Source organism: Ruegeria profundi, from assembly GCF_001507545.1.
Classification (GTDB): domain Bacteria; phylum Pseudomonadota; class Alphaproteobacteria; order Rhodobacterales; family Rhodobacteraceae; genus Ruegeria; species Ruegeria profundi.
Map to the genome: position 1 here is coordinate 346,030 of NZ_LQBP01000003.1, position 57,671 is coordinate 403,700.

The window sequence follows — 57,671 nt, forward strand, 5'->3', positions numbered from 1 at the left end:
CAACCTCGGCCCGATCCTCACGGCGTTTGGTACGACGTTCGAATAGCATATCGAGTGCGGTCAGAAACAACAGCGCGCCACCAGCGACCTTGAACGCCTCCATCGAGATGCCGACAAAGCCCAGAACGGCCTCGCCGAAGGCGGCAAAGGCAACAAGGATACCAGACGCCACGGCACAGGTGCGGTAGGCCGTTCTGCGGCGCTCACGCGCGTCCATTTCTTGCGTCATCGCAACAAAGATCGGGGTAGTACCGAATGGGTCGATCACCACGAACAGGGTAGTAAACGCGGTGACGAAAAACGCCAGGTCAATCACGCGGCATTCTCGGCGTTTTCAAGGCGTTCGGCGGCCGCGACCCATAGGGCTTCGGCCTTTTGCATCGCCTCGACGACCTCGGCGAACTTGCGGTTCCAGGTTTCCAGATCGTTGATCCTGTCGTTTTCATACAGCGCCGGGTCCGCAAGCCTTGCCGATAGTTTTTCGTGCATATCCGTCAGCTTTTCGATCCGGTCCTCGCATCTACGCAGTTCGGCGCGCAGGGCCAGCATGGTATCGCGCGAAGGGCGTTTGGGCGTTACCACTTGTTGTTTTTCCTTGACCGGCTTGTCACGCGACAACAGCATGGCGCGATAGGCTTCAAGATCTTGCTCAAAGGGTTTGACCGTACCGTCCGAGACCAGCCACAGCCTGTCCGCGACCAGAGACAACAGATGCATATCGTGGCTGACCAGAACCACGGCACCGGAATAGGCGGTCAGTGCCTCGACGAGCGCCTCGCGGCTTTCGATGTCCAGGTGGTTGGTTGGCTCGTCGAGGATCAGCATGTGCGGGGCATCGATGGTGGCGATCAACAGTGACAGCCGAGCCTTTTGACCACCCGACAGACGACCGACCAGTGTTTCTGCCTGATCGGCGTTCAACCCGAACCCAGCCAGACGCGAGCGCCACTTTCCCGGAGCTTCGTCCGGGCGCAGCCGCCGCAGATGGTCAAGGGGCGTTTCGTCCACGTGCAATTCATCCACCTGATGCTGCGCGAAATAGCCAATGCGCAACCGGTTGCTACGGGTCATCTTGCCCGCCATCAGGGGCAGACGATCAGACAGAAGCTTGGACAGGGTCGATTTGCCCTGACCGTTCTTGCCCAGCAGGGCGATGCGGTCATCCTGATCAATACGCAGGTTCAGGCGTCGCAACACCTCGGTCTCGCCATATCCCGTGACGCCGCCTTCTATCTGAATGATCGGCGGCGACAATTCCTCGGCCTCGGGGAATGAAAAGGCGCGCAACGCGGCTTCTTGTGGCGTTGAAACCAGTTGGATGCGCTCGATCATCTTCAGGCGCGATTGTGCTTGAACCGCCTTGGATGCCTTATAGCGGAACCGATCCACAAAGCTTTGCAAATGGGCGATGCGCGCTTTGGCCTTCGCATTCTCGGATTCGGCCTGCGCCAGACGTTCAGCCCGACGTTCGGCAAATTTGTCGTAAGGCACCGCGTAATAGGTGAGTTTTCGATCCTCAAGGTGCAGAATCGAGCCAACCGCACGGTTCAGCAACCCGCGGTCGTGGCTGATGATGATCACGGTATGGGGGTATTTCGCCAGATAACTCTCCAGCCAAAGCGCACCTTCAAGGTCCAGATAGTTGGTCGGTTCGTCCAGCAGCAGCAGGTCAGGTTGTGCAAACAACACCGCCGCCAACGCAACGCGCATTCGCCAACCACCCGAGAAATCGGAACATGGGCGCAGTTGGTCATCATCATCAAACCCCAAACCCTTAAGGATCGAGGCCGCTCGGGCCTCGGCCGACCAGGCGTCGATATCGGCCAGACGCGTCTGAATATCGGCAATGCGCGCGGGGTCTTCGGCGGTCTCGGCCTCGGCCATCAGCGAGCTGCGCTCGGTATCCGCGGCAAGAACTGTATTGATCAGCGAGACATCAGAGGACGGCACCTCTTGTGCCACCCCTCCGATCCGGGCGCGTTTCGGCAGGGCGATATTACCCGACTCCAAGGCCAACTCGCCCCGGATCAAACGGAACAGGGTGGTTTTTCCGGTCCCATTGCGACCAACCAGACCAACCTTGTGGCCATCCGGAATGGTTGCGCTGGCACCGTCAAAAAGAGGGCGGCCTTCGACCGCATAGGTGATGTCTTCGATCCGTAACATGCGCCGCTCTTATCAGAGCATCCGAGACGCCGCCAGCGGGTAGGCGTGTTCATTACTGAACCTATGTGCTAGCGCTGGTCCGGTTGGCTTTGGACGGATAAAAAATGCGCGCGGCTTCTTCGCCTCCTTCCCTGATTACCTTGGTGTTCGCGACCGCATTGTCAGTTTTGACGCTGAATATGTTCCTGCCATCGCTGGCACGAATGGCCGAGGATTTTCAGGTCGATTACGCGTTGGTGAACCTCTCGGTCGCCGGTTATCTGGCCGTATCTGCCGTGCTGCAACTGGTAATGGGGCCGTTGTCTGACCGGTTTGGTCGTCGACCCATCCTTTTGATCTGTATGTCTGTTTTCGTGTTGGCCTCGGTCGGTTGCGTTCTGGCCGACACGATCTGGGGCTTTCTTGGGTTTCGATTGCTACAGGCCGCAGTCGTGGCCGGGCCTGTTCTGTCCAGCGCTGCCATACGGGACATGCATCCACCCAACGAGGCCGCCAGCAAGTTAGGGTATGTCACGATGGCGATGGCACTGGCCCCGATGCTGGGTCCGATGCTGGGCGGTGCGCTCGACAGCTTGTTCGGTTGGCGCGCAGGCTTTGTCCTGTATTCAATACTGGGGGCAGGGGTTCTGGTTCTGTTGTGGGCCGATATGGGAGAGACCAATACCAATCGATCCTCAACTTTTGCGGCCCAGCTGGCGGAATACCCTCACCTGTTTCGCGCCCGCAGGTTCTGGGGGTACGCCCTATGCGCGGCGTTTTCTATCGGAGGGTTCTACAGCTTCATCACCGGAGCGCCCCTTGTGGCGGCGGCGTGGTTCGATCTTAGCCCCGCGATGCTGGGGTTGGGGATTGGTATTATCACGGGCGGCTTCATGGTGGGCAATTTCATCACTGGACGGATCGCAGCGCGAACAAAGCTGACCACAATGATCCTGATCGGGCGTGTTGTCGCGTCGACAGGGCCGCTTGGGGGTGTGTTGCTGTTCCTAGCGGATCTCGGTTCGGTTTGGGTCTTCTTCGGGTCTGCCATCTTCGTCGGGTTCGGCAACGGTCTGACAAATGCCAACGCTAGCGCAGGTCTGATGTCAGTCCGCCCCAAACTGGCAGGTAGCGCTGCGGGTCTTTCGGGGGCGATGATCGTTGCCCTGGGCGCTGTTCTGACCTCGCTTACCGGGCTTTGGGTCAGCCCCGAAAACGGTCCGTTCCTTGTGTTGGGAATGATGTGGGCGTGCAGCTTCGCGGGTCTGCTGGCTGTCCTGTATGTGCGCTGGGTCGACAGGCGCGACCCATTGCCCGACGCGATCTGAGCCGCAGCGCATCATAGTGCTTTTCATATCGCAAATACCGTGATACGCGGCGCGCGATGGATTTCGGCGCGACCCCGCGCCTTAAGGTAAGGAGAGGCCAAAATGGCACTGGAACGCACATTCTCGATCATCAAGCCCGATGCAACCCGCCGCAATCTGACTGGCAAGATCAACGCCAAGTTCGAAGAAGCTGGACTGCGCATCGTTGCGCAAAAGCGCATCCACATGACCAAGGAACAGGCTGGCAAGTTCTACGAAGTGCATGCTGAGCGCCCGTTCTATGACGAACTGTGCGAGTTCATGTCCTCGGCTCCGGTTGTTGTTCAGGTTCTGGAAGGCGAGGGCGCCATTGCAAAGAACCGCGAAGTCATGGGCGCAACCAACCCCGCAGACGCGGCCCCCGGCACCATCCGCGCCGAGTTTGCCGAGTCGGTTGGTGAAAACTCGGTCCACGGATCGGACGCACCGGAAACCGCTGCTGTGGAAATCGCGTATTTCTTCTCGGGAATCGAACTGGTTGGCTAAACTGCCATCAGCTTGGATTTTAGGGCCGCTCCCGGTATCGGGTGTGGCCTTTTTTATACGGGTTTGAGATCGTCTGCCGAGACACGCACGCCAACCGCATCCAAATCCGAGATTATCTGCGTTTCGGGCTTTAAACTGACACTGGCTTTTATTGCGTCAAATCGTTGGCGCAGCGCCTTTTTCTCTTCGCCTTTGCAGTCGTTCCAGGGCCGGCCTTGCAGGCCCATGACCAGCACGTAATACCCAATAAAATGCGGGCGCGTACCGGCCTGAAGTATGCGCGCATAAGCTTCATCCGGACCCATCTCGCGCAGGTGTTGCGCCGAGTGGATGCCTGCCTTTGCGCAGGCTTGCTCAAATGCCGGGCCGAGATTGCGGATCGAAGTGATGGGGTCAGACATGCGCATCTAATAGCCATGTGCTGCGGTGATGTCGACCTGACGCAGGATCAGAATTTCATCGGACTTGCCACATGCGGCGATGTGCGATTTCATGAGTTCGTGTCGTAATGGGGTTCGGATGTCAAAGAGTAGGTGTATCGGCGAAATATCCGGCAACAGAAAAAAGAAAGCGTCGCTTGGGTTAAACAGCAAGACAACAAGGACCTTCAGACTCTGCTTGATAGACGAAGGTGCCAGTAATCAGAAAGTAACTGCGACACTAGAGAACGACTACCTTGATACTTGGAAAAAAGGTCGCTCGTTATGAAGCAGACAAGTGGTTTCTTTGTCCTTCCGGGTCGATTTGATGTAAACAAACTCGCTGGTGAGCTGAAAGGTTTGACCCCGGTGTTCGACGCGCCGACAACTGCCTGCGTGTTCAACCTGCTGGACTGCCATGATCAGTCATTGCGGGCAGAAGGGCGGTTATTGCTTGAGATCAACGGCAAGTTGCACCTGCTGCAAAGCGACGGCGAGGTGTTGGTTCAAGACAGCGGCAAAGCAAGATTTGTGCAGGATTTGCCAGAAGGTCCGGTGCGTGACGCCTTGGCTGGATTTCCCAAGCTGCGCGCGTTGATGAGCATCGGGACCGGCACGATGGAGCTCGGCACCTACAAGGTGCTGGACGACCTGCAAAAGACACAAGTTCGGGGCAGTGTCTTTTCGCTAACCTCGGAGAAAGGACAGGTCGCGCTTGTGCATGTTCAGCCTATGCGCGGCTACGACCGGGCCTTTCAATCCGTCTGTTCGACGTTGCAGAGCATCACGGCGGGAACGTCTGGTCTCGAGCCTGTGTTTCAAACCCTTTTGCGAGACAGCATTCCCTATAACGCCAAGCCCGAGGTTCAACTGGGCACGCAGGAGCCGTCGATCGAAGTGGCCGTGGATATTATCCGTACTTTTCTGGCCGTTGCACGCCAGAATGAAGCGGGGGTCATTGCTGATATCGACACTGAATTCCTGCACGATTATCGCGTTTCGCTGCGGAGAATCCGGTCTGTTCTGAGCCTGTTCAAAGGCGTGTTTTCTCCAAAACAGACAGACGCGTTGAAACGTGAATTCTCGGACCTGATGGCGCCAACCGGGCGTGTGCGGGATTTGGATGTCTATCTTTTGGAGAAAGACATCTACTTCAATCTGATACCGCCCAATCTTCATCCGGGCGTGCAAGCCATGTTTGAGCAATTCGAAAAGGAAAGGACAAAAGCCCTTACAAGCCTGTCCAAACGCTTTCGAAGCGCGACTTACGAACGACAGATGAACGATCTTTCAAAGTTGTTTTCTGGTACCAAGGGGTTGGAACCGGGCCCAAATGCGAAACGCGGTGCCTATGACTACGCCTGTGCGCTGATTTGGAAGCGGTATCGCAAGGTGTGCAAACTGGCGCGCAGCATCACTCCTGACACCCCGGATGAGATCGTGCATGACCTGCGGATCGATTGCAAAAAACTGCGATACTTGATGGAGTTCTTTGCCCCTCTGTTCGACAAAGGTGATTTCAAAACGCTCATCAAACCACTGAAAAAGCTTCAGGATAACCTTGGCCTGTTCAACGACTACTCGGTCCAGCAAGAAGCGTTGCATGCGTTTGTTGCGGCCCAAAGCAACGCGCAGGGTCGCGCGAATGCTCAGCTTGCCATGTCCGTCGGTGGCTTGATTGCCGTGCTGGACCAGCGCCAAAAAGCCGAGCGTGAGCGCGTGATCGCCAATTTCCAACATTTCGACAGCCCGGACATCCAGGACCTGTTCCGAACCCTGTTTCACCATAAGGAGGACTGAGGCGTGAAGATCATTGCCTGCTACAGCAACAAGGGCGGTGTGGGTAAAACCGCAACCTCGGTAAACCTGGCCTACGCCTATGCGCAAGCAGGGTTCAAAGTGCTGCTATGCGATCTTGATCCACAAGGGGCGTCTGGATTCTATTTTCGGGTGAAGCCCTCCAAGAAACTGACAGACGCCCGGTTTTTCGAGGACGTGCAGCGTTTTACCAAATCGATCCGGGCCAGTGATTTTGAAGGCTTGGACGTACTGCCTGCGAACCTGACTTTTCGCGATTTTGACGTGTTCCTCTCGCGGATGCGGAACAAACGATCACGGTTGAAAAAAGCGCTTGTTTCAGCGGGCAGCGACTATGACGTTATCATACTGGACTGCCCACCAAACTTTTCTACCTTGTCCGAGAATATCTTCAAGGCTGCCGATTTGATCGTTGTACCCGTTATCCCTACGACGCTTTCTGAAAGAACGCTTGAGCAATTGGTCAGTTTCTTCGACGAACAAAAGTTGCCCAAGAAAAAGATAAAGGCGTTCTTCTCGATGGTGCAGCGGCGAAAGACTTTGCACCTTGAGACGATGGAAAAGATGCGAAAGCTATACAAAAAACGGTTTCTTCAAACAGAAGTACCATTTGCAGCGGATATCGAGCGGATGGGGCAAAATCGCGCCCCGGTCAGCATCTATGCCGGCCGCAGCGTGGCGAACACCGCCTATCAGGCGTTGTTTGATGAACTGGAAAACGGAGTGGTTTCAACCAAATGAGTACGGAGATTGAGCGCAAGTTTCTGGTGGCAAAGTTGCCGGATCTGAGCGGCGCAGACAAAGCCGTCGTACGTCAGGGCTATTTGACTGCACCAGACGATTCAACGGAACTGCGCCTGCGTCAGAAGAACGATAAGTTCTTCCTGACCCTCAAGGGCGGCGGCACGATGGTGCGGGTTGAGCGTGAGGCCGAAATCTCCTCTGAGCAATTTGAAACCTTCTGGCCCGAGACAGCGGGCCGCAGGGTGGAAAAGGAGCGCTATACCGGTCAGTTGCCGGACGGGCGCGTGTATGAATTGGATGTGTTTCTTGGGGACTTGGCCCCGCTTCGATTGGTAGAGGTGGAGTTTCAAACTGAGGCAGAGGCCAGTGCCTACACGCCCCCTGATTGGTTTGGGGCCGATGTCACCGCGGATAAACGCTACAAGAACAAGACGATGGCAACTAGCGGCGTACCTGCCTAAGTCTTTCGCGCCAGTTTGATCTTTGCCTCTAGTCCGGGATCGCAATTGCGTGCCTCAAACGCGCCAGCGTGCATGTGAGAAATCGCGGCCACCAGCGCCAGCCCCAGACCGGCGTTGCGTTCGGTGCGGGCGGGGTCAAGCGTGACAAACGGCATTTGCAGGCGCGACAGATCCTGTTGCGGAACACCAGGACCCTGATCACGGACGCTGAGGCATGTATAAGCGCCATCGTCAGATAAGTTGATTGTGACAGCCGTATCCTGCGGCGCATATCTCATTGCGTTTTCCAGTAGGTTTGACAGCGCTTGCGACAACAGAGGGCGATGCCCCGGTATGGGCGCGGTCGTTCCGGTGACCTTGAGTTGGATGCCCTGGTCACTGGCAACAGGCTCATACAACTCGACCACGTCTGCAACCAATTGCTGTAGGTCTACCGGTTCGAACTGTTCGCGTCCGACACCTGCCTCGGCCCGCGAGATTTCGGTCAGTTGCCCAAGCACGCGCAGCACGTGATCGATTTCCACACTGGCACGCGCGATATCAATCGCGCGCTCCTTATCCGTTTTGGAAGGATCAGACAGTGTTTCGACCCGTTGTTTCAGGCGTGACAGAGGCGAGCGTAGATCATGCGCAATGGAATTCGACGTGGTGCGCAGGTTGCTGACCAGTTCTTCGATCCGGTCCAACATGGTGTTGAGCGTCCCGGACACCTGATCGAATTCATCCCCGGTGCCGCGCAGGGGCATTCGCCGGGACAGATCGCCCGAAACGATATCCTCGGCCGTATTGGCTATATCGGACAGGCGGGCAAAGACAAGTCGGGTGAACAACCATCCGGTCAGAACGCTCAGCCCCAAGGCAATGCCCAAGGCGATGCCAACGGTTTGCAGCAGCACGCGATCAAATTGTTGTCGTGCAAGCGCGTCCCGGCCGACCAAAAGACGCTCACCTCCGGGAAGGCGAACCGAAGCGGCCGAGATCGGAACCAGTTCGTCATTGTCTGCGCGGCGCAACTCAAGATCGACCCAACCACTGCCGGCGGCGATGTGATCAGGCCATTGTTTGAGGTTCCCCGCCAGCTTGACGCCAAACGGATCTGTCAGCAGATACAGGGCGTCTCTTTCCGCTGCGGTCGGAATGCGCCGCTCAATTGCCCTGAGCAACCCAAGCAGGCCGCGACGTTCATATTCATCCGCAAGCCCGGTCAGTTCGGCTGAGACGACTGAACGGGTTTCACCCTCAATCGTGCGGTTCGCCGTGACATAGACCAGCGCAAGGATGGTGGCCGTCAACAACGTACTCAGAGCCATGCTGGCCAGAATAAGACGTGTACGGGAATTGTTGAAAGACAGTCGGATGTTATCCATCAGATATCATGTAACCGGCGCCCCGGACGGTTTCGATCATCGGCGGCTCGCCACCTTCGTCCAACTGGCGGCGCAGCTTTGAGATATGAACATCGACAACATTCGTGTTTGGATCAAAGTGATAATCCCAAACACCCTCCAGCAACATGGTCCGCGACACCACGCGGTTTTTCCGGCGCAGGAAAAATTCCAGAATCTGGAATTCGCGCGGGGTCAGGGTAATCTCGCGCCCGTTGCGGGTGACCTTGCGGGTCAGCAAATCCATTTCAAGGTCACGGCAGGTCAGCGTCGGGCTTTCCTCGGCCTCTTGCGGACGGCGCAGCAGTGCTTCGATCCGGGCGTGAAGTTCTTGGAAAGAGAACGGCTTGACCAGATAGTCATCCGCCCCGGCGCGCAGCCCTTTGACGCGTTCGTCAACTGCGCTCATTGCTGTCAGCATCAAAACCGGCGTTTTCACACCTGCCGCGCGCATGGATTTGATCAGGGACAATCCGTCCAAGCCCGGCAGCATCCGATCCAGCACAACGGCGTCAAATCCGCCGTCAGTGGCATGGTACAACCCCTCACGGCCATCTTCGGCGGCTTCGACGATGTAACCTTCCTCACCAAAGCCCTTGGCGATGAACTCACGGGTGTCTTCGTCATCTTCGACGATCAGCAGGCGGCGGCTCATGATCCGAGTTCCTTTCTACCCAGATTTAAACACAAAATATCGGGTAAAGCACTTGGTTTTAGGGGCGTTACGTGCCGGGTGCGTCGTTGCGCACCCGGCAGTCCCGGCAGTTTGCGGACAAATCAAACCACCGGGGAGGCGCCCGCCAATATCTCCCCGTCATGTGGCGCGCGCTTGTCTCAGATCAGGCGATTTCCACCGCGACGAAGATCTGGTTTCCGCCGCGATTGATCAGAACAAGTGCGGGATCGGTTTTTTCGCTGTCCAGTGCGGCTTTAAACGCGTCCGGAGTTGCGGTTTCTTTACCGCCCAGCTTAACGATCACATCGCCCCGCTGCAGACCGGCTTTGGCCGCCGGGCTGTCGGGTGTTAGGTCAGTGACGACCACACCGTCGACATTCTCCCCCACACCCATTTCGGCACGATTGCTGTCGGTCAGCGGAGCGACGGTGACACCCAGCGTGGTGCCCGAGATGCCTTCGTCCACAGGCTTGTCGACCTGGGCCGAGGCGCTTTGATGTTGGCCGATGGTCAGCTGAACCTGTTGTTCCTTACCATTGCGCAAAACAGTTAATACACTGTCAGTGCCGACCTTAGTGGTACCAACAAGAAGCGGCAGATCGCTGCTGGAGTCGACCGGCTCATCGTTGAAAGTCAGAATGACATCGCCTTGTTGCAGCACGCCCTCGGCTGGGCTGCCGTCGACAACGTCCGATACCAGCGCACCGGTGTAGCTGTCGATGCCCAGTGCCGCCGCAAGGTCCGGGCTGACGTTCTGGATCGAGACACCCAGCCAGCCACGGCTGACCTGGCCGTCATCGCGCAGGTCAGCAGCGATGTGCTCCACGATGTTTGAGGTCACGGCAAAGCCAAGGCCCACCGACCCGCCTGTGGGCGAGTAGATGGCCGAGTTCACGCCGACCACTTCGCCGTCCATGTTGAACAGCGGCCCTCCTGAGTTGCCCTTGTTGATCGCCGCATCGGTCTGGATGAATTCAGCATATGGCCCGTCCGAGATGTTCCGCCCTTTGGCCGAAACGATTCCGGTAGTCACGGTCGCGTGGAGGCCGAACGGATTGCCGATTGCCACAACGTCCTCGCCGACGCGGATCACGTCGCTATCGCCCATCTCAACGGCTTGCAAAGCTTCGTCGGCGTCGATCTTCAGAACGGCAATATCGGTCAGCGGGTCGGTTCCGATGATCTCGGCTTGGTAGCTGCGGTCATCTGACAGGCGAACCGTCACAGACGCGGCGTTTTCCACAACATGATGGTTGGTCACGATGTATCCGGCCTCATCCAGAACAAAACCCGACCCAAGACCCTGTGCCGGTCCGCGCTGCGGCGCGTTGAACCCTTCCGGCAGGCCGAAGCGTTCAAAAAACTCTCCGAACGGGTGTTGATCAAAGTCGAACTGACGACCCTGAGCGGGAACCGGAGCTGCGCCTTGTTCGGCGATCACGGTAACAACCGACGGTGATACGGCCTCAACCAGATCAGCCACTGCTTCGTCGGCCAGAGAGGGCAGGGCGGTGGTCGCCAGCATGGCCGCGCCCAGTGTTCCGGCACCAACCCAACCGGCTGTCCCGGGCAAAAGTAGAGAGGATTTGCGAATGCTCATTTTTATCTCCTGTTTGTGCACGCGGTCGTTGCCGCGTGTTCAAGCAGGAGATGCGCGTTTAATCTGTGTGTTTTCTGTTTGAACTGTTAAAAATTCTTAATTTTGCCACAAACGTCTGTCCGCAGTTCGCGGTTTCAGGGGAGAAATCGGAGGATTTGTGCGAATCAACCCAGACGAATCGGTGGATTGTTGCCGGTTTAGGTGACAAAGAGCAAAAAGGGTTGAATTGAATGAAATTTGTTAACAAATCCGCTGCCCATAATTTCGGCTTAAAGAAGATCATCTTTGAGTTGTAGTAATGCTCACGCAACGAAGATATGAGCGAAAACAAATCATGCCAAAGACAGCAGATTGCCAAATAAGCATGTGCCTATTGGGTGAAATTAGATTCGAGCGACGGATTGCAACTCGCCTTTAGGTGGATCGATGCCTTAGGGATGTTGCGGAAAAACCATTCTGAGACTGACAAAATCCACCGCTCCTTCCAATTTTACATTGTTTGATCCGGTCGGATCGGTGACGATGGATTTGCCCAAGCGAGGGGGAGCCGACGGCACTAGGGGGTGTCGAAGGCTTGTCACAGTCACTGGAAACGCTGAGCGGCATGTTAACGAGGGGGTCTTGTTTAGGTTCGGCGGCGGAACAGCCAAGGGTGTCTACTGACACGATTGGCCGCGTTTCCGGGATTGATGAAAAGTGGTAGTCCTGTTTTGGGTACCGGCCCGGTCGTTATCGACCGGGCCGCGTTACGTTTTGGGGCCACGTTTTGCGCGCCACTTTGCCCAGTCTTCAGGCGTATCCAGATCAAGCAGAGCGTTTTGATCAGGCAGGGTTTGCAAGTGCAGTTTGTCAGCCTGCGCGCGCACGATGGATTGCGCACCGTCATCCCCTGTTAACTCACCAAGTTGGTCAAAAAGGCGGCGGTCGAAAACCACAGGATGACCCGGTTTGCCGTCGGCTGTTGCCCCGCGCCATATCAGCTTTTCAGGGTGGGTCCTCACGGACGCAAGCACGGCGTTCAAATCATCGGTCGTAATCACAGGCAAGTCCGCCAGCAACACCATGACCGCGGGCGCGTCAGGCGGTACTTGCGCCAATGCACCGCGCAGGCTGGCATTCATGCCTTCACTTGCATCCGCAATTTCAACTTTGCGTAACGCCAGCCCGTCCAATACCTCATACCGGGGATGCGGAGCAGGGGGCAGGGCAACGATCACAGGTGCCGCGTCCCGCGCAATCATTGCTGTGCGGCGCAATAAGGGTTGGCCTTCGACGGTCTGCAGCAGCTTGTCCTGACCACCCATGCGGCTGGATTGGCCGGCTGCGAGCAGAATGATGGGTATATTAGCCATTAAACCACCATGCCGCCACAACCGGTCCGTGTCATCCCCGCATCCGCGCGCCGTCCGCATCAAAGAGAGGCTCCGAAATCACCCGAGCCTTACGCATTTGACCAAGGATCTCGATTTCAACCTCCAACCCGTCGGTTACCCGATCCACCGGCAGAAATCCAAGGGCAACTGACTTCTCGGCATAATGCGAATACCCGCCCGATGTGCAGAAGCCGACAACCACGCCATCCAGCCAAATCGGTTCGTACGCGTTGACATCGGCATCGTTGGCGTCGACTTCAAAGGCCACAAGTTTGCGTGTGGGACCTTGCGCTCGATCCTTTTCGGCTGCGGAACGGCCGATGAAGTCAGTATTTTTCGAGAAGGAGATAAAACGGTCCAGACCCGTTTCGGCGGCAGTATAGTCGGGCGAGAATTCTTGCATCCACGATCCAAAGAACTTATCCAGACGCAGGCTCATCATCGCGCGCATGCCGAAAGGCACCATGCCATGCGATTGGCCGGCTTGCCACAATGTCCACCAGAGCTGCCTTTGGGCCATCGGATCGCAGTAAATCTCATACCCCAGATCGCCTGTATAACTGACACGCTGCACGATACAGTCCGTCATGCCGACCGTCATGCGCCGCACGTCCAGAAACCGCAGGTCCGAGATGTCATCTCGGGTGCAGGCCGACAGAGCCTGTGCCGCGTTCGGGCCTGCGATCTGAAAACCGTTCAACCTGTCGCTGATATTTTCGACATGCACGCCGTTTTCCTGATGCTGCAGGAACCAACGCATGTGAAAGGCTTGGCTACCGTACGAGGCTGTCAGATGGAATTCACCTTCCTTCAGGCAGGAAACGGTGAAATCCCCGATCAGCTTGCCCTTTGCCGACAACATAGGGGTCAGTGATACCCGGCCCGGTTTTGGAATGCGCCCAGCCATGATCCGGTCCAGCCAGTCACGCGCCGAGTGTCCCGTTATGCGGTACTTGCCGAAATTGTGGACTTCGTTGATGCCAACAGCGCTACGAACTGCACGCACTTCGCGCCCTGTTGCGTCAAACGCGTCCGAGCGGCGGAACGACGGCGTCTCATAGCTTGGCTCGTCGCCTTGGGCAAAATAATTGGGAACCTCCAACCCGTATTGCTGACCCCAGACCGCACCCAGATCGCTGAAGATGTCGTACATCGGGGTCGTGCGGTTGGGCCGTGCGGCGGGCAGTTCTTCGTTCGGGTAGGCGACACTGAACCGTTTCTGATAGTTCTCGATCACCTTCGGGCGGGTATAGCCCGGGCTGATCCAGTCGCCGAACCTTGCGACGTCCATGGCAAAAACATCGCGTTCGGGTTCGCCCTCGATCATCCATTGCGCCAGGGTCAGACCAACACCGCCGCCTTGGCTGAAACCGGCCATCACGCCGCAGGCCGACCAATAGTTCCGCACCCCTGGCACTGGCCCGACCAGCGGATTCCCGTCCGGCGCAAAGGTGAACGGCCCGTGGATCACCGACTTTACCCCGGCTTCGGCGAGGACAGGGAAGCGTTTGTACGCAAACTCGATACTGTCGGTGATCTTGTCATAGTCGTCAGGCAGCAGTTCATGGCCGAACTCCCACGGTGTGCCGTCGACCGCCCATGGCTTGCAGGGTTGCTCGTAAAAACCGATGCAAAGACCGCGCCCTTCCTGCCGGAGATAGCTTTCGCCAGCCGGGTCCATGACATGCGGATGCTCGCCGCCTGCGTCGATGATCGCTTCGATCTGAGGGATCGAATCCGTCACCAGATACTGATGCTCCATCGGGTGCAGCGGGAAGTAGATGCCTGCCATCGCTCCAACCTCGCGAGCCCAAAGGCCGCCTGCGTTTACCACGTGCTCCGCGTGAATGGTGCCTTTGTCCGTGACAACGTCCCACGTGCCATCGGGGCGCTGATTGGTTTCGCGAACCATGCAATGTGTTTCGATCGTAGCGCCGCCCATCCGAGCAGCCTTGGCATAGGCGTGCGTTGTGCCCGATGGGTCAAGGTGCCCGTCCAACGGATCGTAAAGCGCGCCGATGATCCCGTCGGTATTGGTGATGGGCGCGATTTTCTTGATCTCTTCCGGTCCGACGATTTCGGTTTCCAACCCCATGAACCGATGTTTGGCGCGTTCAGCCAGCAGCATGTCGAACCGGTCCTGATTGTCGGCCAGCGTCACACCGCCGACATGGTGCAGGCCACAGGACATGCCAGTGATTTCCTCAAGCTCTTTGTACAACCGGATCGTATAGCCTTGCAGCGCCGCCATGTTCGTGTCGCCGTTCAAGGTATGAAACCCGCCCGCCGCATGCCAGGTCGAGCCGCTGGTCAACTCCGAACGCTCAAGCAGCATGACGTCTGACCAGCCAAGTTTGGTCAGATGGTACAGTACGGAACAGCCGACGACGCCGCCGCCAATTACCGCCACGCGGGTTTCGAGTTTCATGAAAGCCTCCGTCAGTATTTCGGCCAGTCTGATCAGCACGGTCCTTGGCGCAACGCCGAATGCGACAGATCGTGTCGTTTCAGAAGTCTGTGTCAGGCAGAATGCAACACGGTTAGGTGACGGACCGGCTAGGGTTCGGTTTTAACCGACCCGTGCACTTGGAACTGCGGGAGAACTTGATCTTTCGCCGAACACTTGCCCTGCGCAACAAGATAGTTTCCCCAAAAAGGGGCCAGTTTGTTTTCCAGAATTCGACCTAAAGCGGCCTGATCTTCAGTTCCGTCACCCGATTGCCATCCTTGGCGGTGACTTCGAACCGAAAGCCGTGGAACGAAAAGACCTGACCAATCACGGGGATCATCTGAGCCTCGTGAATGACAAGACCTGCAAGCGTGTTCGCCTCATCATCAGGCAGAGACCAGTCCATCGCTCGGTTCACATCTCGAATGGTCATCGCGCCCTCGATCAGGAACTGTCCATCTTCGGTACGGGTCACGGGGACGTCTTCCTCGATATCGAACTCATCGGCGATTTCACCAACGATTTCCTCAAGGATGTCTTCAAGCGTAATCAGACCCCGTAACGAGCCATACTCGTCCACAACCAGCGCAAAATGGCTGTGCATCCGCAGGAATTCCCGCATCTGGTCGTCGAGAGTCGTGGTTTCTGGTACGAAATAAGGGTCATTCGCCACTTTTGAGATGTCGAACTCCTTCAGCCTGTTGGCATCGCCCTGATTTCCCCCAGCCTGTGCATACATGGCGCGGAACAGATCCTTGGCGTGAACAACGCCAACGATGTTTTCAGGTTCATCGCGGAATACAGGCAGCCGGGTATGAGGGCTTTTCAGACATTGCTGCAAGATAGCCTCGGGCGCATCGTCCGCGTCGATCATCTCGATATTTGACCTGTGAAGCATGATCTCTTCCACTGCCCGGTCACCCAAGTCCAGCGCGCCGAGAATGCGGTCGCGGTCTTCTTTCTGAACCACGCCTTCGGAGTGGCCCAGTTGCAAAGCGCCTGCGATTTCCTCACGCACGGCAAGGATGTTGCTGTCAGGGTCGATCTGAACGCCGAAGAGGCGCAGAACCCCGCGCACCAAAAGGCGCACCGCCGCCACAATCGGCGAAAAGACCGTAACAACGACGCTGATGATCGGAGCCACCGCCGAAGCCGCTTTTTCCGAGTTTGTAATCGCATAGGTCTTGGGCAGAACCTCGGCAAAGATCAGAACCAGCAGGGTCATCACCAGCGTTGCCAGGGCAACGCCGCTTTCGCCGAAAAGCCGCGTAAACAGCGCAGTCGCCAGCGAGGCGGCGAGGATGTTTACCAGGTTATTGCCAAGCAGGACCGAACCGATCAGCCGCTCATTATCGTCGGTGATTTCCAGCGCCTTTTGCGCTCCGCGAGACCCCTTGTCGGCCTGCGCCCGCAGCTTTCCGCGCGACGATGCGGTCAATGCCGTTTCAGAACCCGAGAAAAAGCCCGATAGGACGAGCAACAACAAAATGGCGCCTGTGGTTACCCAGAATGCGCCGTCGATCAAAGAAGAAGAGGGTTCCATCGGTCCTTGGTTGTTGGTTTTTCTGCAATGGTTATGGGGGCGCGACCCCTGCGGATCAAGGGGTTACCCCTTGTCTTCGGAGTCTTTCGCCAGCGGGTGATGCTCTAACACCAGTTCAGCCAGTCGCTCGTCCAGGACATGGGTATAGATTTCTGTCGTCGCCACATCGGCATGGCCCAGCAGGGTTTGGATTGACCGCAGGTCTGCGCCATTGGCAAGCAGATGTGTGGCAAAGGCATGGCGCAGCGTATGCGGAGTGACCTTTTCTGGCGAGACCCCGCCCTGAACCGCCAATTCCTTGACCAAAAGAAAAAACATATGACGTGTAAGGTGGCCGGATTTCCCGCGTGAAGGGAACAGGAACTTAGACCGCTGACAACCGTCTGCGACCAGTTGATCTTCGTTTTCATCCCGCATCACTAGCCACGCCGCCAGCGCATCGCGGGCAGGGGGGGAGAGAGGTACCATCCGCTCCTTGCCGCCCTTGCCCAGCACCAGCAGCATACGCGGATCGCCCCGTGCCGATGAGACCGGCAGTGAAACCAACTCGGTCACGCGCATACCGGTGGCGTATAGCACCTCCATCAGGCAGGTGTTGCGCACCCTGTCGGCCTTGGTGCGTCCGGTCTGGCGGGCGGCTTGCAGCAGGCGGTCAACCTCGGGCACGTCCAGCGTTTTGGGCAAGCGTTTCTTGCGCCCTGGACCCTTGATTTGAATGGCGGGGTTGGTGTCTCGCCAGCCTTCTTCGAACGCAAATCGGTAAATCTGTTTGATGGCCGACAACCGCCGCGCGCGGGTAGACTGCGCCAACCCTTGGGCGTCGCAGTCGATCAGATAAGCCTCGATCAGGTCGCGTTCAGCGTTGGAAAACCCGGCCTTTCGCGCCCCTAACCACGCCGCAAAATCCTTGAGATCGCGACCATAGGCCAACAATGTGTTGTTGGCTGCGCCCAACTCTGCCGCTTGTGCCTGCAGAAAGGTGGAAATCCACGAGTCGGATGTGGACGGGGACGCCATCGTCACGAAGCCTGCAAGATCAGAAGGTTCAAGGCCGCACGGCGGGCAGTATCCTCAAGCCCCACCCGGCGCAGTGTTGCGATGGCCGCGGTCAGATCGACCAGATTTCCCCGTGCGCCGTGGGCGAACAGTTCCATCGTTTCCAGAATGGCCTCGCCTAACTGATCGTTGTTCAGCATCGCCTCGATATCCGACGGGATTGGCGCGGCCCAGGCAAAGCCCTGCGCCACCGCATCAGCCAACGGTGACGGAGTGCGGGCGCGCCCAGGGTCGCCTTGCGCCAGAGCCGCGAGAAACTGACTTTCCTGCGACTGGTTTGGTGGTGAGAGGGCGGCCGTCTCATATAGGTCCGACAGCAGCAGGATGCGCCACCGAAGGTTTTCGGCTTGGGGATCAGGCAGTGAAAACTGCGACAATCGGCCAGCAAACAACTCGGCAAAAGGAACTTCTAGCCCGACATCGCGCATTTGGTCCCAGACAGGCGGTAGCGTTTTGGCAATGGCTCCGGGTTTTCCGGATTCCAGCGCGCTTTCGAATTTCTGGATCGCGGCCACGCGATCCCAAACCGCGCCCGAGGCCGCAGGGTCACGCTCGGTATAGAGCCCTAGCAACTGGTTGGGTGTAAGTGCGCCGATCCGCGTCAAACGCTCCGCCGCTTCGATCTGTGCTTTCCACCCGGCAACGTCGCGCAGGTCTGCATTTGCGAATGCGCGGGGTAAAGGGGCCGAGGGCAGGCGCTCTCCAATGGCTTCGAACAGCCGAAAACTCAGCGGGTCGGGATTGTCCGGCTGCGGCAGATATTCGGCGTCTTCAAACAATTCGGGGCTGAGAAACCTGTCCAGAACATCTAGATCTTCGGGCGGTAGAACCTGCAGCGCGTGGGCTGCCTCCAGCGTTAATGCTGCAGAACTCCAATCACCGCGCCGCGCCTTGCAAAATATCTGAGCAGCATAGTCCTGCGACAGATGTGGCTGCGCGATCAAAGCTGTGCAGCTTCGGTCTTCATCCCCGGTCAACAGGGTGGCGTCAAACCAACGCTGAAACCGCTCGCGACTGTTGGTCGGGCCAGCAAGTTGTACCAGTGATTGCGCGGGATCGGCGGCGCCCAGCTGCATCAACCGGTCTAACCGCGCCAGCAGCAGCGTTTCCTCGGCATTCGGCCCGGTGGGTGCGCGCGCTTCGGACAACAACAGTGTGAACAGCAATCGTTGCATGGCAGGGTTGTGATCCAGCGGTGCTTGGGCGATCAGCGATGCCAGACGGTCAGGGTCGCTGTTTTGCCACATATCCACGGGCAGCCCGGTTACAGATGACGACACCAGCCCAAGCGGTTGCGACAAAGCCTCAAGCGGCGTGACCTCGACCCCCGGTTGCACACCTGTTTGTGTCACTGGTGGTTCAAGCAAAACGGTTTCCGGCAGGTTTTCTGGCGGATTGCTTAACCATTCAATAACAGAAAGGGGTTCCTGCTGCGCTTGCGCCGATCCGGCCACAAACAGCGCCAGCAGTGCGGTTTTATTCCACATTCAGGATTACCGGTTCTCGGATTTCGCCTTCCGGGGCCGAAAAGTCCGCGCCGAAAAACGGCCCGAGATAGGCGTATGCCACCAGCCCGACAAAACACAGGCAAATCAGATATACTAAGAACTTGATTAGACGGCCCATTGCTCAACGCTGCCCCAATTTTCTCTTTTGCCATAGTTATAGCTAGCATTTTTCTTAAGATCACGTCATTCACGGTGAAATGAGCGAAATTAAGCATAACACCTCCGGTACGGAAGCTGGGGCGGGGTTTGTCCTGCACAAAACGGTGGTTCTTGTTGGCATGATGGGAGCGGGAAAGACCGCCGTGGGGCGCGCGCTTGCTGCCCGATTGGGCGTTCCGTTCCTTGACAGCGATGCCGAGATCGAATCGGCGGCGAACATGACGATCCCCGAGATATTCGAACGTGATGGAGAACCGTTCTTTCGCGGCAAGGAATCGCAGGTCATCGGGCGATTGCTGGACGAGGAAAAGGGCATTCTTTCGACGGGGGGCGGGGCTTTTCTGGCTGAACGGAATCGCACCATGATTTCCGAGCGCGGTGTTTCTGTCTGGCTCCGGGCCGATCTTGAGGTTCTGTGGAACCGGGTCAAACACAAAGACACGCGCCCCTTGTTGCGCACGGTGGATCCTTACGCGACCCTGCGCAACCTGTACGAACAGCGCGTCCCGATTTATGCGCAGGCCGACTTGATCGCAGAGTCGGATGGTGAGACCTCGATCGACAATATGGTGAACCGGGTGTTGGATGCGCTTGCAACACGCCCCGATGTTTTGGAACAGAAGTAATGCATCAAACCGTACACGTAGACTTGGGTGAACGTTCCTATGACGTTGAAATCGGCCCCAACTTGTTGGCGCAGGCTGGCGCCCGGATCGCCCCGCTGCTGCATCGCCCAAAGGTGGCCGTTGTGACAGATCAGAACGTTGGCGCGCTGCACTTGGAGGCCCTGCGCGAAGGTCTGGCCCCGAGCGGGATTGAAATGACCTCTCTGACTTTGCCTGCAGGTGAGGGTACCAAAAGCTGGCCGCATTTCGAGCGTACGGTCGAATGGCTGCTGGCCGAAAAAATCGAGCGCAGGGATGTCGTTATCGCCTTTGGTGGCGGAGTCATTGGCGACTTGGTTGGTTTCGCCGCAGCGGTTCTGCGGCGCGGTGTTCGGTTCGTGCAAATCCCGACCTCGTTGCTGGCGCAAGTTGACAGTTCGGTAGGTGGCAAGACCGGGATCAACGCGCCGCAAGGCAAGAACCTGATTGGAGCTTTTCATCAGCCGACACTGGTTCTGGCAGATACCTCGGTGCTGGATGCGCTGACGCCGCGCGATTTCCTGTCAGGCTATGGTGAGGTTGTGAAATACGGCCTGCTGGGCGATGCCGAGTTTTTTGAATGGCTCGAGGCCAATGGCCCATCCGTATCCGGCGGTGAAATGGCCGCTCGGGTTCATGCGGTAACACGTTCGGTCCAGATGAAAGCCGATATCGTGGCCCGTGACGAAACCGAACAGGGCGACCGCGCATTGCTGAACCTTGGCCATACGTTCTGTCATGCGATTGAGGCTGCGACCGGCTATTCCGACCGGCTGCTTCATGGCGAAGGTGTCGCCATCGGTTGCGCGCTGGCGTTTGAATTGTCCGCGCGCCTGGGCCTGTGTTCGCAGGAAGATCCCAGCCGTGTTCGAGCACATCTGCGGGCAATGGGGATGAAAACCGATCTGGCAGATATTCCAGGTCAGCTGCCAAGTGCCGAGGCCCTTGTTGACCTTATGGCGCAGGACAAAAAGGTTATTGACGGTCAGCTTCGGTTCATTCTGGCACGTGGCATTGGTAAGGCCTTTGTCACTGCGGACGTGCCGCGCGACGCAGTAATTTCTGTTTTGGAGGACGCGCTGGAGGCAGTGTGATCACCGGCTTCGGATGACCATCAACTCACCAATATTCTCACGGGTGATGTAACCAACCATATTCCCGGCCTGCGTGCAGACCGCGATGGCCGGGGCACCCTTGTATAAAGTGTCCAATACGGTTTCGAGCCCGCTGGTCAGTTGAACCCGTGGAATATCTGTCTCCATAATGGACGTCGCCGGTTCCGAGCGGGGCGTGTCCCCGGCCAATGCAGCAAACAGCCGATTCCGGGTCACAAAGCCCTGCAGAACTCCGCTGCCATCCAAAACAGGAAACTCGTGCTGAGTGGTGCTGATGACGGCCTGAGCAGCAGTCGCTAACGAGTCAGTTGGTGACAGGGCGCGGAACTCGGTGATCATTGCATCACGCGCCAGAACCCTGCGCGCGACGGAGCGCATGGCGACATCCTGGCTTTCGGAATTGGCAGCGACAAAGACGAATATCGCGATCAGCACCAAAATAGGATTGCCGGAGCTCAACCCTAAAAAACCAAGCGCGACAGCCACGACCTGCCCACCCGAGGCGGCGATCCTCGTGGCTTTGACGCGATCCATTTTCAAGCAAAGAAGCGCCCGGAATACCCGCCCTCCATCCATCGGGAACGCGGGTATCATGTTAAACGCCGCCAACAGCAGGTTCACGTAAGCCAGACGGTTCAGCAGACCGAAGTCTGTCGAGTCGATCTGCGCCATTGTTTCAAGCGGCATTCCCGCCCCAAGCGCGACCAGTACAAACCAAATGACGATATTCACCGCTGGTCCGGCGAGGGCAACCCAGACCTCTTGTATTGGCTGCTCCGGCATCCTTTCCAGCCGGGCCAACCCGCCAATCGGCAACAGGGTTATATCGGGGGTTTTGATCCCAAAACGCCGCGCCATAAGGGCGTGGCCAAATTCGTGTGCCACGACGCACGCAAACAGCGCCAGAACGAATGCGACGTTTTCGATTGCTGCTGGCAGGCCTGCGCTGGAATAGGCCGCAAATCCGACCCACGCTAGAAGTAGAAAAAAGGTGACATGGACCCTTAGTTCCGACCCAAGAACGCGGCCGAGTGAAAAGGACCATGTCATGATATGTCTCCGATTTGGTTAGAACGGTATTTCGTCGTCGTCGATACCACCCGACGCGGGCGCAGGCGCGCTGGACTGCGAGCCATAGGGGTCGCCGTAGCCACCGCCAGCCTGACCACCGCCATATCCACCTGACTGACCGCCGCCATATCCGCCGCCGCCGCTTTCGCCGCGCGCATCCAACATCACCAAGGTAGAGCCAAAACCCTGCAAGACGACCTCGGTCGTGTATCGATCCTGACCGGATTGATCCTGCCATTTGCGTGTCTGTAACTGGCCTTCAAGGTAAACCTTGGACCCTTTTCGAAGGTATTGTTCGGCCACACGCACAAGCCCCTCGTTGAAGATCGCAACCGAGTGCCATTCAGTCCGCTCTCGACGCTCACCGGTATTGCGGTCCTTCCAGGTTTCGGACGTGGCGATACGCAAGTTGCATACCTTGCCGCCGTTCTGAAATGTACGAACCTCGGGATCGCGGCCAAGATTTCCGACCAGAATCACCTTGTTGACTGAACCCGCCATGTATTTCCCCGTTCTGAATTGACGTAAGTGCGCCCGAATCTGACGCTGTGTTCCCAAGCGACCCTATACGCCCTGACACTTGGGTGAAACACAGTTAGTGAATGCAACATCGGGCAAGAAATCACCCAATTTCGTTCACTAAGCTTTCATTTTTAATTGAAATATCTATACTTCACGAGGTTCCTGAACGAGCGAGATTTGCATTAATGCGTTTTCTGGTTGGGTGTTTTGTTGTTTTTTGCTTTGCTCTGGTGTCGGTTCCGGTGACAGCGCAGACGTTGTCGACCAAAAGCCGCAAGGACATTTTCTTAAAACAATCCAAGGTCTTGGATAGCCGTGCGGCGACTCAGTACAGGGATTCGGAACGGCTTAAGCCAAAGACGGCACAGCCGAGTTTTAGCAAACGTTACACCGGGAAGTATCGCGGCGAATACATGACCCTGGCCCGACAGGCGGCACGCAAACACAGCGTCCCGGAAGAGCTTTTCCTGCGTCTTGTACAACAGGAAAGCGGCTGGAACCCGAATGCAAGGTCACATAAAGGCGCCTTGGGATTGGCGCAGTTGATGCCCGGTACAGCGCAGCTTTTGGGCGTTAATCCGCATGATCCAAAGCAAAACCTGGAAGGCGGAGCGCGCTATTTGTCGTGGCAGTACCGTAAATTCAAATCCTGGCGCCTTGCACTGGCAGCGTATAATGCCGGACCTCAGGCCGTTGAAGAACATGGTGGCATACCGCCTTACAAGGAAACCCAGAATTACGTGAAGGTGATCTGGGGCGGCTAACGGCGGCCTGCCGTCCGTCGTGACGCCGAGTACTCTGACGTCGGACGCAGATTGCAAAACCTCTCAATCCCAACAAACTGCCCGCCAATCACAGAGTTGCGTTGGACAAAAAAGGGCACCGGCTCAGCGCCAGCGCCCAATTTGTAGAATGCTTACGTCTATTCCGCTGCGATTTTGATGACTGGCTCCATCCGGGCTAGCACATCTTCGGCCAAATGACACTTTATCTGATGCCCATCGGCCAATGTTTTAACCGGTGGCACGTCCTTTTCGCACAAGCCGCCGGGGACCTCGGATTTCCAGCGACAGCGGGTTTGGAATGGGCAGCCCGGTGGCGGGTTCATCGCCGATGGGATATCGCCCTCAAGCACAATATGTTGCTTTTCGATAGACGTATCCGCAATGGGCACCGCGCTGAGAAGCGCTTCGGTATAAGGATGATAGGGCGGGGAAAAGACCTGATCGGTCGAGCCCAGTTCTACAACGTGCCCCAGGTACATAACCATCACCCTGTCGCTTAGATAGCGGACAATAGAGAGGTCATGGCTGATGAACAGCAAAGTGGTCTTATGCTCGCGCTGAATCTCCATCAGCAGGTCTGTCACTGCCGCTTGGACTGACACGTCAAGGGCCGAGACCGGCTCATCCGCCACCACGATCCGCGCGTCTCCGGCAAAGGCGCGGGCAATTCCTACGCGCTGCTTTTGTCCACCGGACAGCTGCCGCGGCATGCGATCAGCAAAGGCGCGAGGCAGTTTTACCAAGTCCAACAATTCCAGCATCCGTTGCTTTCGCTCGGCTTCTGTATTGCCAACGCCGAAGATTTCAAGCGCACGGATGATCTGGCGCCCAACAGTCATCGACGGGTTCAGGGTATCAAAGGGGTTCTGAAACACCATCTGAACCTCACCCACCGTTTTGGCATCGCGTTCTTCGATTGGCACAGCCTCGATATTGCGATTGTCCAGCAGGATTTGCCCGTCCGTCGCCGTTTCCAGCCCCATCAGAACCTTGGCAAAGGTCGACTTTCCACAACCGGATTCACCCACAATGGCAAGTGTTTCAGATTCGTGCGCCTCGAAACTGAGCGTTTCGTTGGCTTTCACAACCTTGGTTTCACCACCGCCGAACAAGGCATTTGCAGCCACCTCATAGTATTTCTTGAGGTTGTCCATCTTCAGAACAGTACGGCCAATTTCGGCCTTTTCCTTTTGCTCGGCCACTGTGATCGGAGCGTTCCAGTCGATCTCTTGGAACTTCAGGCAGCGCGTGTGATGGCGGTCATTGCCTGGCACCGGCTCCATCAGAATGTTTTGGGCGTCGCAGCGGCCTTCTTCGAAATAGTCGCAGCGCGGGCCAAAGTTACATCCTGGCGGGCGTTCATGGGGCAGGGGAAAGTTACCAGGAATGGCCACCAGAGGACGGGCGTTCTTATCTGCCCCCGGGAGAGGGATCGAGCGGAACAGCGCCTGAGTATAAGGGTGCTGCATTTCGTCGAACACGTCCTTGATCGAACCACGTTCGACCGCCTCACCGGAATACATCACGCAGAGCCGATCGCAGGTCTCCAGAACCAGCCCAAGATTGTGCGAAATAAACAGCATCGAGGTGCCGTATTTCTTACCCAAATCTTTAACCAGTTCGACCACAGCAGCCTCGACGGTCACGTCCAAGGCGGTCGTCGGTTCATCAAGGATCAGCAGCGACGGCTTGGACATCAGCGCCATCGCGATCACGATCCGTTGCTGCTGGCCGCCTGACAGCTGATGCGGGAAGGAATTCAGCATACGTTCAGGATCGGGCAAGCGCACATCGGTGACAACCTCCAGCGCGCGGGCATAAGCCTCTTCCGCGCCGACGCCTTCGTGGATCATTGGCACTTCCATCAGTTGCCTGCCGATCTTCATGGCAGGGTTCAGCGAGGCCATTGGTTCCTGATAGATCATCGCGATTTCGTTGCCGCGTATATCACGCAATTCGTCTGACGTCATCTCGGACAGATCGCGGCCTTTAAACTTGATTGTGCCACCAACGATTCGGCCATTCTTGCCTAGATCCTGCATCACACCCAGCGCCACGGTGGACTTGCCGCAACCGGACTCACCCACAAGCCCTACAGCCTCACCGGGCTGCACGCTGACCGAAAAATCCATTACGGCCGGTATTTCCCGTAGGCGAGTAAAGAAGGAAATCGACAGCTTGTCGATTTCAAGGATCGGGCCGTCATATTCCGCCAGTTTGTTCATCTGTGTTTCTCCTCACCAGACAGCGGGAAGCCCCTTCATCTGGCTAAAAATATCCCGGGGGTCCGGGGGCAGAGCCCCCGGCCTCTATCACATCAGTCCTTCAAACTTTCCTCGCGCAACCCGTCGGCCAGCAGGTTCAAACCCAGAACCAGCGACAACAGCGCAAACGCAGGGGGAAGGGCCGGGTGGAGATAGATCGAAAGAAGCTTGCGCCCCTCATTGATCGTTGAACCCCAATCCGGGCTTTCCGGTGGCAAGCCCAGCCCGAAGAAACCCAAGGTTCCCAGAAGGATGGTGGTGTAACCAATCCGCAGGCAGAAATCGACGATCAGCGGACCGCGTGCATTTGGCAGGATTTCCCATAGCATGATGTACCATGGCCCTTCACCGCGGGTCTGTGCGGCCGCCACGTAGTCACGTGTTTTGATATCCAGCGCCAACCCCCGCACGATGCGAAACACCGTAGGTGAGTTCACAAATACGACTGAGACAAACACAACAAGGATACCACCAGGGATGTCAAAGAGATCCAGATAGGTTGGCAGGCCCCAGATTCGATAGCTGTCGGTGTTGATGATGAAACCACTTGTCGAGATCAGCGACAGGTAAAGCCAGATCGCTACACCTAGCACCCCGATCAAGAGCGGTGTGCGGAACTTAGGCCGCGTGTAGTAACGCGAGTTCAGCAACACACCGATGAACAGGATCGGGAACAGGAACAAAACGGCGGCCATATAGTTTGGAACACCTGTTGCAACGATCTCTGGAGTTACCAGCAGATAGAATAGCAAGATCACCGGGAAAGCCAGGATCAGGTTCGCCAGAAACGACAGGAACGTGTCCAAACGGCCCCCGTAGTACCCGGCGGGCAACCCCAAAGTAATGCCGACCATAAAGGCAAACAATGTGGCCAGCGGCGCGATTTGCACCACGATCCACGCCCCTTTGACCATACGGCTGAATACATCGCGCGCAAGGTTGTCGCCGCCCAGCAGATACCAGGCGTATTCGCCCTCTTCCGCGGTTGGCAAGGGCGTTCCGGGGACTTTGTTTTTCATCCCCGAAAGCTGCACCAACGGATCATGTGTAACGATCAGGTCCAGCGCACCAAAAATGCCGGTGAACACCCAGAACATCACAAGACCAAAGCCGATCATGCCAATGGGACTATCGAACAATTTGCCGTAAAGGCCCAGACGCCGTTTAAAGGCAATTGACATGGCGTACAGGATAATCAGCGACAGCCAGACAGGCAGAAACTGCTGTGATACTGCGCCCACGATCCCTGCACTGGTGCCCATCACAATGCCAAGCACGATGTAAGCCAAAGCTAGCGCAACACAGGCGATAAAGCTAAAACGCAAAGCGTTTTGCGTTAGTCCGCGCAGGCCAGAACCCGAGCTGACCGTGCCATCCATGTTGATGCTCAACGGCGCTTCGGGCAAAAAGATACTCCCCACGATCCAGATCACGATGGACAACAGAAGCGCCGCGATTGCGATCATCAGCAGTGGGTTCAGGAAGGCGATAGAGCCGGTCCAGGTTAGCGGTTCCATGATCTATCCCTCCTTACGAAATGCGAATGCGCGGGTTGAGGTACACATAGCCGATATCCGAGATCAGCTGCGTGACCAGCACAACAAAGACCGACACGACCGAGATAGCCAACAGCAACTGTATGTCGTTGTTGCCTGCCGCCTGAACCAGTGCCCAGCCAAACCCTTTGTAGTTGAACAGGGTTTCAACAATCACGACACCGTTCAGCAGCCATGGGAACTGCAGCATGATGACGGTGAAAGGCGCGATCAGTGCATTGCGCAGCGCATGTTTCATAACGATGTTCGGAAAAGACACGCCTTTGAGCCGTGCGGTGCGAATATATTGCGCGGTCATAACCTCGGTCATGGACGCGCGCGTCATTCGGGCAATGTAGCCCATGCCGTAAAGGGCTATGGTAAGCACCGGGAGAAAGAAATTCTCAAAGGTTGGATTGTCCATTGCCTGCGTTGCGGTGCCTTTGAACCATTTCAGGCCTACGGTGGACGAAGTGAAGATCGCGATGAAGATCACGCCCGATACATATTCCGGCGTCGCCGTGGTTATAATGGAGAATGTAGACAAAGACCTGTCCAGCGCCGAACCTTCGCGCATCCCTGCCAACACGCCAACGATAAGGGCAGACGGCACCATCAAGACAAGGACCCAGAACATCAGATATCCGGTATTTCCAAGTCGTTTTCCGACGATTGTTCCAACCTCATCCTTGAAAACGGTGGAGTAACCCCAGTTGCCCTGCAGAACACCGCAGTACCTAGGTGTGTTTTCCTCGGTCGATCCGGGTCGTGTACAGGTCCCTACGAACGTGCCGTCGTCCAGCGTCTTTGTGAACCCCGGAACCACGCCCAACCACTGACCGTATTTGACCAGCGTTGGTTGCAAGTAGCCCCGATTTCCCAACCAGGCTTCGACCTGTTCGTCGGACATCCGCTGGTTCCCTTGGGTTTTTGCCAGCTTTTCAAGGTTCGGATAGAGGTTGGTCAAAAAGAAGACCACGAAAGTCAGGCACAATGCTGTCAGCAGCATGACGCCGAACCGTCGGAGGATAAATAGTCCCATGTTGGCCCCTGTTGTTCGGGTGCTCCGCAGATCATTGGACCATTGCATGGCCTCGGACATCCGACCCCGTGTCGGCTTGTCTGCGGCTGGAAAGGGGCGCCCAAGTCAGGCGCCCCGTCGATTGATTGGCAGATTTTAGGCTGCCCAACCCCACTTGTAGTGGTGGTGTTCGAACGACACATGCATGTCAGTGCCCACAAGACCGTCTTTCATGTGACGATAAAGCGAACGCCAGTACGGCTGTACCGTTACGCCTTCTTCCTGGATCATCGCTTCGCCCTTGGCAACAACCTCGCGACGCTTGTCGGCATCGGCGATAGCCAGTGCTTCGGTTAGCAATGCGTCGAAATCTGCGTTTGCCCAGCCGAATTCGTTCCAAGCTTCACCCGAACGATAGGCCAGTGCCCAGATCTGCACACCCAGTGGTCGATGGTTCCAGTTGGTCGAGCTGTAGGGATACTTCGCCCAATCATTCCAGAAGGTGTTCCCCGGCAGAACGGTGCGTTTCACGTTAATGCCCGCGTCGCGCAGCTGGGCGGCGACGGCATCGGTGGTGTTGCGGCGCCAATCATCGTCGATCGAGATCAGTTCGTGCTCGAAATCGGCCATACCGGCTTCTTCCATAAGCTTACGCGCCCCTTCCGGGTCCACTTTCTGCGGGGGAAGTTCGAAGTAATCCGGGTGGATCGGACCGACATGGTGATTTTCAGCAGGCGCGCCGCGGCCACCATAGCCAAGTTCCAGGCAAACCGCATTATCGACTGCCATTTGCAAAGCCTGACGCACACGCTTGTCTGCATAAGGCTGCTTACCGTCGATTTCCGCCAACTGGTTCGGGCGGATCACGATCGTGTTCATCGTGACAACTTCGGATTTGACATAGCCCAAGCCGTCCATCACGTCGATGAATTCGCCCACTGACTCATACAGCATGTCCACTTCGTCTGACTCAAGCGCGGCCAGCCATGCAGACGGGTCGGTGCCGTAGTCGATATATTCGATTGAATCCAACGCTGGGCGGCCAAATACTTCTTCGCCCCACCACGTGTGGTCTCCGTTGCGAACCAGAACGGCTTTAACCCCGACCTCAAGTTCGCTCATCAGGTACGGCCCTGTGCCAACGTTATTCAACAGGTCTGTTTCGCTGAACGAGCTGTGAACGATCGCGGCGGGATAGTCGGCCATGCCTGCGATAAGAGAAATATCCGATGCTGGCAGGTTCAGCTTAACCGTAGTTGCGTCAACAACTTCGATTGCGCCTTCAATGGCCTGACCGCTATCAGCATCGATCAAGGTTGCGAAACGACCAGCCATCGAGTTTGTCTCGGAACTCTTGTCGCACCAGCGGGCGATGTTGCGGGCTACATCGTCCGCAGTGAAGTCATCGCCGTTGTTCCACTTGACGCCCGGACGCACTTTCAATGTGTATTCGGTCGCGTCTTCGTTAACTTCCCAGCCTTCCAGCAGCATGCCGCGGAACGTACCGTCCGAGTTATACTCGACCAGATACTCCAGTGTGCCGCGTGATACGTTGGCAATCTGCGACCAGTCGTAAGTGCGCGGGTCTTTCAGCGCACGAACTTCCATCTGCACGCGCAGGGTGCCGCCTTCTTTTTTGGCGTCCTCGCCTTCAGCATGCGCAGGCGCAGCCATGCCGATCATTCCATATGCCGCCGCAGCCGTAACACCCAGACCGGTGGCCCGGGTTAGAAACTCACGCCGGCTTAGTTTGCCATCCCGATATTCCTGAGCATGCATTTCTGCTGCCCAGTGAACCGGTGCTCCGGTGAAGGTTTGTTTTTGCATTAAGGTCTCTCCCTGTGACACGTATTTTTATTGAAGAAGTTCGGAACCTATCAGACCGGAGCGCACCGGCTAGCGGGTTCCTGGAATTCTTTTTGGATACTCAACATCCCCATACGACTATTGCGCCCTAGATTTCCGATTAGGTCAACGTTCGAATTCGTCATTCAAGACACAAAAACGACATGATCAAGAGTGTTTAGGCCACCTTTTCGCTTATTCGTCAGATTCCTACTTTGTACACTGTCGTAAACCGACAGTATTGGTCCGATTGGGAATCGATGCAAGGAGGGTACAGAAAAAAATATTAACATCATGACGTATCATTTTGAGAAATATAACTGATTCCAATTTCGCATTCGTGACCGGAACCATGTGCGTTGCCGTTTGGCGAATTGGCGGGTGGCGATTGTCGCCCGCTCTCGGGCGGCCTCAAGTGTCACATCACCGTTTAAATGCGCCATCAACTCTGGGACGCCGATGGCTTTGAATACGGGCATTGACGGATCATAGAGATCACGCATCGCCGCGACCTCTTGCAAGGCACCATTGTCAATCATCTGATCAAATCGTCGTGCTATGCGATCAAGAAGCCAGTGTTTGTCAACGTCAAAGAGAATTGGCACCGTATCTGCGAGATCAAGAACCGGGGGCGGCGTTTCGGATTGCCAGTTGCTCAGGCTTCGCCCGGTGGCGAGCTGCACCTCCCATGCGCGTTGTACGCGGGCGCGGTTCTGTACATCGATCCGGTTCAGCGTGTGTTTGTCAACGCCAGAGAGTAACTCGCTCAGTTTAAGTTGGTCAGCTTCGGCCCGGATTTCGGGCGGGGTGGGCGGGATGTCAGCCATGCCTTCGGTCAGTGCCGAGAAATACAACCCAGTGCCGCCAACGATGATGGGGCGTCGATCTCCTTTCAGTACAGTCTGAACCTCGCGAAGCCAGTGGCCGGTCGAGTAGGTCTGGTCATAAGCGACGTGACCATAAAGAAGATGCGGGGCGCGGGCCTCTTCTTCAGCCGATGGCCGGGCTGAGATCACCCGCCAGCAGTTATAAACCTGGCTCGCATCCGCATTTACGATTACCCCTCCAAGCGCCTCGGCAATCTGCAAGGCCAGCGCCGACTTGCCCGAGGCTGTCGGCCCTGCGATCAACACAGGTTTTTCGTCGGGAATAGTTGGAAGTCGGTCCCAAATCTGCGATCTGTCGTCATTGATCATCCGGGCCGCCCTTTATCCTCAGTAATCGCATTGAACCTGCGAAGCTTTTGCTTCATTTTGCGCCGGAAAATAAACCCGTGCCAGCCCGGAGCGCAACATGAGCCTTTCCCAAACCGTCGAAACCGCCGAGACGCCTAAGACAAAGTACAACCGCGTGATGTTGAAAATCTCGGGAGAGGCGCTGATGGGGGACCAGGGATTTGGTTTGCATCCACCGACCGTCCAGCGGATCGCGCAAGAGGTTAAGTCGGTTCACGATCTTGGCGTTGAAATCTGTATGGTTATCGGTGGCGGCAATATCTTCCGTGGTCTCAGCGGCTCGGCGCAGGGGATGGAGCGGACGACCGCCGATTACATGGGTATGCTGGCCACCGTGATGAACGCATTGGGCATGCAATCGGCGCTAGAGGAAATAGGGGTGTTCACCCGCGTTATCTCGGCCATTCGTATGGATGAAGTGTGCGAGCCCTACATCCGCCGCCGCGCTGTGCGACATCTTGAAAAGAAGCGGGTTTGTATCTTTGCCGCCGGAACTGGCAACCCTTATTTCACGACGGATACAGCAGCGACCCTGCGCGCCAATGAAATGGCGTGTGAGGCAATCTTCATGGGTAAAAACGGCGTTGACGGGGTTTATGACAAGGACCCCAAAATCCACGAGGATGCGGTTCGATATGATGCCGTAACATATGATGATGTTCTGACCAAACGGCTGCGCGTGATGGACGCATCAGCGATCGCCCTGGCGCGCGACAATAATCTACCGCTTATCGTTTTTGGACTTGATGAGCCGGGTGGATTCCGCGGCATCCTGGCGGGTGAAGGAACATATACCAAGGTTCAGGGGTAAAACATCTCAGAAACGCTGGATATGCAGGCCGGGTGTTGGACCCGGTCTGTTTTGACGTGAAATTACACCATTTTCAGGACACGGCATTCCACCGACCAGACATCTCGCAATCTGCGAAATGTGTCGGTTTCAAGTAATATGTGGTCTTCTCAATTACATCTTCGTGGCGTGGAATGTCGGATGTCCTGCGAACTAAGTAGTGGAAGGAGGGACAATTGTCCGACAATACAGAGACCGACTATGAAGTCGGCCAGGACAACGTTCAGATCATGGGTCTGGACATACACAACCCCGTCTTTGCTGTTTCAGGACTGACCATCATTGCATTTGTTTTCTTCTCGTTGGTTTTCCGCGAGCAGGCGAGCGAATTCTTTGGGTGGCTTCGACCGGCCCTGACCAGCAATTTCGACTGGGTTTTCATGATTGCGGCGAACATTTTCGTCGTGTTTTCGCTGCTCCTGATCGTAACCCCATATGGCTCGATCCGTTTAGGTGGTGATGATGCCAAGCCGGACTACAGCTATATAGGTTGGTTCTCGATGCTGTTTGCTGCGGGTATGGGGATCGGATTGGTGTTCTGGGGCGTTGCCGAGCCGATATCGCATTACGGCGCGTCACTGGGCGGCGTTGCCGTCGGCGAAGACGGGGTGCGCACTGATTGGGCACCACTTGGCGCGGGTCTCGATGATCCAGAGGCTTCGAAAAAACTGGCGATGGCCGCAACCATTTTCCACTGGGGTTTACACCCGTGGGCTGTTTACGCGGTTGTCGCGCTGGCGCTGGCATTCTTTAGTTTCAACCGCGGCCTGCCTCTGACCATGCGGTCGGTGTTCTATCCGTTGTTCGGTGAGGCGACCTGGGGGCCGCTGGGTCACGTTATCGACGTTCTGGCAGTGTTTGCGACGATCTTCGGTCTTGCAACATCCCTCGGACTGGGCGCAACGCAAGCGTTGGCAGGTCTGAACTACCTGTTCGATGTTCCGATCACGGACGGGATGAAAGTGCTGTTGATCGGTCTGATCACGGCTTTTGCCCTGATCTCGGTCGTTGCGGGATTGGACAAAGGTGTCAAGCGGCTGTCCGAAGCCAACATGATCCTTGCTGCTGCCTTGCTTTTGCTGGTGCTGATCGTCGGCCCGACCGTTGCAATCCTGATTGGTTTCTTCGACAGCCTGTTCGAATACGTTGTTGCTTTGCCTGCGCTTTCGAACTGGGTCGGTCGCGAGGACACCAACTTTATGCAGGGCTGGACCACCTTCTATTGGGCATGGTGGATTTCCTGGTCACCGTTTGTTGGTATGTTCATTGCACGCATTTCTCGCGGCCGCACCGTGCGCGAATTCATAATCTGCGTACTTGTGATCCCAACGGTTGTTGGCGCTTTGTGGATGAGCGTGTTTGGTGGTGCCGCCCTTGATCAGGTGCTGTCCGGTTCCGGGCAAGAGCTTTCGGACGCTGCGCTTGAACTGAAGATGTTCAAGATGTTCGAAGCTTTCCCGATGACCGGCCTGCTGTCCTTTATTGGTGTTGTGCTTGTTGTCGTATTCTTCGTCACCAGCTCGGATTCCGGATCGTTGGTGATTGACACGATCACGGCTGGCGGCAAAACCGACGCCCCAACGGCCCAGCGTGTGTTCTGGTGCGTTCTTGAAGGCGCCATTGCCATCGTTCTTTTGCTTGGGGGCGGACTGGGCGCGTTGCAGGCTGCGGCCATCGCGACAGGCTTTCCATTTGCTATCGTCCTGATGCTCATGTGCGTTTCGATCTTTATCGGCTTGGCGAACGAAAAGCGTCGCCGCTGATAGCGCCAACCAGCTAAGAAAGCCCCGGTCAGTTGCCGGGGCTTTTTTCATGGCGGGGTGGCATACAAAGTTGTCTCTTCACTGACCATGCGAGGCCCAAGTGGCATTCGTTGTGTGCGTGTGATGACCAAAATTAATCAATTAAGTTGTTATCTTGACGCAGTTTTGTGATCCGTTTTCCCTTGCTTTGCGTAGTGTTGAAAAAGACCGGGCGGACATGGAAAACAATCAAACACCGATCATAATGTGGTTTCGTCGGGACTTGCGCCTGTCTGACCATCCTGCATTTGCTGCGGCGGCTGAAACCGGACGTCCTATTCTGCCGATCTTTATCTTGGACAACGTTGCGCAAACGCTCGGCGCGGCGCCGAAATGGCGGCTGGGTCTGGGGCTTGAGGTTTTTGCGCAGTCGCTTAAGAAAAACGGTAGCGCACTGGTTTTGCGCAGCGGGGATGCCCTGACCGTTTTGCAAGACCTGATAGAGGAAACGGGTGCCAAAAGCGTGTATTGGTCACGCGCCTATGATCCTGACAGCATCAACCGAGACAAGCGCATCAAATCCGCACTGACCCAGCAAGGTGTCGAAGCAAAGTCATTTGCCGGACACTTACTGTTCGAGCCCTGGACCGTGGAAACAAAGTCAGGTGAACCGTATCGCGTGTTTACGCCCATGTGGCGGTCCGTTCAGGGGCGGGACATCGCTTCACCCGATGCTGCACCGAAGATTTCTGCGCCGACGGAATGGCCAAAATCAGAGGATCTGAAAAAGTGGCAACTGGGCGCGGCGATGAATAGGGGTGCAGCCGTGGTGGCCCCATATGTGCGCCCCGGTGAAGATGCAGGTTTTGAGGCTCTGCACGGGTTTCTGGATCGAATTTCAGACTACGGCGACAACCGGGACCGGCTAGATAGGGATGGAACTTCGAACCTGTCGGAATACCTTTCGTTGGGTGAAATCGGGCCTCGCAGTGTTTGGCATATTGTCCAGCGTGCTGCGATGAACGGAGTGCAACGAACAGATGCGTTTCTGCGTCAATTGATCTGGCGCGAGTTTGCCTATCACCTGATGTATCATACCCCGCAGTTGGTCAGTGAAAACTGGAAGCCTGAATGGGAAGCGTTTCCTTGGAATACGGACACAAGCCACCCTGAGGTTGTGGCGTGGATGCAAGCGCGGACAGGCATTCCTGCCGTCGATGCCGGGCTTCGGGAAATGTATGTAACTGGCCGAATGCACAACCGCGCGCGCATGATCGTCGCGAGTTATCTCACCAAACATCTGATGACTCACTGGAAAATCGGCATGGACTGGTTTGCCGACTGTCTGATTGACTGGGATCCGGCCTCAAACGCGATGGGATGGCAGTGGGTTGCTGGGTCCGGTCCGGATGCCTCGCCGTTCTTTCGCATTTTCAACCCAGTGACGCAGCAGGAAAAATTTGACCCCAAAGGGGCGTATATCCATCGATGGATTGCCGAAGGGGAAGCCGAACCCTCGGAAACTGCGTTGGCCTACTTTGAGGCCGTTCCGCGTTCCTGGGAGTTGGATCCAACCGCATCCTATCCGAAACCAGTGGTAGAACTTGCCGCTGGACGTGCACGGGCCTTGGAGGCCTATGAAGGCAGAAAAACCGGGTAACAAACTGAAAACTTGCCAGAAACACAAACTCGGCCTAGCCTGAATAAGCGGTCGCACAGGGGAGCGCGGATGATCCTTACAACTACCGATGGGCAAAAAGACCTGCCCAGATACTTTGTACAAGTCTTTAAGATGCTGAACGGGATGGACTCGGGGCGGCTGGATATAGCTCTGCCCGACGGGCGGGTTTTCCGATCCGAAGCGGCAAAGCCCGGACCGGTGGCACGCGTCGACATCCATAACCCTGACGTTTTCGCCCGACTGGTCCGTGAAGGCGAACTGGGTTTTTCAGACGCCTATCTGGAAGGCGACTGGAGCACCCCTGATCTACGTGCTTTCATGGATCTGGTGCATTTGGGCACCGAGACGGTCTATGATGATTTTACCGGTAAATTCCTGGTGCAAGCCTACGAGCGCCTGCGCTTTTGGCTGCATCGCAACAGTCGTCGCCAAGCGAAGAAGAACATCTCGTATCATTATGACTTGGGGAACGATTTCTACAGCGTATGGCTGGATGAAACGATGACTTACTCCAGTGCACTTTTTGAAACGGGGCAGGAAAGTCTGGAAAAGGCCCAAACCGCGAAATACGCCAGCCTTGTGGATGAAATGGGCGCCAAAGCCGGGGATCACATTCTGGAAATCGGGTGCGGATGGGGCGGTTTCGCCGAATATGCCGCAAAAGAGCGTGGCCTTCGGGTCACAGGTCTGACAATCAGTCAGGAACAGCTTAAGTATGCGCAGCAGCGCATTGAAAATGCTGGTCTTTCTGATTTGGTACAGTTCAAACTACAGGACTATCGGGATGAGCGGGGTCAGTATGACGGTATCGCGTCGATCGAGATGTTCGAGGCGGTCGGACAGAAATATTGGCCGGTGTATTTTGACACGGTTCGCGAACGTCTGAAACCGGGCGCGCAGGCAACCCTGCAGATTATCACCGTTGCAGATCATCGCTGGGATATTTACAAAAACGGTGTTGATTTTATTCAGAAATATATATTTCCCGGTGGCATGCTGCCAGCACCATCAGTCCTGAAACAACAAGTAGCAGACGCGGGATTGAACGTCGTGAAATCCCGCGAATTCGGCAAAAGCTATGACCTCACGCTGCGCCGCTGGTACGAGACGTTCAACGACAAATGGGACGAAATTTCCGAAATGGGCTTTGACGAGCGTTTTCGCCGCATGTGGAACTATTATTTAACAGCATGTGGCGCGGCCTTTGACACTGGCAACTGCGATGTGACACAGATCACTATAGCAAAACCCAGTTAACAAAGGGAAAAACCGAATGCCCAGTGCTCCGCGTCTTGTTGCTGCTGTGTGCCTGTTGGTTGTGGCTTTCATTGTTTCCACGATGATCATCAATAACGGGGATGAGGGCAAAAACTATGGTTGGTTCACATACGTCAACATGCTGATCGGTGTGGTTTGTGGCTGGAAAATCATGGGCAAGCGTGTTGGCCGCGGCTGGACCGCTGCGGTAAACAACGGAATTGCGGGCGTGCTATCAACGGTATTCTGGGCCCTGTTTGTTCAGGGTAGCTATGAGATGTTCCGCCTTGCCATGCGCCATCGTTTTGACGGTCCATTTGAAGCCTTGATCGCGATTTTCCAGATTGGTGTCGAGTACAGTAAACAGCTTGTTGCACCGGAAATCCTGTGGACTTTGGCGATCGGAGCTCTTATCGCGGGTCTTGCAACCGAAGAAGCTGGCCGTCGTTGGCGGTAAACTCACACGCTGAAAAATCGAGTCGTAATTCTGGTGTCCGATTTATTCTTTTACGGTACGCTCCGGTATTTGCCATTGCTGGAAACTGTGCTTGGTCGTTCTGCCTCGCAATTGAATATCGCCGAGGCCAGCTTGCCGGATCACGCGGTATACGGCGTGCAGCGGCAGGCGTTTCCGATGATTGTTCAGGAAAAAGACAGTAAGGCTAGCGGTCTGCTGGTGCGTGGTTTTGGTCAGGAAGACTTGAACCGTTTGGCGTATTACGAGGGCGGGTTTGATTTCGATCTCAGCGTTCGGGATGTTTGTCTTGCAGACGGCTCGCGGGCCGAAGCCAGCGTATTTTTCCCTGAACCCGGTCTATGGCAGCCGGGTGCCTTGTGGTCGTTACAGGATTGGGTGGATGAATGGGCCGAGGTTACGTTGCTGGCCGCGCAAGAGGAGCTCGCTTACTACGGCCGACTTGATGCAACCACCGTATCCCGCAACTTTGCACCGATCCGTACCCGCGCCTGGGCCAAGCTGGCTGCGCGCAAGCGACGGGCTGGTGATCCGCGCGACACGATGAAGGACGTTATCGTAAAAGAACATCGGCGCGCCTATCTCAGCTATTTCGGCATGGAGGAAATAGAACTGCGCCACCGCCAGCATGATGGCACAATGGGCCCGCTTTTGCATCGCAGCGGATTGATGCAGGGGGCTGCGGTGGTTGTTCTGCCTTATGACCCGGTACGTGATGCCGTTCTGCTGGTAGAACAATTTCGGACGCCCGTGTTTCTGATCGAGGACCCCGAACCGTGGATGTGGGAACCGGTGGCGGGCATGATCGACCCCGGCGAAACTCCGGAGCAGGCTGCGCACCGCGAAGCACTGGAAGAGGCCCAAGTTAAGCTAAGTTCATTGGAATGTGTAGGTGGCGCGTATTCCTCAAGCGGGTCATCGACCGAATACATCCATCTGTACGTAGGATTGTCTGATTTAAACCAAACCATCGACAATGGTGGGCTAACGTCAGAGGGTGAGGATATCCGCACGCAAATCTTGCCCTATGATACCTTTATGCAGCGGGTCGATAACAACGAGTTTAAGGATTTGCCCCTGCTGGCTTTGGCCAATTGGCTGGCCCGAAACCGCGACCGTTTGCGCAGGTAAGGATCGCTGCTTGTGGTTGCCGAACGGCAACTGTAAATCTTCAATGAAACGTAAAGAAAATGAGGGCGCCATGCGCATTGCACGAGACCTTGCCGACGCAGTCGGGAAAACACCCCTGATCCGGTTAAAGCGCATCAGTGAAGAGACCGGTTGCGAGATTTTTGGCAAGGCCGAGTTCATGAATCCGGGTCAATCCGTAAAAGATCGCGCGGCGCTTTACATCATCCGCGATGCAGTTGCCCGTGGCGAGTTGAAGCCCGGTGGCACAATTGTCGAAGGAACAGCAGGCAACACTGGTATCGGACTTGCGCTTGTTGGGGCGTCAATGGGGTTCAAAACCGTGATTGTGATCCCGGAAACGCAGTCCGAAGAAAAAAAGGACATGCTGCGCTTGGCGGGCGCGCAACTTGTTCAGGTTCCGGCTGCGCCTTACCGAAACCCGAACAACTTCGTTCATTATTCGCGGCGTCTGGCCGAAGAACTTGCGCAGACCGAACCGAATGGTGCGATTTGGGCCAACCAGTTCGACAACGTGGCCAACCGTCAGGCCCACGTGGAAACCACGGGTCCTGAGATTTGGGAACAAACAGGTGGTAAGGTTGACGGCTTTGTCTGTGCCGTGGGCTCTGGCGGTACGCTGGCCGGTGTGGCCGACGCCTTGCAGCCCAAGGGCGTAAAGATCGGTCTGGTTGATCCGATGGGTGCTGGCTTGTACTCGTACTATACCACCGGTGAAATTGCGATGGAGGGCAGCTCGATCGCCGAGGGTATCGGACAGGTTCGTATCACCAAGAACCTTGAAGGCTTCAAGCCGGACTATGTATATCAAGCCACTGATAACGAGGCGCTGCCGTTGGTTTTCACCCTTTTGCGCGAAGAAGGCCTGGTTATGGGCGGGTCGACCGCCATCAACATGGCGGGCGCGGTGCGATTGGCTAAAGATCTGGGGCCAGGCCACACCATTGTGACGATCCTGTGTGACTATGGAACGCGGTATCAGTCCAAGCTGTTTAATCCCGAGTTTCTGCGCGAAAAGGAACTACCGGTTCCTGATTGGATGACCGAAGCCCCGCGCAGCATTCCCGGCGTGTTCGAGGACGTATGATGCTACGGCGGGTTCGCCTGTTTTTTACGCTCTTCCTGGTGTGTTTTGCCATGCTGGGCGGCCCGGTGGCCGCGCAGTTAACTGATCGGCAAAGCGAATATTATCAGGGTTGGTTAAGCACGGCGAACCGCGCCGAAACGGTCATTGAGGCGAACCGCGCTTCGAACGCGGCTTTAGAAAACCTGCGTTCGGAAATTAATGGCTACCGGGAAGACTTCAACAGGGCTCGAGGGGCAAATACAGAGCGAATTCAAACGCTTCAGAGCCAGCTTGACGCTTTGGGTCCCAAGCCCGAGGGTGACGCGATTGAACCCGAAGACATCGCAAACATCCGAGCGCACCTTGAGGAGCAACTGAATAGTCTGCGTGTTCCGCGCATAATCTCGGAAGAAGCGTTTAGCCGTGCCAACGGGCTGATCAGTGAAATCGATCAAATCATTCGGCATCGCCAAACCAAAGAACTGCTTGAGCGTGGACCTTCCCCGATCAATCCGGCCTCTTGGGGTCCGGCGTGGACGGACGTCAAGAACGCTCTGAGAAGTTTGGTGAATGAAACGATCGAAAACCTGCGAACGGATGTAGTACACGAACAAATTCGCGAACGCGGGCTGGTGATTTTCGTTTTTGTCGCCATTGCGACTGTTTTACTGATGTTTGGCCGTAGGTGGTCAGAGAGGGGTGGAGACTACCTACGTCGTTTGGGCGGCTCTGGGTCCGGCGTCTGGACGTTCGTTATCTCTTTGCTGCGCATTGCGCTTCCGTGGCTTGGGGTTTTGGCGGCAGTTGTGGCCGTTAGCCTGACCGAAGTATTAGGTGTTCGGGGCGCATTACTGCTGGAAAAAATCCCTTTTTGGGCGGCAATCATCCTGTTTTACGATTGGATTGGACGCCAGATCTACCTCATCGGTGAGGCGCAGGGATTCAAACAACTATCAGCCGCCAAAATCAGGGAACTGCGTGTTTATATTGATCTGCTCGCCCTGATGCTGATCTTGCACGAATTGACAATCCTGTTTCAGGAAATCGAGAATGTGTCGGATACGACGCGTGCTGTTGTTAGCTTCCCGGTTGTAGTGGTCACGGCATTGCTTCTGCTTCGGGTGCGGCATATCCGGACAGCCGACATCCAGCACGACGCATCGGATACGAGCGGTGCGACGCGGGCGGCCGGATTTGGCCAACTGGTGGAATTCCTGCGACGTGCTTTGTTTATTCTGGGTATCACAACGCCCGTTCTCGCGGTTTTTGGGTATACAAACGCGGCAGAGGCTATTGTTTTCCCCGCAGTAAAAACGCTTGTTCTGATTGCTGCCTTGGTGATTTTTCATCGGTTTATCACTCAGGTTTACGGCTGGATCACAGGGCAGGACGAGGCTGTTTGGGATTCATTATTCTCGGTTCTGGTGGGTTTTGCGCTTGCGATTCTAGCATTACCCGTTCTTGCGCTTTATTGGGGTGCGCGCGAAACGGACCTGCTTGAAGCCTGGACAAGACTTTTGAGGGGCTTCGATGTCGGCGGCGTCACGATCTCGCCCAGTAACTTTTTCACTTTCCTAATCGTCTTTCTAATCGGCTATGGCCTTACCCGAATGTTGCAGAGCGGACTGCGGAATTCGCTGCTGCCGAAGACGAAAATTGATCCGGGCGGACAGAACGCGATTGCAGCGGGTACTGGATATGTAGGGGTCTTCCTTGCAGCGCTGGTGGCGATCATGGTGGCTGGGTTCGATCTGTCGTCTCTGGCGATTGTAGCTGGTGCGCTGTCGGTTGGTATCGGTTTTGGTCTGCAAACCATTGTTTCAAACTTTGTCTCGGGCATTATCCTGTTGGTTGAACGCCCAATTTCAAAGGGCGACTGGATCGATGTGAATGGCATGATGGGGTATGTGCGCGATATCTCGGTCCGGTCCACACGGATTGAGACCTTTGACCGGACCGACCTGATTGTTCCCAACTCGGACCTGATCAGTGGTGTGGTCACGAACTACACACGAGGCAATACGATCGGTCGGGTCATTGTGCCTGTGGGCGTGGCCTATGGGACCGATACAAGACTGGTTGAGAAAATTCTGGGCGACGTAGCCAATTCGCATCCAATGGTGGTGGCCAACCCAGCCCCAACCGTAGTGTTTCAGGGGTTCGGCGCAGACTCTTTGGATTTTGAAATCCGGGCCATTCTACGTGATGTGAATTGGGTACTGTCTGTAAAGTCCGACATGAACCACGAAATCAACCGACGGTTCGTCGAGGAAGGGATCGAGATTCCGTTCGCCCAACGTGATGTCTGGTTGCGAAACCCAGAGACGCTGCAGTCGAAAGGTTCGACGCCTGATGCAGACAAGACACCGCCTGAGCAGTCGAAGACAAAGCCAATTGACATGAGCGAGACCGATCTGTCGGAAGGTGACGGCGACGAGATTTAGGCGCGTGTGTGGCGGAACGACGAAAGCCTGAAAAATCGGTGTAATCGCCCCTTGCAAATCAGTTGGCGATGGTCCAAACATCGCGCTCACGGAGAGGTGGCCGAGTGGTCGAAGGCGCACGCCTGGAAAGTGTGTAGGCGGGAAACCGTCTCCAGGGTTCGAATCCCTGTCTCTCCGCCACTTGCCCCATCTCGGACAGCAAACCCGTTCCTTCCCTATTTTTCGGACGCCTGGGCTATGGCAACCGTCAAACAGACGACAGTAATCCCGTGAGCTGGCGCGATTTCCTCGTAATATCTCCGGAGGTTCCATCACGCGCTTCGGTTCGATTTCGCAATAGCTCGATCAACGGCCAGACAGCCATGACGATCAAGTGTTGAGCAACTTCAACGCTGATATTGAATGCAAGCAGGCTTTGCCAGGCATTGGGGGCGTCTATCTTCAGGATATTTTGCAACATGAACGCAAAAATCGAAACCATGTAAAAGCCCTAGCAGCACAGTCATTTTTACTGCGCTTGCATTGCTGTTTCTATTCCCCATTGGTCTCGAAACTACGTGGATCGCGGCGTAAAATGATCAAAGGTGCGATCAAAGCTTCGACAGCCGGAATGAACCACGAGATTTGTGGCGCAAGCCCGAAGTACGCCATGACCAGGGTGACTGAATGACCCACAGTGAAGCCAGTTGCACGTGCCACGAGAGCACGCAGCGTTGCCGCGCTGAGGATCATGCAGATCACGAAGAGCAAATGGTCGCGTCCCTCGAGAACGTGTCTGATGCCTTTAAAAATAAAGGCGGAAGCGGCAGAGGCTGCCAGGCCCATTACTTCATTCGGCTCCAGCAGTAGCCCCCGAGCACGATAGGTCCGGGTAACGCCCACCGATAGTCCAGCAGCAGGTTCACCGTGTTTTCCTGATCAGGCAGATCTGGCCGGGCGCTTGAGGATATTCGGCAAGCGGCGGCCTCTGGAAAAGAAGGGTCGCAAGGCCGGGTTCCGATACCACGGGGTGTAATCTCACTGCTCCCACAGGAGCAGCCGCCAGTCGGGAGTCGGTCTCCACCCGAAGGTTCTTTGGCAGCGATCTGCCCTAAACCCAGTGGATCAGCGCGCAGCGCGTCCGCGTCGACAGGATGCATCGGCTCCTAAACAACCTATCGCCATTTAGCTATTTCAATACCGGCCCTGAATCCATTCGCCTGGCGGTGATGCTGTACGCCCGCTTTCCGCTACCGCTCCGCAATGCCGAATAACGGGAGGTATTGCTGTCCAAGCGTAGACTGGTTCGAATGCGTCCGACCTGACTATGGAAAAGAAATAGAAATGCAGACGGTGAGGCGGCAGAAACTAGGCGACCAAATCCGCAGAGGAAGGCGCGGATATCACGCCCCAATAGTCGGCTTCAAGGAACCAATCGAATGCGGAAAGTTCGGTTGCAATGGACTGGCGTCCTTCGATGGCAAGAATGGACTCGACCCCGGCCACTGTGATGCCCAACTGCGCCAGCAGTTCAGACGGGTCATCGGAACTGGCAACGAATTCGGAATAGGCCGCCTCATCAAGAACGAGATAAAGGGTGTCCTGACCGCTGCCTCCAACAAAAACATCGCTCGAAGGTGTTTCATCCCCACCGATCAGAGAAGGTTCGATGAAGACAAAGATATCGTCGGACGCACCGCCGAAGACGATGTCGCTGCCAAGACCGTCCGTGATGACATCACGACCATCGCCGCCGACCAAAACGTCATTTCCAGCACCGCCACCCAGAATATCATCGCCTGGGCCGCCGAACACAGTGTCGTCATCACGCCCGCCCTGAATGATATCATTTCCGATGCCACCGTTGATGATGTCGTTTCCAGTACCTCCGAAGACCACATCGTTTCCCGGTCCGACATTGATCCGATCATCGCCACCCAGCCCGAAAACTCCGTCCGGTCCGGAACCTGAATTGAAAACCGACGCGTCATCGTCCAACAGTACCGTGTTGCCCCCGCGAAAGACGAACTCGGAATATGCCCCCCAAAGCTGATGTACCGTTTCCGCCGGGTGCAGCATATCCCACGCAAGAACCTGATCGCTGTCAAAACTGCTTCCGTCAATCAAAAGGTCGAGTTTGTCGGCAACAATCCCAAAGCTCTCCGGATCTTCCAGAAGGGCGGACGTCACTGCAAAGAAATCCAGCACGCGAACATCGCTGCCACCAGTGGTCTGGGATTGCACCAGCGCAGCGAGACCCTCGTTGAAGGTATCGACCAGCAACCCAGCAAATTCCTGGGTGGCCATAGATAAACTGTCGAATTCAGGAAACAATCCCGTTGGCGGCAGGGTGGCCAGATATACAGTCTCGACACCGGCCTGTGTAAGCCTGGCGGATGCCTGGCCGATTTCCGCCAAAATGGCATCGACTTCCGAACCCAGAAGCGAAAACAATTCTTCAACGGTGGCCCCTTCTTGTGCCTCGGCCTGGTCGACAAGCGAGTTGAGGTCATTGCCGCCAATCAGAATAACGCCGGCAGAGCCTTTCGGAACGCCTGCGCTCGCGTTCCGTTCGAAGTTATCGATCTGAGTTTCGAGGTCGATTATGTTTTCCAGAACATCCCTGCCAATGGTTCTGGCGGCCGCGAAAGCGTAGTTTTCAACCTCGAACCCGCCTAGCGTGGCGGTGTATTCGGGATGTGTGAAGGCATTTGTGATTGCGCGCTCGCTGCCGAACTCGGGAAAGTTTGTCAAAATAACTTGCTCGGAAATCCTCTCACTCAGCGCCTGCAACTGGGCGAGCGGCACGACTTCTCCGAACCTTTCGATCAAGTCGGAAAGTATGAACGAGCTGAGAACCGAGGTCAGAAGTTTGAACGCATTTCCAACGTCCGTCAGACTGTCCCCGAAATAGTATATGCGCGAGAAACTTGTGCTCATTGGTGTCTCCGTTTCGATTGAAGCCCGAGACCGCAGGAACCGATTCTGTTCACTTTTCACTGCACAGTTCTTTCAGAAATCCTAAAGGACCGAGGAAAGAAATCAAGAGCACTGCCAGTTTGCAGTGAGACACGCGGCTTCGCGAGTTTGGAAGGCAATTCCTGTTTCGCTGGTTCGAAGTCGTCGGTCTTGTTTGTTGCCCAAAGCACGCCGAAGCGTGCTGGTGTCCCAACTCTCTCCGAGTGAATTGGTAGCGGCACGAATTAAAAGACAGGCTTACAGGCTAAACAGAGACGTGTTCGAATTCGTCTTGCAAAACCTTCATGATGGTCCTGCCTGAGCGACGATTGTAGCGATAATACCGTCGCTTACATCCCAACGCCCGCGCAGGTTCAAACTGCCGTCAAGGAGTATGCGTGCATTAAACGTTTGATCCTCAGCGTTAAATTCCAATGACGCGTCTGAAAAATCGAGAGAGGTTTGCCGTACGGGATACCAAGCCTTGAACACCGCCTCTTTGGCGCAAAAAAGAATGCATCCGTTCAAAGGTGCGCGGGAAATCCACTCGTGTTCATGCCCATGTGCAACTACCTGCGCAACCTCTGCCGATATGGGTTCGGCAGGTTCAGCATCGATACCTAGCCAATCGGTTTGAGATTTTTCGCTGACGGCACACGCGACGTATTCGCTGCAGTGCGTGATTGAGCCCCGTACACCTTTTGGCCAATCAGGTGCGCCAGAAGGCAAGATCCCGAGATGTGGGACATCACGTCCGATCCGGGCCAAAGCTGCATGCGCGCAAGACCGGCCGGCCATGTGATCACGCTGACGCTTGCGCACTGCCCGCTGAACGTTCGACGCATAGCGCTGATCCAAGTCCGCCCAAGCTGTCGCGCCGAAGCGTTCCACGACGGTTACGTCGCTGGATGCGAGGCGACTGAGTAGACCCAGCCTGTCAGTAACAGCCTTCGATCTGCTGTTGTCATTCATCGCGGTTAAGGCGCGACCAGAACGCCGACGGAGGTCGCCCTTTGTCGTTCTTTTGAGTTAACTCTCTTTGACCTTGGGGTTTCGACGACATTTCTACTCCGCGCAACGACTCAACTTTCAGACGGCCTTAGTGTCACTGATAATGTGATTTAACTGTCGTGTTGCAAAGCACGTTAAACGCCGTTTTCGGGACCTTACCGGTCATCGCGGTGTTGGTGGCTGACAGGCGCAGGTCAGGATGCTTGCTCAATTCAGTCATTAAACTGGGACGGTATCTTCCGCGCGTTGAAACCGGTCCGGTCGATTGAGATTTCACGCGTCTCAGACGCGAATCGATTCGTTGAAAAACGGATATTGGGTTACCTTAGGTAAATGCGGGGTGCTCAAAACCTAGGCATTCACGCCAAGAGTGCAATCATCGGGCCGGTTTTTAACACGACCATCGCTGCGTCTACCACGACGATTTGCAGAATGCATTTTTGTATTGAATTGAAAAGATTGGATTTCCCGGTTTCTGAATTCTTCATGAGGTCTTTTCGCATCTGCAGCATTCTAGACAAAACGTGTTAAGTTGCGTTAGAAGGTACCTGAGCATTGGTAAAATGTTGCTGCGACACTGATATCGACAATTTTATTTCGATAGCGTGGCTGGTTTGAGTTTTTTGGGGCTTCTGAGTGGGCCCGGACCGTGGGGGTTCAGGGATGTCATCAACGCGAGCCAAGGTCCGCTCATAGTAATTCTCTGGAGCGGTAATCTGACAAAACGCGATCTACGCGTAGCTTTGCGCTGATTTATTAGTAGGTGGTTCGGAGTAAGCGCGGGCCAGGAGTTGAGACCGATGCTTGATTATTTGACGGACAAGAGTTTTGAAGTCATTGGGTTTTCAATCCCAAACTACCTCGGATCAAAAGTACCGCATGCAGCGTGCAAGGCGAAACATGTTGGCTGCCTTGACCTTGAATATGCTGATCCGACGCGATTGGACGTTTTGACCGCAGTCACCGATCTGCGTGCCGCTGCGCCAGCGTTATGGGGGCTAAAGCTCACATCGATGGGTCTCGACGCCGCGCTGGATTCGGATCTGTTTTGCGACGGGGCTCCGCACACGATTGTAATTGTCGGAGAGCTTGCGAAGGCCACTGGCGGGACGATCGCTCGACTGAGGTCCGAGGCACCTGAAACTCGTGTGCTGGTCGAAGTTGTTTCGCGGTCGCAAATTGCGTTAGAGGCCGACCTTTCCCCAGACGGCTGGCTGGCAAAGGGGCATGAAGCTGGCGGGCGAAGCGGAGACGAGACGGCGTTTATCCTTCTTCAGGCGCTGCGTCAGGTTACCGATTTGCCGATCATCGTACACGGTGGCGTCGGGCCGGATACGGTTGCTGCGCTTCGCTTGGCTGGTGCGGCAGGGGTTGCATTGGATTGGCCCCTTGCGCTGCTGGATGAGGCCCTGACACCTGCACCGATGCACCGGGCGCTGAAAGTTTTCGACGGCAGCGAAACGCTTCACGTCGCGGGTGTCGACAATATCGGGTACCGGATGTTCTGGAGACCTGATCACGCCCCGGCACGTTCAGTGAAGGAAGTGGCAGATGCCAGCCCCTCCGCACTCGCTGCAGCGGTAGCAGATCTCTTGGACCCAGCTACTGGCGGTGGTGTCTGGTTGGTGGGTCAGGATGCATGTTTCGCCAAGCCGATGCTTGAAAAATATGGGCGAGTGGGCACTGCTTTGAATGATCTGTTGGCGCGTTCCAAAGACCAGATTGCTTCGGCGCATGCGCAGCGTGCTTTGGCGCGCAACAGCGCTTTTGCACAGAAACTGGGTACCGAATTTCCGATACTTCAGGGCCCGATGACCCGGGTAAGCGACCGCGCGGCCTTTGCTGATTGCGTTGCCGATGGCGGTGGGTTGCCATTCATCGCACTTGCGCTCATGCGGGGCAAAGAGGCCAACGAACTTGTCACTGAAACCAAGGCATTGCTAGGCAATAAGCCTTGGGGAGTAGGCGTGCTGGGCTTTGTAGATGACGCTCTGCGCGAAGAGCAGTTAGAGATCATTCTGCGGAACGCGCCGGACTTTGCCCTGATCGCGGGTGGGCGGCCGGACCAAGCACTAAGGCTCGAAAAGTCCGGAATCCCGACGTTCCTGCATGTGCCATCACCGGGGCTACTCAAAGTCTTTCTGGAGCAGGGATCGCGGCGCTTCATCTTTGAAGGAAGGGAATGTGGTGGTCATGTAGGGCCGCGGTCGAGTGCGGTGTTGTGGCAACAGGCAATGGACGCGTTGCGCGCATTCTACGGCAGTGATCCAATAGACTGTCAGATCTTGTTCGCTGGCGGCATTCATGACGCATGCAGCTCGGCGATGGTTGCCACAATTGCGTCCGACGCGGTGGCGCAGGGTGCCGAAGTTGGTGTTCTCATGGGGAGCGCCTACATCCTGACAAAGGAGGCCGTCGCCGCAGGCGCGGTGGTGCAGCGGTACCAGGACCTCGTTCTGGGTGCGCGTGATACTGTTTTGCTGGAATCCGGTGTCGGCCATGCGACCCGTGTGGTCCGAAGCACGATCGCGGACGAATTCCAAAGCGAAAAGGCCCGACTGCTGGCTGAAGGTGTCGCGGCCGACGATGTCAAGGATGCGCTTGAGCGGTTTAATGTCGGCAGGTCTCGCGTCGCCTCCAAAGGCATCGACCGTAACCCGAACTTCGGAAAGGTCGATGGGGCAGCAAAATACATCGAAGTACCCGAAGCCGATCAGGAACGGCAAGGGGTGTACATGATCGGACAATTGGCGTCGCTACGCAGCAGCGCGTCGACTATTGCCGATTTACACGCGGACGTCTGCGATGGGGCAGTCTCTTATTTGAAAGAGGCCGTGCCGGAGGCGCCGGGTCAGGAAGCATTCGTCGAAGGCCCGGGGTCACGCGTCGCGATTACCGGCATTTCGACCATTCTGCCGAAAGCGCAGGATCAGTTTCAGTTTTGGGAAAATATTCTCGACAAGGTGGATGCGATCACCGAAGTACCCGACCGAAGGTGGGACTGGCGGCGGTATTTTGACGAAGACCGGGATGCGCCAGATAAATCCTATTCCCGCTGGGGCGGGTTCGTGGATGAGATGCCTTTTGATCCGATCCGCTACGGTATTCCACCGAATTCGATGACCAGTGTCGAACCGCTGCAGTTGCTGACGCTCGAACTCGTGCGCAAGGCGCTTGAGGACGCCGGGTTCGAAGACGGTGTAATCCCGGATGCTGCACTTCGGCGCCGCACGTCCGTCATCATTGGCGTAGGCGGCGGCGCAGCGCCGATGGGTCAGCAATATGCGGTGCGCGCAACGTTGCCAGCACTTTTGGGACAGGTGCCCGAGGCGGTTACCGAGCGGCTACCGCAATGGACCGAGGACAGTTTTCCAGGGGTTTTACTGAACGTGATCGCGGGTCGCGTCGCGAATCGGTTCGATCTGGGCGGAGTGAACTTCACCGTTGACGCAGCTTGTGGATCTTCCCTTGCGGCAGTGATGACCGGTGTACGCGAGCTTGAGACCGGGACATCCGACATGGTGATTGTTGCGGGCGTCGATGCGTTCATGAGCCCATTCGATTTCGTCGCTTTTTCCAAGACACGGGCGTTGTCCGCCCGTGGCCGGTGCCGGACTTTTGATGCCAGTGCGGATGGAATTGCAATCTCGGAGGGGCTGGTGGCAATGGTGTTGCGCCCGTTAGAGGCCGCCGAGGCAACCAGTGACCGGATCTATGCCGTTCTCCGCGGTGTGGCAGGTGCATCGGACGGGCGCGATCTGTCGCTGACGGCGCCGCGGCCGGAAGGGCAGCAGGAAACGTTGCGCAGAGCCTATGAGCGGGCGGGTATTTCACCGTCAAGCGTTACCCTCGTTGAAGCCCACGGGACGGGAACGATTGTGGGTGACCGTACCGAGGTTCAGAGCCTCACCAGCGTGTTTGGGCCCACGCGCGCTGACAAACAGTTCTGCGCGATCGGGTCTGTCAAATCGATGATCGGCCATACGAAGGCGGCGGCTGGCTGTGCCGGAATGGCCAAAATGGCTTTGGCGCTGCACCACCGCATCTTGCCGCCGACCATGCATGTGGTCGAGCCGAACCCGACCGCGAACTTCCAGGAAAGTCCGTTTTATCCAAATGTCGACGCCCGGCCGTGGATGAAAACCGGAACCAACCCAAGGCGGGCGGGCGTAAGCGCTTTCGGATTTGGCGGCACGAATTTCCACGCCGTGCTTGAGGAATACAATGGTGGGTACCTGCCACGGCATCAGGCCCCGGTGCGACAAAATTGGAGCCATGAGTTACTGTTGTTTTCGGCAGACGACCCAGCGGTTCTGGTGACGGATCTGCGAAAGGCGGCCATCGCCTTCGAGACAGAGGTGTGGACTTTGCGCGACGTGGCAGCCAGCCTTGCGGCGCGGTTTGACGCGGGTGCCGGTGCCCGCTTTGCCATGGTGGCAAGCTCGCTTGCTGATGCAGCGACGCGCATCGTTGCTGCGGCGGGCGCGATAGAAACAGGTGCGAGCGATGTGCGCGAGGTTGATCCGATGGGCTCCTATTTCGCGCAAGGTGAACCGCTGAAGACGGATCAGATTGCGTTTTTGTTTCCGGGGCAGGGGTCACAATATCCCAACATGGCTGCCGGTCTGACTATGTACTTCCCGGCCATGCGCAAATCGCTCGATACGGCACACGAACATTTGCGCGATTTACTTGATGTGAGCTTTGCCGATCAGATCTACCCTCGGCCTGCAATGTCGGAGGCCGAGAAATCAGAGCAGGTGAAACGCCTGATGCGTACGGATGTGGCACAGCCGGCGATTGGAGCCATCTCAAGCGGTATACTGTCACTTTTGAGGGCGTTCGGAGCGGATGCGGGTGCCGTGGCCGGTCACAGTTTTGGTGAACTGTCGGCGCTGAGCGCGGCGGGCGCTTTTGGTGAGCGAGAACTGTGGTCTTTGGCGCATGCACGCGGTGACGCCATGATAAGCGAAGGTGGCGACGATCTCGGAACGATGACTGCGGTGAGTGCGTCTGAAAACGAGATCCGCGAAGCCGTATCTGATCTGACTGGCATCACATTCGCCAATTACAACGCTCCCAGACAGACCGTGCTGGCAGGAGCGGAAGATGACCTGGCGCGCGTTGAAAACGCTCTGCATGCGGCAGAGATTGCTGCGCGCCGTTTACCGGTCGCCTGTGCATTTCACTCTGAATTCGTAGCTCCTGCGCGGGAAAAGTTGGCCCGGGCCATTGCCGATACGCCCATGACCGCACCGAAACTGTCAGTGTTCGCCAATGAGACGGCCGCCACGTACCCGCCAGATGCCGAGGCTGTGGCCGAAACACTTACCCGACACCTGACGCAGCCAGTTCGTTTCATGGGCAGTATCGAAGCAATGTACGAGAGCGGCATTCGGTTGTTTGTTGAAGTGGGGCCGAACGCAGTGTTGTCGCGCCTCACAAAGCGCATTCTGGGCGACAAGAGCCATCTGGCGGTCGCGACCGATGTTGAGGGGCGGAGCGGCGTACACCAGTTCCTCGCGGCTTTAGGCGCGATGAGCGCTGCGGGGGTGAAACTCGACCTCGGTGCCTTGTGGCAGGATCGTGCGAGTACGTCCGTCGACGTCGAGAACTGGAAGCCAGAAGAGGAAACAGAAAACGGATTGCTTTGGATGGTTGATCTGGCCTCTGTTCGGCCAGCGGGGAAAGAGGTTTCGCGTATCGGACTGGCGGCCCGGATCGAAGACGATACCGTGATGATACCACCTTCTCCATCCACTCCGCCTGCGCCGTTTCCGGAGCCTGCCACTGGGCCGATGATTTCGATCCCCGGTCAGGGTTCTGAAGCCGCGGTGGACGTTATGCGCAAGCACCATGCGCTCATGGCGCAGATGCTCGAAAGCCACCAGTCGACCATGCAAATGTTGCTGGGCGGTGCGGCCGCGCCCGCCACAAACCGGCCCGACATCGCGATCGCACCAGTTCCAACGCCATCAACTGGTGAGCCGAAACCGTCGGAACCGCGGGCGGCTGAAACTATCGCGGTGAATGCTGACCCGACACCTTCGCCGGACGTGACTCCCTGCGACGCGCAGCAGGTGACCCATAAACTGCTGGAATTGATATCTGAACGCACAGGCTATCCGCCGGAAATGCTGGGCCGCGAGATGAACCTTGAGGCCGACCTTGGCATCGACTCCATCAAGCGGGTGGAGATTCTGGCCAACCTGCGTCTGCACTTCCTTGCCGAAGCGGGTGAAGCGGCTCACGAGCTGATGGGCCCGGTAGCACGCGAACGGAGCGTGGATGGAATTGCGGCGCGGTTTATGGAGGTTGTGGATGCCGTCAGCGGCGATGCACCAGCGGCGGCCACGCTCACTCATGCGAAGGCAGACCCAGTCTCGTCGAATCCTGAACCGGAAGGGGTGGCCCAAAAGCTGCTGGAATTGATTTCCGAACGTACAGGCTATCCACCGGAAATGCTGGGCCGCGAGATGAACCTTGAGGCCGATCTGGGCATCGACTCCATCAAGCGGGTGGAGATTCTGGCCAGCCTGCGTCTGCACTTCCTTGCCGAAGCGGGAGAAGCGGCACACGAGCTTATGGGCCCGGTAGCACGCGAACGGAGCGTGGATGGAATTGTGGCGCGGTTTTTGGAGGTTGTAGATGCCGTCAGCGGCGATGCACCTAAAGCTGCCAGTGTTTCCGCGGTAGAGGACGCACTGCCTGCGCCAAGCTATATGGACGGACAAACGCGCCGCTTTGTCATGGTGCCATCAACCCCATCAGTGGTGAACCCCAAACCATGGGTTTCATCCGGGGCGACCTATGTCATTACCGAGGACGGGCAGGGGGTAGCCACCGCTCTGGCCGCGCTTATAGAGGGCGCGGGCGGCGTGCCGATTGTTTTGCCAGTTGAAGGTCTGACGCCCGAAAACGTGGCGTCGGTGACCGAAGGTCATAGCGTTGCGGGTCTAATTCATTGCGCGCCACTGGTCTCTGCTGACGAAGTGCCTTTTGAGGCCAAGCGCCTGATGGCGCAGGTGCGCTCGTCGACCGAAAGCTTGTATGTGATCCTGTCGGTGGTTGGTCCGGCGCTGGCGACCCGGTCTGATGCGGTCATTGTCGTGGCAACGCGCATGGGTGGCTCATTTGGGTTTGATGACAACACCACACTCGACCCGACGGCTGGGGGACCGGTTGGTGTTCTCAAGACCCTCGACAAGGAATGGGCCGCGGCTCATGTCCGTGCGGTCGACGTGGCGGAGACTTACGGGCCTGAAGACATTGCTGGTATCATTTGCGACGAAGCCGGGCGCCGTGATGACGCGGTCGAGATTGGTTGGGTTGATGGTAAGCGTGTCGAACTTTTGGCCGAACCGCGTCCGATTTCTTTGATCGAGGGTGCGAAGGACCAGAATCTTCTGGGCGAGGGTTCTGTTGTACTGGTTACAGGTGGCGCGCGCGGGATCACAGCGCGGTGTTTGCTTTGGCTGGCAAGTAAATATCAGCCTCGCCTTGTCGTCGCAGGATCCTCTCCGGTTCCTGATGCAGAAGAAGCGGCTGAAACAGCGGCCATCACCGATCCGATGGCCCTGAGAGCTCATTTGGCGCAGCATGCTAAGGCAGAAGGCGCGAAAGTCACCATTGCCGAGATTGAGCGTACCAGTCGTGCTCTTCTAAAGGCACGTGAAATCCGTGCCAATATCGCCGCACTCGAAGCGGCCGGGGCGCAGGTCGAATACCATCAGTGCAACGTGCGGGACGGTGCAGCGTTGACCAACTTGATCGAAGGCCTTTACGAAACCTACGGACGGATAGACGGGGTGATCCACGGTGCGGGTTTGATCGAGGATCAACTGGTCATCGACAAGACACTCGACAGCTACCGCAGGGTCATGGCCACCAAGGCCGAGAGCGCCTTTACCCTTGTGCAGGCCCTGCAGCCGGAAACCGTCAAGTTCTGCGCGTTCTTCACATCAGTTGCGGGGCGCTTCGGTAACCGCGGGCAGGGCGATTACGGTGCCGCGAATGAGATTGTTTCAAAGCTGGCCCGCCGTCTGGATCAAGCTTGGGAAGGTCGTGTTGTCGCGATCAGCTGGGGGCCATGGGACAGTGACGGCATGGTTTCGGACGAGGTCAAAGCGCAGTTTGAGGCATTGGGTATTGAGGCACTTGATCCTGACCTTGGCATTCGCGCGCTTGAGGCCGAGATCCTTAGCGATACCGATCGTGTGCCTGAAGTTGTCTGGGGTCTTGGTCCCTGGGCCAGCGATCTGACAGACGACCTCCGGTCAAAAGACACGATCAAGGCCGCCGAATGAAAGAGGATAGGCCCGATATTCAAGCTGCAGACACATCGTGCGAACCTATTGCGATAGTGGGCATGGGATGCGTGTATCCCAAAGCCCGAAACAAGGCGGCCTTTTGGCGCAATATTGTGGACAAGGTCGACGCCGTCACAGAGGCGCCTGAAGACTGGGACGGAGCGCAATACCTGGACCCGGACAGCGATGCCAATGACCGCGTCTACACCAATCGGGGCGGGTTTCTCGGGGATCTGGCGCGGTTCGATCCTTTGCGGCATGGCGTAATGCCGAACTCTGTCGATGGCGGTGAGCCGGACCAGTTTCTGGCACTGGAGATTGCAGCTGACGCGGTCGAGGATGCACAGTTCGAGATGCGCCCTATACCCGGTGATCGAGTGGCGGTGATCCTGGGCCGCGGAACCTATATCAATCGCGGATTTGCAAATGTAGTCCAGCACGGAGTGATGGTAGATCGGGTGATCGACATCCTGCGCACCTTACATCCCGAAACCGGCGATGAAGAGGCCGACGCGCTCAAGGCGGAACTCAAAGCATCACTGCCGCCGTTCAATTCAGAGATGGCGGCCGCGCTGGTCCCAAACCTGGTGACGGGCCGAATTTCAAATCGGCTGAACTTTCGGGGCGCCAACTACATTATCGACGCTGCCTGTGCCTCCTCCCTCGTGGCGTTGGATCGCGGTGTTGCTGACCTGCGCGCGGGTTCTTGCGACATGGCGCTTGTTGGCGGTGTTCATGCGTCAACCCCAGCCCCAATCTATCAAATTTTCTGCCAATTGGGAGCATTGTCGCGCAAGGGCAAAATCCGGCCTTTTTCGGCCGAAGCAGACGGGACGCTGCTGGCAGAGGGCGTCGGCATACTGTGCATAAAGCGTTTGTCCGATGCCGAATTGGCCGGTGATCGGATTTACGCGCTGGTGCGCAGCGTTGGTGTGGCGAGCGACGGAAAGGGCATGTCGATCCTTGCGCCCCTTATCGAAGGCGAGCGTCTTGCGATCCGTCGGGCCTATACGTCGGCGAACGTGGCACCGGATACGGTTGGATTGGTCGAAGCGCATGGTACGGCAACCAGCGTTGGTGACGCGACCGAGATTGACGCGCTGAAGGCTGAATTCGGGGACATGAAACAGGGCTGTGCCATAGGGTCGGTCAAATCAATGATCGGGCATTGCCTGCCCGCCTCGGGGTCTGCCGGGCTGATCAAAGCCGCGCTGGCCCTGCACCACCGGGTGTTGCCACCAACTCTGATTGATACGTCCAGCCCCGACCTGGGTCTTGATGACACCGGGTTCTACCTCAACACCGAAGCGCGTCCATGGATCCACGGGCGCGAAACACCGAGGCGCGCGGGCGTGAACGCGTTTGGTTTCGGGGGGATCAATTCGCACGCGATCCTTGAGGAATATCGCGGGGCCGCGGAACCAAAGGCAGCGGTGTCACGTCCCTCCGAGATAATTGCAATGGCTGCGCCAGATCAGGTGCAGTCGCTGTCTCTGATCGAAGCGGTCGCAAGAAAGGTTCACCAGGCCGATGACCTGACCGCCTGCGCAGCCGCGTTGAATGCGAAGCTCGGTGCCGGACAGGTGCGCATGGCCGTGACAGGCGGCACACGGGAAGATATCCTTGCTCGTCTCGATCAGATCAAGGCGGCGCTGCAGAAAGGCCGAAAACGCCTGCGCGACCGGCGCGGTGCATACATGTCTGCTGAGCCGCTTGCGGTAACAGGCAAGGTCGCCTTCCTGTTCCCAGGCGAGGGCAGCCAGTATCGCAACATGTTGGCCCCGCTGATGCTGCATTTTCCGCGCATGCGTGAGTGGTTCGATATCGTGGACGGAGCCTATCCCAATGAAACGGGTCGGCAGCGCGTCAGCGATGTGTTTTTCCCGCCACCGCTGGAGACCCCGTCGGACGATGATCTTTGGCGGATGGATGTGGGGCCGGAGGCGATCTACGCGGCCAATATGGCGATGGCCACTCTGTATCAGCAGATCGGGTTGAAGCCAGACATGTTACTCGGCCACTCAACAGGAGAATACGCGGCGCTTTCGGCGGCCGGTGTGACCCAACATGAAGATGTCTCGCACCTTCAACGGGATATACGCGATCTGAACGCGGTTTTTGCCGCTGCCGAGCGGGATGGCGCGATTGCCAAAGGCACGCTCTTCACGATCGGCCCGGTGAATGTGACCAAGTTGCGAGCTGCGCTTGAGGCGCGCGATGACGTCTTTCTTGGCATGGACAATTGCGCAGCACAGCAGGTGGTCGTGGCAACAAGTGCCAAGGCTGCGGATTGGGTGCCTGAACTGGCCAAGTCTCTGGGCGGCTTTTGCGATACATTGCCTTTTGGTCGCGCCTATCATTGTCCTGCATTCGCACCGTTTAGCGGGCGGCTCGAAGAATTTCTGAGTCAAATTGACATCCGCGCACCTAAGCTGCCGGTCTATTCCTGCCTGACCACCAAGCCGTTCCCGAATACCTCCAAAGACATAAAGTCTTGGATGGCCGCGCAATGGTCCAGCGAGGTGCGTTTTCAGGACACGATACGGCACATGTATGACGACGGCGCGCGTATCTTTGTTGAATGCGGTCCGCGGAACAATCTGACGTCGTTTGTCGGGGATGTGCTGCGCAAACAACCGCATGTGACCGTAGCTGCCGATACAGTCGGGCGGCAGGGGCTCACCCAGTTGCATCATCTGGCCGCCCAGCTTTTTGCCGAGGGTGTGCCTCTTGATCTGGATGCGCTCTCTGGCACTGCGGAAAACGTGCAGAGTAATGCGAAACCGCTGAAGATGGGCTTGCAGCCGATGGCGTTGGGCGAAGGCCGACGTCCTGCGCGTAAACGGCAAGCTCAGCAAGCGCCTGAAAAGATCATCCCCGACGGGCCACCTGCAGCACCATCGCCGCTCGAGACCCTGATTGATGGTTACTTCGACACGATGAACAAGATGATGCAGACGGAACAGAACGTCATGCAGGCCTTCTTCGCAGGCAGAAACACGCAGCCCAAGAGCGCTGCGCCCAATGAAGGCGACCGTTTCCCGATGCTGAGCGAGGTGGATGTGAGCGCAGACGCCCGGTCGCTGCGCGCGCTTATCCATCTCGATCACCAGATTGCGCCTTATCTTGCCGATCACGCGTTTGGCCGCGCAATTTCGGGGAATGATCCGGATCGACATGGTCTGAGCGTTGTGCCGCTCACCTTCACGATGGAGGCGTTGGCCGAGGCCGCCGCTGCGCTACGGCCAGGTCTGAGGGTCGTGGGTCTTCGCGAAGTGCGCGCCTCGCGATGGATCACTGTTGAAAAGCCGTTGTCGCGGAAACTTGAGGTCACGGCGGAGTATCTGACCGTTGACGGCGATAAAACGATCATCCGGACACGCATTCGCGATGCTCAAGGTCCGGTCCTGCGTCCGGTGATTGCGGAAGCTGATATCGAGCTGGCCGCAAACTACGCGCCTGCGCCTACAGCGTCAGCCTCTGCCTTCGAAGGCACGGTAGGAGCATATTGGTCATTGAAGGAT

General features: G+C 56.6%; 42 protein-coding genes, 1 tRNA gene and 2 pseudogenes (2 of these 45 only partly in view). 20 read left to right on the forward strand and 25 right to left on the reverse strand.

The features are described from left to right. Both AVO44_RS07625 and AVO44_RS07630 read right to left on the reverse strand, forming a co-directional pair. Positions 1 to 316: the 5' portion of a MarC family protein gene (locus tag AVO44_RS07625; protein WP_068334864.1), read on the reverse strand. It extends 305 nt beyond the left edge of the window; the window shows 316 of its 621 coding nt (coding positions 1-316); the start codon lies at positions 314 to 316; the stop codon falls past the left edge of the window. Beyond that, positions 313 to 2,166: an ABC-F family ATP-binding cassette domain-containing protein gene (locus AVO44_RS07630; protein ID WP_068334868.1), complete on the reverse strand. Its 1,854-nt coding sequence runs from the start codon at positions 2,164 to 2,166 to the stop codon at positions 313 to 315. The genes AVO44_RS07625 and AVO44_RS07630 overlap by 4 nt, the downstream gene beginning before the upstream one ends. Positions 2,167 to 2,270: 104 nt before the next feature. Between AVO44_RS07630 and AVO44_RS07635 the strand changes: the two genes are divergently transcribed. Further along, positions 2,271 to 3,473, forward strand: a complete 1,203-nt coding sequence (locus AVO44_RS07635) for a multidrug effflux MFS transporter (protein ID WP_068334872.1) — start codon at positions 2,271 to 2,273, stop codon at positions 3,471 to 3,473. 102 nt (positions 3,474 to 3,575) lie between these two features. Then, on the forward strand, positions 3,576 to 3,998 hold the full coding sequence (gene ndk, locus AVO44_RS07640) for a nucleoside-diphosphate kinase (protein ID WP_068334875.1): 423 nt from the start codon (positions 3,576 to 3,578) through the stop codon (positions 3,996 to 3,998). 53 nt (positions 3,999 to 4,051) lie between these two features. On the opposite strand, the gene AVO44_RS07645 is transcribed toward ndk, so the two are convergent. Together AVO44_RS07645 and AVO44_RS21465 are read right to left on the reverse strand one after the other, a co-directional pair. Continuing rightward, a complete protein-coding gene (locus AVO44_RS07645) occupies positions 4,052 to 4,399 on the reverse strand; it encodes a TfoX/Sxy family protein (protein ID WP_068335298.1) in 348 nt (115 codons plus the stop codon). 6 nt (positions 4,400 to 4,405) lie between these two features. Continuing rightward, positions 4,406 to 4,555: a hypothetical protein gene (locus AVO44_RS21465; protein WP_205626532.1), complete on the reverse strand. Its 150-nt coding sequence runs from the start codon at positions 4,553 to 4,555 to the stop codon at positions 4,406 to 4,408. A 147-nt stretch (positions 4,556 to 4,702) separates the two neighbouring features. Here AVO44_RS21465 and AVO44_RS07650 point away from each other — a divergent pair, with 147 nt between their 5' ends. Genes AVO44_RS07650 through AVO44_RS07660 form a run of 3 tightly spaced genes read left to right on the forward strand, consistent with a single transcriptional unit; the run spans position 4,703 to position 7,440 of the window. Then, on the forward strand, positions 4,703 to 6,217 hold the full coding sequence (locus AVO44_RS07650) for a CHAD domain-containing protein (RefSeq protein WP_068334878.1): 1,515 nt from the start codon (positions 4,703 to 4,705) through the stop codon (positions 6,215 to 6,217). 3 nt (positions 6,218 to 6,220) lie between these two features. Next, positions 6,221 to 6,976, forward strand: coding sequence for a ParA family protein (locus AVO44_RS07655; protein WP_068334881.1), 756 nt, complete (start codon positions 6,221 to 6,223; stop codon positions 6,974 to 6,976). Further along, positions 6,973 to 7,440: a CYTH domain-containing protein gene (locus AVO44_RS07660; RefSeq protein WP_068334884.1), complete on the forward strand. Its 468-nt coding sequence runs from the start codon at positions 6,973 to 6,975 to the stop codon at positions 7,438 to 7,440. Before AVO44_RS07655 ends, AVO44_RS07660 begins: the two co-directional genes overlap by 4 nt. On the opposite strand, the gene AVO44_RS07665 is transcribed toward AVO44_RS07660, so the two are convergent. The 9 genes from AVO44_RS07665 to AVO44_RS21270 all read right to left on the reverse strand — a co-directional run bounded on the left by AVO44_RS07665 (position 7,437) and on the right by AVO44_RS21270 (position 19,148). Beyond that, positions 7,437 to 8,807 carry a sensor histidine kinase gene (locus AVO44_RS07665; protein ID WP_068334887.1) on the reverse strand — a complete coding sequence of 457 codons (1,371 nt, stop codon included), beginning with the start codon at positions 8,805 to 8,807 and terminating at the stop codon, positions 7,437 to 7,439. The two genes, AVO44_RS07660 and AVO44_RS07665, sit on opposite strands and share 4 nt — an antisense overlap. Further along, on the reverse strand, positions 8,800 to 9,480 hold the full coding sequence (locus AVO44_RS07670; protein ID WP_068334890.1) for a response regulator transcription factor: 681 nt from the start codon (positions 9,478 to 9,480) through the stop codon (positions 8,800 to 8,802). Before AVO44_RS07670 ends, AVO44_RS07665 begins: the two co-directional genes overlap by 8 nt. A 184-nt stretch (positions 9,481 to 9,664) precedes the next feature. Next, positions 9,665 to 11,101 carry a Do family serine endopeptidase gene (locus AVO44_RS07675; RefSeq protein ID WP_068334893.1) on the reverse strand — a complete coding sequence of 479 codons (1,437 nt, stop codon included), beginning with the start codon at positions 11,099 to 11,101 and terminating at the stop codon, positions 9,665 to 9,667. Between the two features lie 746 nt (positions 11,102 to 11,847). After that, positions 11,848 to 12,453 carry a nucleotidyltransferase family protein gene (locus AVO44_RS07680; RefSeq protein ID WP_068335301.1) on the reverse strand — a complete coding sequence of 202 codons (606 nt, stop codon included), beginning with the start codon at positions 12,451 to 12,453 and terminating at the stop codon, positions 11,848 to 11,850. 31 nt (positions 12,454 to 12,484) lie between these two features. Then, the gene (locus AVO44_RS07685) at positions 12,485 to 14,902 is read right to left on the reverse strand and encodes a GcvT family protein (RefSeq protein WP_068335304.1); all 2,418 of its coding nucleotides are present in this window, start codon (positions 14,900 to 14,902) and stop codon (positions 12,485 to 12,487) included. Between the two features lie 256 nt (positions 14,903 to 15,158). Further along, on the reverse strand, positions 15,159 to 16,466 hold the full coding sequence (locus AVO44_RS07690) for an HlyC/CorC family transporter (RefSeq protein WP_068334896.1): 1,308 nt from the start codon (positions 16,464 to 16,466) through the stop codon (positions 15,159 to 15,161). A 63-nt stretch (positions 16,467 to 16,529) separates the two neighbouring features. Further along, complete coding sequence (locus AVO44_RS07695; RefSeq protein ID WP_068334899.1) at positions 16,530 to 17,483, reverse strand: site-specific tyrosine recombinase XerD; 954 nt, start codon at positions 17,481 to 17,483, stop codon at positions 16,530 to 16,532. Positions 17,484 to 17,485: 2 nt separating this feature from the next. Next, a complete protein-coding gene (locus AVO44_RS07700) occupies positions 17,486 to 19,009 on the reverse strand; it encodes a hypothetical protein (protein WP_068334902.1) in 1,524 nt (507 codons plus the stop codon). Beyond that, entirely contained in the window at positions 18,999 to 19,148 is a 150-nt protein-coding gene (locus AVO44_RS21270; RefSeq protein ID WP_169794838.1) for a hypothetical protein, read from the reverse strand. The genes AVO44_RS07700 and AVO44_RS21270 overlap by 11 nt, the downstream gene beginning before the upstream one ends. Before the next feature lie 79 nt (positions 19,149 to 19,227). On the opposite strand from AVO44_RS21270, the gene AVO44_RS07705 reads away from it, so the two are divergent. Together AVO44_RS07705 and aroB are read left to right on the forward strand one after the other, a co-directional pair. Then, positions 19,228 to 19,815 carry a shikimate kinase gene (locus tag AVO44_RS07705; protein WP_068334905.1) on the forward strand — a complete coding sequence of 196 codons (588 nt, stop codon included), beginning with the start codon at positions 19,228 to 19,230 and terminating at the stop codon, positions 19,813 to 19,815. Next, positions 19,815 to 20,927, forward strand: coding sequence for a 3-dehydroquinate synthase (gene aroB, locus AVO44_RS07710; protein WP_068334908.1), 1,113 nt, complete (start codon positions 19,815 to 19,817; stop codon positions 20,925 to 20,927). The genes AVO44_RS07705 and aroB overlap by 1 nt, the downstream gene beginning before the upstream one ends. On the opposite strand, the gene AVO44_RS07715 is transcribed toward aroB, so the two are convergent. Both AVO44_RS07715 and ssb read right to left on the reverse strand, forming a co-directional pair. Further along, positions 20,928 to 21,998, reverse strand: coding sequence for a site-2 protease family protein (locus tag AVO44_RS07715; RefSeq protein ID WP_068334911.1), 1,071 nt, complete (start codon positions 21,996 to 21,998; stop codon positions 20,928 to 20,930). A gap of 18 nt (positions 21,999 to 22,016) precedes the next feature. After that, the gene (ssb, locus tag AVO44_RS07720) at positions 22,017 to 22,520 is read right to left on the reverse strand and encodes a single-stranded DNA-binding protein (RefSeq protein ID WP_068334914.1); all 504 of its coding nucleotides are present in this window, start codon (positions 22,518 to 22,520) and stop codon (positions 22,017 to 22,019) included. 206 nt (positions 22,521 to 22,726) lie between these two features. Between ssb and AVO44_RS07725 the strand changes: the two genes are divergently transcribed. Continuing rightward, positions 22,727 to 23,305 (forward strand): lytic transglycosylase domain-containing protein, encoded by a 579-nt coding sequence (locus tag AVO44_RS07725; RefSeq protein ID WP_068334917.1) that lies wholly within the window; start codon positions 22,727 to 22,729, stop codon positions 23,303 to 23,305. 158 nt (positions 23,306 to 23,463) lie between these two features. Here the strand turns inward: AVO44_RS07725 and AVO44_RS07730 are convergent, their stop codons facing one another. The 5 genes from AVO44_RS07730 to miaA all read right to left on the reverse strand — a co-directional run bounded on the left by AVO44_RS07730 (position 23,464) and on the right by miaA (position 31,187). Next, entirely contained in the window at positions 23,464 to 25,551 is a 2,088-nt protein-coding gene (locus AVO44_RS07730; RefSeq protein ID WP_068334920.1) for a dipeptide ABC transporter ATP-binding protein, read from the reverse strand. Positions 25,552 to 25,643: 92 nt separating this feature from the next. Beyond that, the gene (locus AVO44_RS07735; protein ID WP_068334923.1) at positions 25,644 to 27,107 is read right to left on the reverse strand and encodes an ABC transporter permease; all 1,464 of its coding nucleotides are present in this window, start codon (positions 27,105 to 27,107) and stop codon (positions 25,644 to 25,646) included. A 13-nt stretch (positions 27,108 to 27,120) separates the two neighbouring features. Next, positions 27,121 to 28,167, reverse strand: coding sequence for an ABC transporter permease (locus tag AVO44_RS07740; protein ID WP_068335310.1), 1,047 nt, complete (start codon positions 28,165 to 28,167; stop codon positions 27,121 to 27,123). 135 nt (positions 28,168 to 28,302) lie between these two features. Continuing rightward, positions 28,303 to 29,973, reverse strand: coding sequence for an ABC transporter substrate-binding protein (locus AVO44_RS07745; protein ID WP_068334924.1), 1,671 nt, complete (start codon positions 29,971 to 29,973; stop codon positions 28,303 to 28,305). A 320-nt stretch (positions 29,974 to 30,293) separates the two neighbouring features. Beyond that, positions 30,294 to 31,187, reverse strand: coding sequence for a tRNA (adenosine(37)-N6)-dimethylallyltransferase MiaA (miaA, locus tag AVO44_RS07750; protein WP_068334928.1), 894 nt, complete (start codon positions 31,185 to 31,187; stop codon positions 30,294 to 30,296). Between the two features lie 97 nt (positions 31,188 to 31,284). Between miaA and pyrH the strand changes: the two genes are divergently transcribed. From pyrH to AVO44_RS07795, 9 genes are all read left to right on the forward strand, one after another. Next, complete coding sequence (gene pyrH, locus AVO44_RS07755) at positions 31,285 to 32,037, forward strand: UMP kinase (RefSeq protein ID WP_068334929.1); 753 nt, start codon at positions 31,285 to 31,287, stop codon at positions 32,035 to 32,037. Between the two features lie 269 nt (positions 32,038 to 32,306). Then, on the forward strand, positions 32,307 to 33,839 hold the full coding sequence (locus tag AVO44_RS07760) for a BCCT family transporter (RefSeq protein WP_233421950.1): 1,533 nt from the start codon (positions 32,307 to 32,309) through the stop codon (positions 33,837 to 33,839). Between the two features lie 217 nt (positions 33,840 to 34,056). Continuing rightward, positions 34,057 to 35,478, forward strand: a complete 1,422-nt coding sequence (locus AVO44_RS07765; protein WP_068334935.1) for a cryptochrome/photolyase family protein — start codon at positions 34,057 to 34,059, stop codon at positions 35,476 to 35,478. A gap of 69 nt (positions 35,479 to 35,547) precedes the next feature. After that, positions 35,548 to 36,756, forward strand: coding sequence for an SAM-dependent methyltransferase (locus tag AVO44_RS07770; RefSeq protein ID WP_068334938.1), 1,209 nt, complete (start codon positions 35,548 to 35,550; stop codon positions 36,754 to 36,756). A 16-nt stretch (positions 36,757 to 36,772) separates the two neighbouring features. Then, the gene (locus AVO44_RS07775; RefSeq protein ID WP_068334941.1) at positions 36,773 to 37,213 is read left to right on the forward strand and encodes a TrgA family protein; all 441 of its coding nucleotides are present in this window, start codon (positions 36,773 to 36,775) and stop codon (positions 37,211 to 37,213) included. 33 nt (positions 37,214 to 37,246) lie between these two features. Continuing rightward, complete coding sequence (locus AVO44_RS07780; RefSeq protein WP_068334944.1) at positions 37,247 to 38,362, forward strand: NUDIX domain-containing protein; 1,116 nt, start codon at positions 37,247 to 37,249, stop codon at positions 38,360 to 38,362. 70 nt (positions 38,363 to 38,432) lie between these two features. Then, positions 38,433 to 39,467 (forward strand): cysteine synthase A, encoded by a 1,035-nt coding sequence (locus AVO44_RS07785; RefSeq protein ID WP_068335311.1) that lies wholly within the window; start codon positions 38,433 to 38,435, stop codon positions 39,465 to 39,467. Continuing rightward, positions 39,467 to 41,890, forward strand: a complete 2,424-nt coding sequence (locus AVO44_RS07790) for a DUF3772 domain-containing protein (protein ID WP_068335315.1) — start codon at positions 39,467 to 39,469, stop codon at positions 41,888 to 41,890. Before AVO44_RS07785 ends, AVO44_RS07790 begins: the two co-directional genes overlap by 1 nt. 90 nt (positions 41,891 to 41,980) lie before the next feature. Continuing rightward, positions 41,981 to 42,070, forward strand: a tRNA-Ser gene (locus AVO44_RS07795). 67 nt (positions 42,071 to 42,137) lie between these two features. Here AVO44_RS07795 and AVO44_RS21690 read toward each other — a convergent pair. Together AVO44_RS21690 and AVO44_RS21695 are read right to left on the reverse strand one after the other, a co-directional pair. Then, positions 42,138 to 42,371, reverse strand: coding sequence for a HupE/UreJ family protein (locus AVO44_RS21690; protein WP_068334946.1), 234 nt, complete (start codon positions 42,369 to 42,371; stop codon positions 42,138 to 42,140). Positions 42,372 to 42,421: 50 nt separating this feature from the next. After that, the gene (locus tag AVO44_RS21695) at positions 42,422 to 42,715 is read right to left on the reverse strand and encodes a HupE/UreJ family protein (RefSeq protein ID WP_068334948.1); all 294 of its coding nucleotides are present in this window, start codon (positions 42,713 to 42,715) and stop codon (positions 42,422 to 42,424) included. Positions 42,716 to 43,023: 308 nt separating this feature from the next. On the opposite strand from AVO44_RS21695, the pseudogene AVO44_RS21560 reads away from it, so the two are divergent. Next, positions 43,024 to 43,140 (forward strand): annotated as a pseudogene (locus tag AVO44_RS21560) (IS6 family transposase); the annotation flags it as partial. 97 nt (positions 43,141 to 43,237) lie between these two features. Here the strand turns inward: AVO44_RS21560 and AVO44_RS07810 are convergent. From AVO44_RS07810 to AVO44_RS21700, 3 genes are all read right to left on the reverse strand, one after another. Next, positions 43,238 to 44,809 carry an SGNH/GDSL hydrolase family protein gene (locus AVO44_RS07810; RefSeq protein WP_068334951.1) on the reverse strand — a complete coding sequence of 524 codons (1,572 nt, stop codon included), beginning with the start codon at positions 44,807 to 44,809 and terminating at the stop codon, positions 43,238 to 43,240. 321 nt (positions 44,810 to 45,130) lie between these two features. Further along, positions 45,131 to 45,799 (reverse strand): 4'-phosphopantetheinyl transferase family protein, encoded by a 669-nt coding sequence (locus tag AVO44_RS07815; protein WP_068334954.1) that lies wholly within the window; start codon positions 45,797 to 45,799, stop codon positions 45,131 to 45,133. A gap of 133 nt (positions 45,800 to 45,932) precedes the next feature. Then, positions 45,933 to 46,058: a hypothetical protein gene (locus tag AVO44_RS21700; protein ID WP_267885762.1), complete on the reverse strand. Its 126-nt coding sequence runs from the start codon at positions 46,056 to 46,058 to the stop codon at positions 45,933 to 45,935. 580 nt (positions 46,059 to 46,638) lie between these two features. On the opposite strand from AVO44_RS21700, the pseudogene AVO44_RS07820 reads away from it, so the two are divergent. Next, positions 46,639 to 53,928, forward strand: a pseudogene (locus AVO44_RS07820) (SDR family oxidoreductase); the annotation flags it as partial. Positions 53,929 to 54,140: 212 nt separating this feature from the next. Continuing rightward, on the forward strand, positions 54,141 to 57,671 hold the 5' portion of the coding sequence (locus AVO44_RS07825; RefSeq protein WP_068334960.1) for a type I polyketide synthase. The gene runs 1,161 nt beyond the window's last position; the window shows 3,531 of its 4,692 coding nt (coding positions 1-3,531); its start codon is at positions 54,141 to 54,143; the stop codon falls past the right edge of the window.

What these genes read in the sequence shown, in the direction of transcription:
- AVO44_RS07630 (WP_068334868.1), bottom strand. Translation starts at nt 2,166, where the DNA reads ATGTTACGGATCGAAGACATCACCTATGCGGTCGAAGGCCGCCCTCTT.
- AVO44_RS07635 (WP_068334872.1), top strand. Translation starts at nt 2,271, where the DNA reads ATGCGCGCGGCTTCTTCGCCTCCTTCCCTGATTACCTTGGTGTTCGCG.
- ndk (WP_068334875.1), top strand. Translation starts at nt 3,576, where the DNA reads ATGGCACTGGAACGCACATTCTCGATCATCAAGCCCGATGCAACCCGC.
- AVO44_RS07645 (WP_068335298.1), bottom strand. Translation starts at nt 4,399, where the DNA reads ATGTCTGACCCCATCACTTCGATCCGCAATCTCGGCCCGGCATTTGAG.
- AVO44_RS07650 (WP_068334878.1), top strand. Translation starts at nt 4,703, where the DNA reads ATGAAGCAGACAAGTGGTTTCTTTGTCCTTCCGGGTCGATTTGATGTA.
- AVO44_RS07660 (WP_068334884.1), top strand. Translation starts at nt 6,973, where the DNA reads ATGAGTACGGAGATTGAGCGCAAGTTTCTGGTGGCAAAGTTGCCGGAT.
- AVO44_RS07665 (WP_068334887.1), bottom strand. Translation starts at nt 8,807, where the DNA reads ATGGATAACATCCGACTGTCTTTCAACAATTCCCGTACACGTCTTATT.
- AVO44_RS07670 (WP_068334890.1), bottom strand. Translation starts at nt 9,480, where the DNA reads ATGAGCCGCCGCCTGCTGATCGTCGAAGATGACGAAGACACCCGTGAG.
- AVO44_RS07675 (WP_068334893.1), bottom strand. Translation starts at nt 11,101, where the DNA reads ATGAGCATTCGCAAATCCTCTCTACTTTTGCCCGGGACAGCCGGTTGG.
- AVO44_RS07680 (WP_068335301.1), bottom strand. Translation starts at nt 12,453, where the DNA reads ATGGCTAATATACCCATCATTCTGCTCGCAGCCGGCCAATCCAGCCGC.
- AVO44_RS07685 (WP_068335304.1), bottom strand. Translation starts at nt 14,902, where the DNA reads ATGAAACTCGAAACCCGCGTGGCGGTAATTGGCGGCGGCGTCGTCGGC.
- AVO44_RS07690 (WP_068334896.1), bottom strand. Translation starts at nt 16,466, where the DNA reads ATGGAACCCTCTTCTTCTTTGATCGACGGCGCATTCTGGGTAACCACA.
- AVO44_RS07695 (WP_068334899.1), bottom strand. Translation starts at nt 17,483, where the DNA reads ATGGCGTCCCCGTCCACATCCGACTCGTGGATTTCCACCTTTCTGCAG.
- AVO44_RS07700 (WP_068334902.1), bottom strand. Translation starts at nt 19,009, where the DNA reads ATGTGGAATAAAACCGCACTGCTGGCGCTGTTTGTGGCCGGATCGGCG.
- AVO44_RS21270 (WP_169794838.1), bottom strand. Translation starts at nt 19,148, where the DNA reads ATGGGCCGTCTAATCAAGTTCTTAGTATATCTGATTTGCCTGTGTTTT.
- AVO44_RS07705 (WP_068334905.1), top strand. Translation starts at nt 19,228, where the DNA reads ATGAGCGAAATTAAGCATAACACCTCCGGTACGGAAGCTGGGGCGGGG.
- aroB (WP_068334908.1), top strand. Translation starts at nt 19,815, where the DNA reads ATGCATCAAACCGTACACGTAGACTTGGGTGAACGTTCCTATGACGTT.
- AVO44_RS07715 (WP_068334911.1), bottom strand. Translation starts at nt 21,998, where the DNA reads ATGACATGGTCCTTTTCACTCGGCCGCGTTCTTGGGTCGGAACTAAGG.
- ssb (WP_068334914.1), bottom strand. Translation starts at nt 22,520, where the DNA reads ATGGCGGGTTCAGTCAACAAGGTGATTCTGGTCGGAAATCTTGGCCGC.
- AVO44_RS07725 (WP_068334917.1), top strand. Translation starts at nt 22,727, where the DNA reads ATGCGTTTTCTGGTTGGGTGTTTTGTTGTTTTTTGCTTTGCTCTGGTG.
- AVO44_RS07730 (WP_068334920.1), bottom strand. Translation starts at nt 25,551, where the DNA reads ATGAACAAACTGGCGGAATATGACGGCCCGATCCTTGAAATCGACAAG.
- AVO44_RS07735 (WP_068334923.1), bottom strand. Translation starts at nt 27,107, where the DNA reads ATGGAACCGCTAACCTGGACCGGCTCTATCGCCTTCCTGAACCCACTG.
- AVO44_RS07740 (WP_068335310.1), bottom strand. Translation starts at nt 28,167, where the DNA reads ATGGGACTATTTATCCTCCGACGGTTCGGCGTCATGCTGCTGACAGCA.
- AVO44_RS07745 (WP_068334924.1), bottom strand. Translation starts at nt 29,973, where the DNA reads ATGCAAAAACAAACCTTCACCGGAGCACCGGTTCACTGGGCAGCAGAA.
- miaA (WP_068334928.1), bottom strand. Translation starts at nt 31,187, where the DNA reads ATGATCAATGACGACAGATCGCAGATTTGGGACCGACTTCCAACTATT.
- pyrH (WP_068334929.1), top strand. Translation starts at nt 31,285, where the DNA reads ATGAGCCTTTCCCAAACCGTCGAAACCGCCGAGACGCCTAAGACAAAG.
- AVO44_RS07760 (WP_233421950.1), top strand. Translation starts at nt 32,307, where the DNA reads ATGGGTCTGGACATACACAACCCCGTCTTTGCTGTTTCAGGACTGACC.
- AVO44_RS07765 (WP_068334935.1), top strand. Translation starts at nt 34,057, where the DNA reads ATGGAAAACAATCAAACACCGATCATAATGTGGTTTCGTCGGGACTTG.
- AVO44_RS07770 (WP_068334938.1), top strand. Translation starts at nt 35,548, where the DNA reads ATGATCCTTACAACTACCGATGGGCAAAAAGACCTGCCCAGATACTTT.
- AVO44_RS07775 (WP_068334941.1), top strand. Translation starts at nt 36,773, where the DNA reads ATGCCCAGTGCTCCGCGTCTTGTTGCTGCTGTGTGCCTGTTGGTTGTG.
- AVO44_RS07785 (WP_068335311.1), top strand. Translation starts at nt 38,433, where the DNA reads ATGCGCATTGCACGAGACCTTGCCGACGCAGTCGGGAAAACACCCCTG.
- AVO44_RS07790 (WP_068335315.1), top strand. Translation starts at nt 39,467, where the DNA reads ATGCTACGGCGGGTTCGCCTGTTTTTTACGCTCTTCCTGGTGTGTTTT.
- AVO44_RS21690 (WP_068334946.1), bottom strand. Translation starts at nt 42,371, where the DNA reads ATGGTTTCGATTTTTGCGTTCATGTTGCAAAATATCCTGAAGATAGAC.
- AVO44_RS21695 (WP_068334948.1), bottom strand. Translation starts at nt 42,715, where the DNA reads ATGGGCCTGGCAGCCTCTGCCGCTTCCGCCTTTATTTTTAAAGGCATC.
- AVO44_RS07810 (WP_068334951.1), bottom strand. Translation starts at nt 44,809, where the DNA reads ATGAGCACAAGTTTCTCGCGCATATACTATTTCGGGGACAGTCTGACG.
- AVO44_RS07815 (WP_068334954.1), bottom strand. Translation starts at nt 45,799, where the DNA reads ATGAATGACAACAGCAGATCGAAGGCTGTTACTGACAGGCTGGGTCTA.
- AVO44_RS21700 (WP_267885762.1), bottom strand. Translation starts at nt 46,058, where the DNA reads ATGACTGAATTGAGCAAGCATCCTGACCTGCGCCTGTCAGCCACCAAC.